This window comes from Anaerobutyricum hallii (genome assembly GCF_900209925.1).
Lineage (GTDB): Bacteria > Bacillota > Clostridia > Lachnospirales > Lachnospiraceae > Anaerobutyricum > Anaerobutyricum soehngenii.
The window spans coordinates 2,474,043-2,531,713 of record NZ_LT907978.1 but is presented as its reverse complement, the minus strand read 5'-3'; the positions used below and the strand labels follow the sequence as shown (position 1 = coordinate 2,531,713).

Here is a 57,671-nt window from a genome sequence, read left to right as displayed (position 1 = left end):
GGTTCATTATAATTCATAAGTATATCCTATTATCGGATGAAACTCCTATCTTACAGGAACAATTTCAATCCAGTATCCGTCAGGGTCATTAATAAAGTAAATTCCCATAGAAGGGTTTTCGTAGCAGATACAGCCCATCTCTTCATGCTTCTTGTGGAATGCATCATAGTCATCTGTTTTAAATGCGAGATGGAATTCTTCATCGCCAAGGTTATAAGGTTCCTTTCTGTCTCTCATCCATGTAAGTTCCAGGTTGAAGCCTGTTCGGCCGTCACCGAGATAGACGATTTTGAAACTGCCATCACTGGAATCTTTTTCGCGGACAACGGAAAGACCGATTGCTTCCTTATAAAAAGCAATACTTTTTTCAAGGTCTAAAACATTAAAATTAAAATGGTTAAATTCAATCATAGTGAGCCTCCTTTAACATATAAAACATATATTTGCTATGTTTTGTATTATAACATAGAAGAACGTACAGGGCAAATTTACAAATTTACAAACTTCTTCTTTACAAAAACCAGAAAGATTATATAATAAAAATGGAGTTTTGCGTAATTACCTGAATAGAAAGATTTCATAATGAGAGGAAGGAGAAGAGATGAAGCAAAGAAACAAGAAAAAAGGAATACTTTTACTGACAGCGATGCTTATGTTTGCATTTGCATGCTTTCGATTTAATACGATTGATGCGCAGGCTGCAAGTAAATATACTATTTATGTAAATCGAAAGACAAATCTCGTGAATGTAACAGATTCAAGAACTGGTAAGCTTGTAAAAGCAATGTATTGTTCTACAGGAAAGAATTACAGAACGATAAGCGGTACATATAACACAACAGCAAAGTATAAGTGGCGTGCATTGATACATGGTGTATATGGACAGTACAGTACAAGAATACATGGTCCTTATTTATTCCATTCTGTACCGTATTATAGTGTGAATAAGAGTAAGGTATCCACGAAGGAATATAATAAGTTAGGGGTGCAGGCATCGGCAGGATGTATCCGCCTGGCTGTTACTGATGCAAAGTGGATATATGATAATTGCAGGATTGGAACAAAGGTTGTTATAGGCGAGAGCCGTACCTTAAAGAAACCGGCACGCCCTAAAGTAAAGGTATCAACAAAGCGTAAAGCATGGTGGGATCCAACCGATCCGGATACACGCAATCCATATCGTCCGAAGTTGACATTAAAGAAAAAAGGAAAAAGAACGATTGATTACGGAAGTACATTTGAGATAAAAGATGTATTAAATGTAAGTTCGCCGTATGCATCCGCCTCCGCTTTACTTGAAACATTAAGTGTAAGAGGAAGTGTAAATACAAAGAAGGCTGGGACATATAAAGTGAGCTGTACGATTACAGACCCATATACAGCCGTAAGCGTAACGAAGACTTTTAAGTTTAAAGTTGGCAAAAAGCCAGTGAATACAACAACAGAAGTGAAAATACCGGAAAAGGACAGTACGCAGATAAAAACACAGAAGTAGCTAACTATCATCCACCCTTTTGTTAAGATTAAGATAAGAACAAAAGGAATTGGATATAATTATATTATATTTTATGATGCAGGAGGAAAAACCTATGGCAGAACCTTATAACCATAGAGCCGTTGAGCAGAAATGGCGCCAGAAATGGGAAGAAAACCCGATTAACGTAAATGATGGAAAGAAACCGAAATACTATTGTCTTGATATGTTCCCATATCCATCAGGAAGTGGACTTCATGTAGGACATTGGAGAGGATATGTAATCAGTGATGTATGGAGCCGTTACAAAATGCTTCAGGGATATTATCTGATTCATCCAATGGGATGGGATGCATTTGGTCTTCCAGCAGAGAACTATGCGATCAAGATGGGAACACACCCTAAGATTACAACAGCATCCAACATTAAGAATATCAAAAGACAGATCAATGAAATCGCTGCAATTTATGACTGGGATATGGAAGTAAATACAACAGACCCAAACTTTTATAAATGGACACAGTGGATTTTCGTAAAAATGTTCAAAGCAGGTCTTGCTTATGAAAAAGAGATGCCAATTAACTGGTGTCCTTCCTGTAAGACAGGTCTTGCGAATGAAGAAGTAGTAGACGGATGCTGTGAGCGTTGTGGTTCTCCAGTAACAAAGAAGAACTTAAAACAGTGGATGCTTCGTATTACAAAGTATGCAGACCGTCTTTTAAATGATCTTGATAAGCTTGACTGGCCGGAAAAAGTTAAAAAGATGCAGACAGAATGGATCGGTAAGAGTTACGGTGCAGAAGTAGATTTCCCTGTAGAAGGAAAAGATGAAAAGATTACCGTATACACAACAAGACCAGATACTCTTCATGGAGCAACATTTATGGTATTAGCGCCAGAACATGCTATGGCTAAAGAACTTGCTACAGATGAAACAAGAGAAGACGTAGAGAAATACATCTTTAACGCTTCTATGAAGTCGAATGTAGACCGTCTTCAGGATAAAGAAAAAACAGGAGTATTTACAGGCTCTTATGCAATCAACCCATTAAATGGAGCAAAAGTACCAATCTGGTTATCCGATTATGTACTTGCTGATTATGGTACCGGAGCAATCATGTGCGTACCTGCCCATGATGATCGTGACTTTGAGTTCGCTACAAAGTTCAATATTCCGATTATTCAGGTAATTGCCAAAGACGGAAAAGAAATCGAAAATATGACAGAAGCTTATACCGAAGCAGCAGGAACAATGATCAATTCCGGCGAGTGGAACGGAATGGAATCCTCTGTACTTAAAAAAGAAGCTCCTCTTATGATCGAGAAGATGGGAATCGGAAAGAAAACAGTAAACTACAAGCTTCGTGACTGGGTATTCAGCCGTCAGCGTTACTGGGGTGAGCCAATTCCAATCGTACACTGTCCAAAGTGTGGTGCAGTACCAGTTCCAGAAGAAGACCTTCCATTACTTTTACCAGAAGTAGAAAAATACCAACCAACCGGAACAGGAGAATCCCCGCTTGCTGACATTACAGAATGGGTAAATACAACATGTCCATGCTGTGGCGCTCCGGCAAAGAGGGAAACAAACACCATGCCTCAGTGGGCAGGATCTTCCTGGTATTTCTTACGTTATATTGACAGCAAGAATAATGAAGAATTAGTAAACAGAGAGAAAGCAGATAAGTACCTTCCGGTCGATATGTATATTGGTGGTGTAGAACATGCCGTATTACATCTGTTATACTCCAGATTCTATACAAAGTTCCTTAATGATATCGGAGTAATCGACTTTGATGAGCCATTCAAGAAGCTCTTCAACCAGGGAATGATCACTGGTAAAAACGGTATCAAGATGAGCAAATCCAAAGGAAATGTCGTATCTCCAGATGATCTTGTAAGAGATTACGGATGTGACTCCTTAAGAATTTACGAACTCTTCGTAGGACCACCAGAACTTGACTCCGAATGGGATGACAAGGGAATCGAAGGTGTAAACCGTTTCCTCAAACGTTTCTGGAAACTTGCTCTTGATAACAAAGATAAAGATGTAAAAGCAACACCAGAATTAATCAAAGTACGTCATAAACTTGTTCATGATATCACAAACCGTCTGAATACTTTCAGCTTAAATACAGTAATCAGTGGATTTATGGAATACAACAATAAACTGATGGAACTGTCGAAAAAAGGCGGTGTAGATAAAGAAACATTAGAAACATACATTATCTTATTAGCACCATTTGCTCCACACGTTTCCGAAGAACTCTGGGAACAGTTTGGACATACCGATTCTGTATTCCACGCAACATGGCCAGAATACGATGAGGAAGCTATGAAAGACGATGAAATCGAAATTCCAGTACAGATTAACGGAAAGACCAAATGCACAATCGCCATTAATCCGGATGGAGATAAAGACGAAATCCTCGCAAAAGCAAAAGAAGCACTTGGGGATAAAGTCAATGGAACAATCCGCAAAGAGATCTATGTACCGGGAAGAATCGTAAACCTGGTTATTAAATAATAATTTGCTGGGGACACAGACGCCGCTTTAGTAGAAGATATTGAGCTGACTTGTACGGGGTCTTCTAAGAAAAAAGAATGGTTATAAGTTAGATTTTGTTCCGTTGCGCTAAACGCTTCATTTTGCCTCAAAAAACGAAAACTTCGGAAAAATGAGTCCGAAGTTTTCAGAGTCAAAATTCCACAGCGCAAAGTCACAAAATGCAATACTTATAACAATTCTTTTTGCTTTACCATAGTTTTCCTACAATTCAGCATAAAATTTTATTTCAGCGGCTGATAGTTTAACAACAAATAGCGAATTAGTTATTTCTGTTGGAAAGAGAAGGGGATTCTCCAGAAGATTATGAGAGTTAACCAGAGAAAAAATTCTCCAGAAGGTAGGAGACAGAGGTGGGAATCATCTCACATCTGATATAATTTTTATACAATCGAGTAAGAAAGTATCCTCTTCTGGAGATATTCATTCTAACGAAATCCATAGACTTTTGGAGAAACCCCATGTTTTCCTCAAACAAAAATACTAATTCTCACTAACTGTAAGTTTTGTATAGTCAGAAAAAAGAAACAATACCATATCCCAGATGCGGCTTCGGAGCGTGTTTAAGATGCGAACGAGCATTTTAAACACAGCGACTACAGAGCAGATGGGATATGGTATTGTTTCTTTTTTCGTCTACACGAAATCTACAAATTAGTATTTGAAGAATTCCCCCTTGATTTTGGTTGGAAATAGTAGTAGAGTTTTATTTGAATAACGATTATACTATTTGAAAGAAGGGTTTAAGTTGAGTAAAATCGAAGAAGTCCGTACCGCAATGTACGCAGCAATGAAAGCAAAAGATAAAGAAAGAAAAGATGCATTATCCATGCTTCTTGGTGCTTTAAAGGCAAAGGCAATTGATAAGAGAGAAGATTTAACAGAGGCAGAAGAGAATAGTATTATTGCAAAAGAAATCAAACAGTGCAAAGATACGATGGAGATGTCTCCGGCAGACCGTACAGATATTATCGACCAGTGTAAACTGAGAATTGCTGTTTATGAAGAATTTGCTCCAAAGCAGATGAGTGAAGACGAAATTAAGGCAACGATACAGTCTGTACTTGATGAACTTGGAATTACAGAACCAACTGGTAAAGACAGAGGTAAGATTATGAAAGACCTCATGCCGAAGGTAAAAGGTAAGGCTGATGGTAAGCTTGTAAACCAGATGGTTGCTTCAATGTTGAAGTAATTTGCCGCAGGCAAGGGAGACGCTCACGAAGAGAGAAGGCATCCTATATTTGTGACTCTATCACTGCGGGTTAAATGTTCGCTTAAACGTTTACATTTAATCCTCGTTCTAAGGCCACAAATATAGGATGCCTTCTCTCTTCGTGAGCTGTTTTTGGGCTGGGGATGAAATTACTATTTAATGTTGGGGGATTCGGGAAATTACCAGAAGGTTGATACTTTCTGCGGAGTTGATTTTCGAAGGACTGACATAAAGAATGAATAGCTAGTGTTCCATCCATCTAGTTTCTAAAGTACGGTTGGACATAGCCTAGTCACATTCATTTATGCATCTTTTATTGTGAACTGCCAAATGACTATCCGTAAACTATTATTACTAAATGGATGCTATACTAGAGCGTGTCTGAAAAAGAATTCCTACAAATTGTAACGCACATCTTGCAGAAAGCATTTATAAGTTGTAACGTGTATCTTATAGAAAGTATTTTTTATATATTATCAGAGTTTACTATGGAAATATGAGATGGGATTTGAAAAATGAAAATAGTTCTAAATGCACTTTGAATACAAATATTGACAAAATACAGAGACTGGAATATAATGTAAATTAAGGATTGGGCTTATAAAAGTTTCAGTAAGAAGTTTACAGAGTATTTTAAATCCGCTATAATTATAGTAAAAATAATTGGAAGGCGGTGAAAGGATGGTTGAAATGCCAACAGATGTGCAATTTAAACATGAATTGAGAAAGCAGCTTACTTATCTGAAAAATAAACTGGAAGTACTGAGAGAAGGAGATTACAAAAGACTCGAAAAAGAATATTTAGAAGAGATTGCAGATATAGAAGCAAGTCTTCAGGATTAAATAGAATGTGAAGATAGTCACTTCATAGAAAATGCCTGTTCGGCATTTTTATTTGCTCCGACATCACATTCTATTTAATATAAAATTTCTGCTTTTCTGTTCTTTGGCTCCAGATGGGAATTGGTATTGGAGTCTGATGGGAAGAGGGGATTATCCAGAAACCTAGAATCCCCATTCTTACTAACTGTAGATTTAGATAGTCAGAAAAAAGAAAAAACACTCTATCCCAGATGCGGCTTCGGAGCGTGTTTAAGATGCGGATGAGCATCTTAAATACAGCGACTACAGAGCAGATGGGATAGAGTGTTTTTTCTTTTTTCGTCTACACCAAATCTACAAATTAGTAGTTAGCTCTTGCCAAAAGTTCTTCCCATTTCCTATCAACCTCTGCCTGGATTCTTGCGATTAATTCTTCTTTTCCAGGTTTGAATAAATGTTTGAATCTTCCTTGTGGACGTAAGAAGTCTTCGATTGGGAGCTTTTTCTTTGGAACGTAGTTTACGATCCATTTACCGTCAATGACTTCAAATAATGGCCAGAAGCAGGTGTCTACTGCAAGCTGACATATTTCAAGAATATCAGGGGTGTTGTAGCGCCAGCCTCGTGGGCATGGAGCCATAACGTTTAAGAAGGCGGCTCCCTCGGTATAGATTGCTTTTTCTGCTTTTGTGTGCAGATCTTTAAAGTTTTGTACAAAGGTGGTCTGTGCAACATAAGGAATATTATGTGCGGCGATTACCTGAGTCAGATCTTTTCTGTTTTGTGCTTTTCCGTCAGATTCGGAACCAACAGGTGTGGTTGTTGTATCAGCGTACATTGGAGTTGCAGAGGAACGCTGGATACCGGTGTTCATGTAAGCACCGTTATCGTAACAAACATAAACCATATCATGATTTCGTTCCATTGCACCGGATAAAGACTGGAATCCGATATCGTATGTACCGCCGTCACCACCGAAAGTGATGAATTTATGAGTGTTTTTTACTTTTCCTTTTTTCTTTAAAGCACGATAGGCAGCTTCTACTCCACTGCAGGTTGCTCCGGCATTTTCGAAAGCGTTATGAATAAAAGAATCTTTCCATGCGGTGTATGGATACATGAAGGAGGATACTTCAAGGCATCCGGTTGCACAGGTGATAACGGCTTCGTCTTCTTCGTGAAGGCCGCGCAGTACATTTCGTACAGCGATGGTAGCGCCACATCCGGCACACATTCTATGGCCTGGTGATAAACGTTCTTCTTTATTTAATGTTTGTTTTAAATTATAAGCCATGATTGTTTCCCCTATTCTCTGACAGATAAATAACGGTAAGTTTCACCGAGCTTGCCTGTTTCCTCGACAGTTTTTAAATCTTCAAAAACAGAAGCGAGGCTTTCTACAGTAACATCACGACCACCGATACCATAGCAGTAGTTTAATGTAGCTGGGTGAAGGTCTGCGTTGTAAAGAGCAGATTTGATTTCTGCATCAAGAGGACCACAGTGACCATTGTAATCTTCGGTACGATCCATGATCGCGAGATATTTTACATTTTTAAGGGCTTCTGCGATTTCTTCTGCAGGGAATGGACGGAAAAGGCGGATTTTTAAAAGTCCGGCACGAACTCCCTGTTTGCGAAGCATATCTACAGTATCTTTTCCTGTTCCGGCGGCAGATCCAATGATGACCATGGCATAGTCTGCATCTTCCATACGGTATTCTTCAAATAATCCGTAGGAACGTCCGGAAATTTTTTCAAATTCTTTTGCCACATCAAGGGTAACCTGTTTTGCATTACGGAGTCCCTGCATCTGAGCACGTTTTGCTTCCATAACATAGTTTGTAACGGCATAAGGACCGACAGCAAATGGTTCGTTATCTTTCAGTAAGTAATGTTCTGGTTCATATTCACCAACAAAAGTTTTTACAATATCGTCTTCTAATAATTCGATATTTTCTACAGCGTGGCTTGTGATGAAGCCGTCCTGACAGATCATAATAGGAAGACGAACATCTTTATGTTCTGCGATGCGGTAAGCCTGCACCCTGACCGCCGCGTCCATGCCAACGGATTTCAACTAAATCTTTCATGTTAACCTCCAATGTATTCCTATTAAAAACTCATGTCCGCCATGCACGGAAAAAAGACGCAAAAAATATAAACAATGGTAATTGCATAAAAAATCATTGTTTAAAAAAGCCTTATATATGAATTCTTATAAAATTTATGTACTATCATAAACCGGACTGAAAATAAAGGAAATAAAAACAAGAGAAATGCCGATTTATGATAGAAACGAATCAATTATAACAGAGAAGATTCAATTTGTGAAGTAAAAATGATAAAAACTTTCAAAAATATCGTATAAAGTTCTCTATTCTTTTATGACACTGCTTCCGCTTCTATTATTTTTCAAATAAACATTTAAGGTGTTTTGCTGGTTTCCTGTTGCAAGGAAAACATCAGAAAGACGTTTGCATCCATGGGAAGAAAGTTGCTTTTTTAGCCATTCTTCGTCCTTTCCTGAATGAAGGAGATTCTCATAAAGAATTTCTCCGTCCATTACATAAGTTGGGAGCAGCCATTCTTTTTCAGGAGTGAGATTTAAGTCGGAAGGGCAAGCGGGGCGGTTTTCGGATTTTGCAAGAAAACTAATTCTTCCATTCTCTTCAAGAATTGCGGTTTGTAATTCTTTCAAATCAAAAAATCCATTCAGACGGCACTGCACGAGGAATTCGGACAGGTCGATATGTCCTTTTTTAAAATTTCCTTCATATAAATGTCCATCATTAAACAAAATGTATGGAGAACCTGAAATAAAACGTCGAATTTTCATATTTTTACTTGTGATAAAAGCAAGCAGAGCGGTTATAAGTCCGTACACAATCATAGCAGTAAGTGGTTCTAAAAAACTCGAATCAAGAGCGGTTGCCATCTCAGCGGCAATCGAACCAATCGTAATACCGCTGATATAATCAAACATACTCATTTCAGACATCTGACGATAACCGATGAGCTTCGTTAAAAGAAAAAGAACAATGAGAGAAAAAACAGAAAGCAGGATAACATATAAAATATTCATGAAAACCTCCTTAAGGAATTAATGTACTCTCGGAGTCTTTCTTGCACTTGCTTTTGTGTTTGATTTCGTGAGTACATATTGTTACTGAAACCGAATCAATAGTTAAGATGTGAGACCATGATGAAAAATATACATTTTACGATAGAAAAATTTCATGTTAAAATTACTTTATCAATGTTTTAGATTATCAGGAAAATGCGATCAATATGATGCAAATGATGAAGGTTGGTTTTACAGCCCAGGGAGGACATAATATAATGAATAAACAAGACAGAAAACTAATCGAAAAGATGATGGAATATTATGCAGGAGATCCGAAGAGAGTGCAGCACTTTTTAAAAGTGTATGAATTTGCGAAGTTAATTGGTGAATCGGAAGAATTAGAGTCGGAAAAGCTGCATATTCTCAGAACCGCAGCGATTGTTCATGATATCGGAATTAAAATAAGTGAAAAAAAGTACGGAAGTTCTGGCGGAAAATATCAGGAAAAAGAAGGTCCGGCTGTAGCAGAACCAATGTTATGCGCACTTGGATACGACGAAGCAGTCATTGACCGGGTACTATTCCTTATCGCTCATCACCATACTTATACAGGAATAGAAGGAGAGGATTATCAGATTCTTGTGGAAGCCGACTTCTTAGTAAATCTATTCGAAGACGGAAGCAGCAGAGAAACAGCCGAAAAAGTGAGGGAAAACATTTTTAAAACAAAAACAGGAATGAAGTATCTTGAGACGTTATTTTTAACGGAAAGAAGGTCTTAGGAAATTCAAAAATAACAGGCAATCCAGATATAGAGATATTCCTGAATTATAAAGAAATAACCGACAATGTTAAAAAAGTAATTTAATTGACATGATACCCTAATCTGGTATATGATGATGTCAGGGTCAAAAGGTCAAAATATCGTTCGTGCTTGCACGATAAGATGTTTGATTGATAACGCTATATTACTTTATGTATAAAAAGGGATTTTTCCCTTGAACAAAAGGAGGAGCAAATGGTTTTTGGAGTAATTTTAGCCGGAGGAATCGGCAGCAGAATGGGAAATGTTGAGAAGCCAAAGCAGTACCTTAATGTTGGTGGCAAGCCGATCATTCTTCACACATTAGAGAAGTTTTATGTGAACAGTAAGTTTGAGAAGCTGATCGTACTTTGTCCTTCTCAGTGGATTAACCATACGAAGAATCTGGTGAAGAAGAACTTTAATGATGATAGTAAGATTGTAGTAATCGAGGGTGGTTCTACTCGTAATGAGACGATCATGAACTCTATTCGTTATATTGAAAAAGAATATGGTCTGGATGATGATACGATTATTGTAACACATGATTCCGTTCGTCCGTTCCTGACATATCGTATTATTGAAGATAACATTCGTTATGCACAGGAATATGGTGCATGTGATACAGTTATTCCTGCTTCTGATACTATCGTAGAGAGCGTAGGTCACGAGGTCATCAGCAATATTCCTGATCGTTCTGTTATGTATCAGGGACAGACTCCACAGTCTTTCAAGGCGAAGAAGTTAAAAGAGCTTTATGAAGGTCTGACAGAAGAAGAGAAAGAGATTCTTACAGATGCCTGCAAGATTTTTGTTATTAAAGGACAGGATGTACATCTGGTAGAAGGAGAAGTTTTTAACATTAAGATCACTTATCCATATGACTTACGAGTTGCTGAAACGTTGATTAAAGGAGAAGATAAATAAATGTTGAATACAGTGTATCGTCTGGTAGCACCCAGAAGATTTGAAGTAGCATTTAATGATATTGATTTAAATAGTGACAAGGTAGTTGTGCGTCCGACACATTTATCTATCTGTCATGCGGACCAGCGCTATTATCAGGGAACACGTCCGGCAGATGTTATGGCGAAGAAGCTGCCGATGGCTCTGATTCATGAAGCGATTGGCGATGTAGTTTATGATGCGACAGGAGAATTTAAACCAGGGGAACTGGTTGTTATGATTCCGAATACACCAGTTGAGAAAGATGATATTATTGCAGAGAATTATTTGAGAAGTTCTAAGTTCCGCGCAAGCGGTTTTGATGGTTTTATGCAGGATAATGTCGCTTTAGACAGAGACAGACTGGTTCGCTTACCACAGGATATTGACAGAACTGTAGCAGCATTTACAGAGATTGTCAGTGTCAGCGTACATGCTCTCCGCCGATTTGAACGTTTTACTCATGCAAGAAGGAACGTTGTAGGAATCTGGGGAGATGGTAATCTTGGTTATATTACCGCTGTATTTTTCCGGTATATGCATCCGGATACGAAGCTTATTATCTTTGGAACGAATGAAGATAAGCTTAGCAGCTTCACTTTTGCCGATGAGACCCATCTGGTATGGGAGATTCCAGAGGGACTGACGATTGATCATGCAATCGAGTGCGTAGGTGGAGATGCATCCCAAAAGGCAATCGATCAGATGATCGATCTTATTCAGCCAGAAGGAACAATCGCACTTCTTGGTGTTTCTGAATATGCGGTTCCTATTAATACACGTATGGTATTAGAGAAGGGGCTTCATCTTTATGGAAGCAGCCGAAGCGGAAGAGCTGATTTTGAAAAAACAGTGGAATTATATCAGGAGTATCCGGAGATTCTCGGTTACCTTAGTAATATCGTGGGAGCGCAGGTTGAAGTTAGTTCTATTGCAGATATGACTAAGGCTTTTGAGATGGATATTAATAAGATGATGGGTAAAACTATCATGATATGGAATAAGTAGAGAATCCTTTTCTTTTTGCAGGACAGATAACCTGAAAGTGAAAATGAAGGAATCTTAAGTGAAAATTGCATATTGACATACTTGTCATATATGATATACTTGATTCATAAGTTGAAGGAGCAACGAATATTCGTTGCTCCTTTTGTTATTTTCTGATATATAGGAAATCCGAAAAAAGAGAGGAGAGAGAAAGATGTTAAGTATAAGTAAAATGGTAGCCCAGATTGATGCATTTGTCTGGGGACCAGTCATGTTAGTTCTTTTAGTCGGAACAGGAGTACTTTTAACGGTTCGCTGTAACTTTCTTACATGGAGAAATCTTCCATGGGCATTAAAAAAGACTCTGAGTAAAGAGGCACGAACAAAGAGTCGTGGAACAGGAGATGTTTCCCCGTTTTCGGCACTTACAACCGCTCTTGCGGCAACAATCGGAACCGGCAATATCGTAGGTGTTGCAACTGCTATGGTTTCTGGTGGAGCAGGAGCATTAGTATGGATGTGGATATCTGCCTGTTTTGGGCTTTCTTCTAAATTTTCTGAATGTATGTTAGCGATTAAATACAGAGAGGTTAACGAAAAAGGCGAAATGTCCGGAGGACCAATGTATACTATGAAAAAAGGGCTGAAAAATAAAAAGCTAGGTGCAGTACTTGGCTGGCTGTTTGCCCTGTTTGCAGTAATCGCTTCCTTTGGTATTGGAAATATGACACAGGGAAATTCCATTGCAACATCCGTTCACGCAACCTTTGGTGTGTCAGTAACGATGGTCGGTGTCGTGATCACAGTACTCGCACTTTTAATTATTATTGGGGGAATTAAGACCATTTCTAAAGTTTCTTCCGTAGTAGTCCCTGTTATGGCTATTTTTTATGTAGCTGCTGGAATTATCGTCATTCTTGGAAATATACATAACCTTCCAGCAGGAATCGCTATGATATTTAAAATGGCATTTAGTGTGAAAGCAGTAGGTGGTGCTTTGTGTGGAAATATCGTAGCATCCATGATGAATGCAGCACGTTACGGTGTAGCACGAGGCTGCTTCTCAAATGAAGCGGGAATGGGATCTGCCGCCATTACAGCCGCAGCGGCAACAACAGACAATCCAGTAAGGCAGGCATATATCAATATGACCGGAACCTTCTGGGATACTATTGTTGTCTGTACAATCACAGGTCTTGCTATTGCAAGTTCTGGTGTACTTGGGCAGATTGACCCGTCAACAGGCCAGCTTTATGTCGGCTCTGCCTTAACAATCGCAGCCTTTTCTACAGTACTTGGAAAAGCAGGTGGCTATCTCGTAACAATCGGTATCGCCTTATTTGCATTTTCCACAATACTCGGATGGGAATATCATGGAGAAAAAGCTTTTGAATATTTAATGGGAACCCATAAATGGAATATGATCTATCGAATTGTTTTCTCACTTGTAGTTTACACTGGAGCAACTCAGACATTAGAACTGGTATGGAACTTCTCCGATATTGCCAATGCTTTGATGGCAATACCGAATCTTATTTGTATGATACTTATGAGTGGGGAAATCGCAAAAGATGTGAAAGAATTCCAGAAAATTAAATCTTGATTGTAGATTTTGTATAGACGAAAAAAGAAAAAATAATATATCCCATCTGCTCTGTAGTCGCTGTGTTTAAGATGCTCGTCCGCATCTTAAACACGCTCCCAAGCCGCATCTGGGATATATTATTTTTTCTTTTTTCTGTCTACTCCAAATCCACAGTTAGGTAAGAATGGGGATTCTCCAGAAGGATATGGATTTCCATGGAATTAAATCCAAAAAGGCTGACATTCTAATAGTTGTGTATACTTGAAATTTAGTTATATCAGATGTGGAATATTCCGCAACAAGAAATTTGTTCCTTATGGAAAATTTTATTCTAGAACTAACTCCGTTGCAAAAATCGTACATACTCCTGCAAGTAAGCTGAGCACCATATAGAGAAAAGCCACCTTAGGATGTCCCTCTTTTATGAGAGTGGTGGATTCAAGTGCAAAGGTTGAGAATGTAGTAAATCCCCCACAAATTCCAGTCTTTAAGAAAAGAATAAACTTTGGATTTGAAATGGATCCTTTTGAGGCAAGCATGGCAACAAGGGCGATAGCAATGCAGCCTGCGATGTTGATAAAAAATGTTTTGACGGGAAACAGGGTGGTTTCACAGACGGGAATTAATCCGATAAGATAGCGGAGTGTTGCTCCGATGAAACCACCGAGTCCGACAGCAATACAATTTGTCATAAATGTCTCCTGATAATATGATGTCAGGGTCAAAAGGTCAAAACGCCGTTCGTGCTTGTACGATAAGGTGTTTGACTTTGGGACCCGCGGAACATGAGAAAGTAGCGATTTACGTAGTAAATCAGCGGATTTTGAATGTTTCAGAATTACGGGAGCTGCATTAGCTGCGGAGTAATTCGTGGCATCAAGTTAGGGGCAAAATACTTTTTGACCCTAACATCATAATATTAGTGTAGTTAAAAAATTAAGAAAAATAGCGTTTTTCTAAGTCTTCTAGATGTAAGATCATAGAATCTGTCATTTTGCGCTATCTCATTATAATATAGCAATGGTTACTAAAAAATTAGTATATACATAATGTAACATAAAAGTCAATAAATATTTGTAAAATCTCCACAAGGAAGTTTCACTACAGAAGATGGTTCCCAACTGCCGATTTGCACAGTCAGAAAAAAGAAAATATCCCCTATCCCAGATGCGGCTTCGGAGCGTATTTAAGATGCGGACGAGCATCTTAAACACAGCGACTACAGAGCAGATGGGATAGGGGATAGTTTCTTTTTTCGTCTATACTAAATTTACAAATTAGGATTTCAGTTTTGATTTTATCTGTTTTGTGTCTTTGATAAGAGTTCTTATGGTTGCCTTAGTAATGAGTTCATAATCTGTTCTAAAATCAAATGTTTTATGTAAGGCATCGTTAGTTCGATTCTTTATTATTAAAAACATAAAATTTGACATAAAAAATGTAGGTTTTACAAGGTTTATAAGGTGATTTTTAATAAGGATTTTTGCGTTGGATTAAAAAAGCAAAAAGTAAAATTAACAGCTTCTCAGCAAATGGAGTTATTGCCATTATTTGATGAACGGAAAAAACAAATTTCAGAAATTTGTGCACATATTAAAACTATACAAACATCTTTAGATGATATAATTTTTTCTATTTATCAAATACCATCGGATATATCAGATATGATAAAAAGTCGGATTCAAATAACAGGCCTTGGAAAGAACAGCAGGAGATTCAGGAGTATTGTGAGGTACTTGGAAAGGAGAGTTGAGGAAAGGAAAACAAGGCTAGAAGGGGATGGAGCGGACAAAAAATGTAGTTGTGCAAAAACCAGATAATAGATATAATATAGAAAAGAAGGTGAGAAAATGCAGGTATTAAATCTGGAAGAAAAGAATACAGAGCGTATGGAGGCTATTAACAAATTTACATTAATGGATGATACCTTTATGACGCAGGTTTTTTCAGGTGATTTAGAATGTACAGAAGAACTTTTGAAAATAATATTAAAGAGAAATGATTTATCTGTGACAAAATCACTTACACAGTTGACAATAGGAAATCTGTTTGGACGATCTGTGAGGCTTGATATTTACGCCAATGATGCTACAGGGAAACAGTATGATATTGAAGTTCAGCAGGATGATAGTGGTGCTGTTCCCGAACGAGCCAGACTTAACAGTGCATTATTTGATTCAAGGCTTACCACATCAGGAGAAAAATATAAAGAAATGCCGGAAACATACATCATCTTTATTACATCTAATGATGTTTTGAAGAGGGGACTTTCGGTATATACAATAGAAAGAACCATACAGGAAACAGGAGAATTGTTCGGAGACAAAGCACATATTGTTTATGTGAATGGTTCTTATAGAGGAAACGATAAAGTTGGATGGCTGATGCATGATTTTAACTGTAAAGATTATCGTGAGATGCACAATCCTAAGATTGCAGAAAGAGTCAGATATTTTAAAGAAGAACCGAAAGGAGTGACTGAAATGTGTGAAACGATGCAGAAAATTGTAGACAGAGAGCGTGATGACGCTGATGTTAAGGCAAGAATGGATATAGCACTGAATTTGTGGTCAGAAGGCGAACATGATCTTGATAAGATATCGCGAACCACAAAACTGTCAGTAGAACAGGTTAGGAGAGCGATAACGGTTGTTCAGCCTGTTTAATGTCAAAACATATCAACAGTTTAACCAACTGAACCCATTGCTGTAAATGATAATCAGCAGCAACCGCTGTAGTAATAGAACTCATAGGAAATGCCTCCTAACCAGTCCTAAAAATTGAGTACTGAACTTTTAAGACGTTTAATAATCATAGGACTATTATGGCACTGGTTGGAGGTAAAATCCAGATACGGACTATTTACCACTTACGTTTCCAACTGCAGATTTGCACAGTCAGAAAAAAGAAAATATCCCCTATCCCAGATGCGGCTTCGGAGCGTATTTAAGATGCGGATGAGCATCTTAAATACGCTCCGAAGCCGCATCTGGGATAGGGGATATTTTCTTTTTTCGTCTGTCTAATCAAGCAAGATTACAGCTTAAGTCCTGCCAGTAATGCTCCTAATCCTGTGGTTGCATCACCTTCGTCTTTATAGCTTACAGTTTCTTCTCCGTTTGTATCTTCTTCTTCAGGAGCAACTTCCTCTAAAGCTTTCATGCTGAGGCTGATCTTGCCATTCTCAACTTTTAATACTTTCACATTAACTTCCTGTCCAACTTTTAATACTTCTGCTGGAGACTCGATACGTTTCTGTGCAATCTGGGAAATGTGTACCAGACCGGAAATATCATCGCCAAGGTCGATAAATGCACCATAAGGCATCAGAGATTCTACTTTACCGGTAAGAACAGCACCAGCTTCGATTGCGTTGATACGCTGTTCTTTTTCTGCACGCTTTTTGTCGTAAAGGACTTCTTTTACAGATAATACAAGACGGTTCTTCTCAGGATCGGCTGTGATAACCTTTGCTTCTACCGTTTTTCCGAGGTATGGGTTTGTATCTTCTACATAACCGATCTCAAGATGGGAAGCAGGGATGAATCCGCGGAGTCCATCTACATAAACGATAACTCCTTTATTCACGATACCGCCGATTTTTAAGGAGAGAACAGTGCCATCTTCTAAATACTGCTGAACTTTATCCCAGGCATTAAATCCTGTTTCTTCTTCAGGAGCCTCGCCTTCATTCTCTACAACGTTGAGAGTTTTCAGGGACTCATCAATTTCTTTTTCAAAATCTGCCATTGATTCACTCATGATAATATCCTCTTTTCTTAAAAATAAATTACTAATCAGTTAGTTTCTTAAAAAGTATTATAACATAAGTTTGAAGTCTTTGACAAAGAAAATAGATTCGATATATAATTATACATTAGATGTGCCCCAACCGGTGCTACAGGGGGCTTAAGAATTCCGGGACATTCTTGGATTAGAAGAAAGAGAATTTTAACATAATATAGCAAGAATTCTCCTTCCTCTGCAGGTGGGAGATGAATTGCGTAAAAATAAAAAGAGAACACTTGTTCAATAATGCAATCCATGGTATAATAGAGTCAGTAGAAAAGGAAAAATAAATCATAATGTGCATTCAGTATATCTGATGTACTATCATCTGATCATGGTAGTGAGATATCGAAGAAAAGTCATTGATAATCCAATTTCAGAAAGAGCAAAAGGAATATGGGAACATATTGCTCCAAGGTATGGGATTGTTCTGGAAGAATGGAATCATGACATTGATCATGTGTATGTAATGTTCCATGCGCAGTCGAGAACGGAACTTGGTAAATTTATCAATGCCTGAAAAAGCGCCAGTAGCAGACTATTGAAAAAGGAGCATCCGGAAATCAGGGAAAAGCTTTGGAAAGAAGCCTTTTGGAGTCAGAGTTTCTGCCCTGCTGACAGCAGGAGGGGATTTGGTAGAAGTAATCCATCAAGACATTGAAACCCAGGGAGGGAAAAAGTATTGAACATAGCATATCGTTTCCGAATTTATCCGACAGAAGAACAGAAGATACTTCTTGGCAAAACATTTGGCTGTTGTCGTTTTCTGTATAATCAGATGCTCAATGATAAGATCCGGGAGTATGAAAAGACGAAGAAAATGTTAAAAAATACACCGGCCATGTATAAAAAGGAATATCCATTTCTGAAAGAAGTAGATTCGCTGGCACTGGCAAATGTCCAGCTTCATCTGGAAAAGGCCTATAAGAATTTTTTTCGGGATCCCAAGATTGGATTTCCAAGGTTTAAGTCAAAACATCATTCCAAAAACAGCTATACAACGAATATGGTCAATGGAAATATCCTGGTGGAAAGTAAGCGGATCCGGCTTCCTAAATTAAAATGGATCGCCATGAAAAAACACAGGGAGCCAGCAGAAGGTCTTTGCCTGAAATCAGTGACGGTCAGTATGGAACCATCCGGAAAATATTTTGCAAGCCTGCTTTATGAAGGATACAGCTGTGAAAACCAAGCTGCTGGACCGGATTACAGTACTGCAAAGATACTTGGGATTGATTATGCAATGCAGGGGATGGCAGTGTTTTCAGAAAAGGTTGAGACAGAAGAAGCAGGATTTTTCAGAAAAAATGAAAAAAGACTGGCAAGGGAGCAGCGAAAGTTATCAAGATGCGTACGAGGAAGTCATAATTATGAACTGCAGAAAAAGAAAGTTGCCAGATGTCATGAAAAGATACGGAATCAGCGAAGGGATCATCTGCACAAACTTAGCCGAAAGATTGCAGACGGTTATGATGCAGCTGCAGTGGAAGATATCGATATGAAAGCAATGGGTCAGTGCCTGCATTTCGGAAAAAGCGTACAGGATAATGGATATGGAATGTTCAGGGAAATGTTAGACTATAAGCTGGCGTGGAAAGGAAAGAAAATGGTAAAGGTAGACCGTTTCTTTCCTTCCAGTAAAAAATGCTGTAAATGTGGAAGGGTAAAGAAAGAGCTGAAATTATCCGAAAGAGTCTATCACTGTGTGTGTGGAAATGAGATGGACAGAGATCGTAATGCGGCAATCAACATACGTGAAGAGGCAAGAAGGATGTTGACAGCATAAACTGTCCGTATCCGGACAAGCTGATAATAAGAAAATATGCCCGTATCCCGTATCCGGGCAAAAGAATCGCGGGGCACGCGAGGATAGCTTGTAGATACTTGGCTCAGTAGAGCCATTGAGCAAGAAGCCCCCACTTCAAAATCTATGATTTAAGTGGTGGGAGCATGTCACAAAATATGTTAAAGGTAAAAATAAAAACAGGGAATAGAGGATGAAAAAGTGGATAAAAAGTTAACGATTAATGATATAGCAAAAATGTCAGGGGTGGCGAAAAGTACGGTGTCGAGATATTTAAACGGTGGAAGTGTCAGACCGTCTACGGGACAGAAGATAAAGAAGATTATTGAAGAAAATAATTACGAGCCGAATGTTTTTGCAAGGTTGAAGGCAAAGGAAAGCCGGGTAATTGGGCTGACAGTGCCGGGGTTTGATTCCGTAACAACGCCAAGACTTGTGGAAGTAATCGTGGAGTATCTTAAGAAGAATGATTATACGCCTCTTATTATGCATACGGGAAATAAAATAGCAGAGGAAATCAGAAGTATTGAGCGATTAAAAAATATGAATGTAGATGGGATTATGGTTCTTGCGACTGGCAGTACGAAGGAATATGAGGAAGTTGTAGAAAAACTGCAGATTCCTATTTTGTTTCTTGGACAACGTTTTCCGGGAGCGAATTCAATTATAAATGATGATTATAATGCCGGATATAAAATTGGAGAATATATTGGAAAAAGAGATTTTGAAGAAGTTTATCTGTTATGGGTTTCTAAAGAGGATCCGGCAGTAGGAGGCGAACGCCAAAGAGGTGTGATTGATGGACTTTTTTCCTGTGGAAAGGAACCAACAGAAGTGATCGAGACAAGCTTTTTTTATGAAGATGCGGTCCATAATGTAGAGAAACTTACAGAAAAATTAAAGAAACCGGCTGCTCTTATCTGTGCGACGGACAGAATTGCACAGGGAGCTTATAAAGTTTTATATGAAAAAGAGATTGCAATACCGGATGAGGTCTCTGTTGTTGGATTTGGTGATTACGAAACTGGAGAATTAATGCGGCCACCGTTAACTACAGTGAAGTTTGACTGGAGAAATTGGGGGGAAAGCAGTGCAGAAACAATGCTTCAGATGATACAGCAAAAGCCGGTTAGTGTGATACAGGTTAATCCCTATGAATTTATTGAACGAAAGAGTGTGAGATGAGGTGTTGTTTGTTGACAATTCGCAAGATTTCTTTGACAGATTTCACGAGCTTGTTAACAAATAGAATTAACATATATAATTCCAAAGAAGATGAATAAAGCATATTTGTGGCATTAGAGCGGGTGTTTAACACAATGAGAGTAAAGTCATAAATATGCTTTATTTATCTCAGTCGAGAAGACTCCCACCTCTTTCACGCGCAAGTCTCGCGGCTGCTCGACTTGAATTTACGAAGTTCCCCTGATTCGCTAGTTTAGCAAACCAAAATAATTGTGCAGGTTGAACAAATTTCAGGGTGAATTTTTGGTACCGGTTCCGAAAATAAAAAAATAGATAATTTATTATTGACATAGCAGATTAAGGTGATATAATGAAACACGAAAACAGAACCGGTTCCAAAATAAAAATGAGGAGAGTAAAAATGATAAATAGGAATGAATATCTGGAAATATCAAAACAGATAGTTGCGTGTATTGGCGGAATGGAAAATATTCAGGGAACAGCACATTGCGCGACGAGACTTCGCATTGTGTTACAGGATAACAGCCTTGCGAATATTGAAAAATTAGAAGAGATTCATAAAGTAAAAGGTGCATTTATTGCAGGAAATCAGCTCCAGTTGATTTTTGGAGCAGGTGTAGTAAATGATGTGTATGATATTTTTGCAGAGTACACGCATACGCAGAATATGTCATTAGGTGATCTGAAGGAGCAGAGTAATAAGAAACAGAATCCGGTACAGGCAGTTATTAAGTCACTTTCTGATGTATTTATCGGAATTATGCCGGCACTTCTTGCCGCAGCCCTTCTTATGGGAATTACAAGTGTTTTAGGTGGAATGGAAGTTGTAAAGACACATGATACCTTATATGCGATTAACCGATTAGTCAGTCTTGCAGCGACTGGTATTTTTGCAATCCTGCCAATGGCAGTCTGCTATTCTGCTGTAAAGAGATTTGGTGGTAATCCTGTTCTTGGTATGGTAGTAGGAGCAATTATGCTTGATTCTTCCCTTGCAAATGCTTATCAGGCAGCGCAGGGAGCTGTTGATCCGGAAATCATTCGTTTATTTGGATTAAAGATTGAAATGGTAGGTTTCCAGGGTGGAATTATTATCGCACTCATGATGGGATGGGTAGTAGCAAAACTTGATAATTTCTTTAATCGTAAGATTCCTGATGTTGTAAAGTTATTAGTTGCACCAATGCTTACCGTATTTATTTCAACCGTTTTATTATTTACGATCGTAGGTCCTGTAGGAAGAATTCTTTCTAATGGAATCACAGATGGTCTTGTATGGAGTACAAACCATCTTGGCGCATTTGGTTATGCATTATTTGCCGGAATTCAGCAGATTGTCGTTATCACAGGACTTCATCATATTATTGGGGCGGTAGAGGCACAGCTTATCGCTGCTACAGGAACAAACTTCTTAAATCCATTGATGTCAGTTGCGCTTATGGGACAGGGTGGCGCTGTTCTTGGCTATCTTGCATTAAACTGGAAGAATGTTAAGGCAAGAGAAATTTGTATTCCAAGTTTTGCTTCCACATTATTTGGTATCAGTGAGCCAGCAATCTTTGGTGTAAACCTTCGTTATCGTTTTCCTCTGATTGGAGGATGTATCGGTGGAGCTGCTGCTGGCGCATATGTATATTTCTCAAAATTAACTGCACTTGGTTTCGGTACGACAGCACTTCCGGGAATGGCAATCGCAAACCCTGCAAATCATGGATACATTAATTATATCGTTGCACATGTTATTGCACTTGCTATCGGGTTTGTTGCTACAGCGATAATCGGAAAAATGTGGACAACAGTGAATAAGGCAGAAACTATTGAGGAAGAAACAAACAGCACAGATGACGGAAAAAAAGCAGAAGCAAAAGATGTTGTGGAAAGTATTTTCTATGCACCGGCAGAAGGTGAAGTAAAGCCTATTTCAGAATCTTCTGACCAGACATTTTCTAAAAAAATCTTAGGCGATGGTGTAGTTGTTTTTCCGGAAAATGGATTTGTGATGTCACCTTGTAATGCAAAGGTAAAACTCGTATATCCTACAGGTCATGCTGTAGGACTTGAGACAGAAGATGGAACAGTAATTCTTATTCATTGCGGAATTGATACCGTAAATATGAAGGGAGAAGGATTTGAAGTCTTTGTAAAAGAAGGTCAGCAGGTGGCAGCAGGCGATATACTTGTGAAGTTTGATAAAGAATTGGTAGAATCCAAAGGATATTCTTCCGAAATTCTAGTAGTCTTTACAGAAGTTCCGACAGGAAATGTGCTTAAAATTAACGAGCAGATTCCGGCAGACAGAGTCATTGCTGAAATTGAAAAATAAATGAGTCAGATGTGAGATGATTCCCATATCGGATATAGCCTCAGGCAGGATTGCATGACGCACATCTCACAGCAAGAATGCCGAGGTATTCTTGAAAGAAACAGATAGGTGAATGAATGAATAAAGAGATATATTTAGAAGAATATCCCAAACATAAAAATATGCGGGAAAATGTAAAACGTGATAAGAACCGATTGCATTTTCACATGATGCCACCGACAGGCTGGATGAATGACCCAAATGGACTGTGTCAGTTTCATGGAATAAATCATATTTATTTTCAATACACCCCGTTTCTTGCAGGCTGGGGAACGAAGCTTTGGGGACACTATACGACCAAAGACTGGATTCATTACGAGGAGGAGGAACCATTCCTCTTCCCAGATACTAAATGGGACAGAGATGGCGTATACAGTGGTTCTGCCATTGTAAAAGAAGATGGGATTCACTTCTTTTATACGGGAAATGTAAAGCTTTATGACAAAGAATATGATTACATCATGAATGGAAGAGAGCAGAATACGATGCATCTTTTCAGCCCGGATGGAAAAAATATCACATATAAGGAAATGGTAATGACAAACGATGATTATCCTTCCAATATGTCAAAGCATGTAAGAGATCCAAAAGTCTACGAAAAAGACGGAACGTACTACATGATTCAGGGCGGACGAGATGAAAAAGACAGAGGCTGTGCGCTTCTTTTTCAGTCAACAAATTTAAAAAACTGGAAGTGGTATGATACCATTTATCCGGAAAAAACATTTGGTTATATGTGGGAATGTCCAGACCTGTTTGAAATCGATGGACAGCAGATCATGACCTGCTGCCCACAGGGAGTAGAGCAGAAAGGATATGATTATCAAAATGTGTACCAATGTGGATATTTTCCGGTGAACTTTGACTTAGTAAATAGAAAATATGAGTTCGGAACATTTGTTGAATTTGATAAAGGATTTGACATTTATGCGACACAGACATTTCAAGATGAACAGGGCAGACGTATTTTAATTGGATGGATGGGAATTCCGGATGCAGAATATGACAATGATGCTACCGTTTCCTATGACTGGATTCATGCTCTCACTATGCCAAGAGAACTTTCTTTTAAAGACGGAAAGCTGCTGCAGAAGCCATTAAAAGAAATGCAGGAACTACGTAAAAATGAATTCCATTGTGCGTTGTCGGAATTTACGCAGTGGGAGCCGGAAGATAGCTGCTTTGAGCTTCATATAGATTTTGAAGAAAAAGCAGAGAAAGTGGAAAAAGTAGAAATAGTAGAAATAATAGAAAAAGAACGTGGGCAGCAAAGTCGCTCGATGAAGCTGCAGCTTCGAGAAGATGTTATTCTATCTCTGGAAGAAGGAATTCTCCGTTTAAATATGGGCAAAAGTGGACGGGGAAGAAAAGAGAGAGCTGCGAAGGTGGAGAAGTTGAGAAATCTCACAATCTTCTCAGATACTTCTGCAATAGAAATTTTTATTAATGATGGAGAAACAGTTATGACAACTCGTGTTTATAGCGAGAATTTAAAACAGAAAGTTACTTTCCTCTCAAAAGAAAATACGGGAAGTGTAACAGGATATGAGCTGGGAAGTTTTATTGTTCACCATCACGAAGAAGTATAGTATCTAGACAGTATTGGAAGGAAAGGTAAAAAGAAAAATGGAAGAAAATAAGAAAACGATAGATGTGACGGCGTTAGGAGAATTGCTTGTAGACTTTACCATGAATGGGCAGAGCGAACAGGGCAATCCGTTATTTGAAGCCTGTCCGGGCGGTGCACCATGTAATGTACTTGCATTTCTTCAGAAAATGGAGAAAAAAACAGCATTCATCGGAAAAGTAGGAAATGATCAGTTCGGAAAAATGTTAAAAGAAACGATCGAAGAAGCCGGAATTCATGCTTCCAATCTCATATTTGATAATCAGGTAAATACTACCTTAGCATTTGTACATACTTTTAAAAATGGGGACAGAGACTTTTCTTTTTATCGAAATCCTGGAGCTGACATGATGCTTACAGCCGCAGAAGTAAACGAAGAAACAATAAAACAATCAAAAATATTCCATTTTGGCACGTTATCAATGACGGCAGAAGGCGTACGGGAAGCTACCAAAAAGGCAGTAAAAACAGCAAAAGAAAATGGCTGTCTTATCTCCTTTGACCCAAACCTTCGCCCACCATTATGGGAGTCATTAGAACTTGCCAGAACGCAGATGGAATATGGATTTGCCAACTGCGATATTTTAAAAATATCCGACAACGAAATTCAATTTGTCTCTGGCAAAGAAGATTACGATGAAGGAATACAGTACCTGATAGATAAATATAATATTCCGCTCATACTCCTTACAATGGGAGCAGACGGAAGCCGGGCTTACTATAAAGGGCAAAAAGTAGAGCAGGCCGGATTTGAAGTTGATACCATAGAAACAACAGGTGCCGGAGATACCTTCTGCGGCAGTGCATTAAACTATATCTTAGAACATGACTTACAAAACCTCTCCGAAACAGAACTTGCAGAAATGTTAAAAATAAGTAATGCCGCAGCCGCACTTGTAACAACAAAAAAAGGAGCATTAAAATCAATGCCGGAAAAAGAAGAAATTAACTATTTGATTCATTAGAGGAAAACAGACGAAAAAAGAAATAATACCATATCCCATCTGCTCTGTAGTCGCTGTGTTTAAGATGCTTGTCCGCATCTTAAACACGCTCCGAAGCCGCATCTGGGATATGGTATTATTTCTTTTTTCTGTGTGTTGGCTCCAGAAGGAATGAATACAATCTAATTCAAGAATGTCTCGGTATTCTTGATGCGAGATGTGCATCATGCAACGTATGACACGCATTGATAAAAACGATGTATTGCGACAATATAATGATAAATGTATCATGTACAGCGATAAATTGCAGTATCATCTTATCATCAGTGAAACTTGAAAAAAGGTTCAGCATAGCGAAGAGAGTAAGTAGCAGACTCCTGACCTCTCCCCCTTCTCTCCTCAAAAACTATTGCATTCATTTCTTCTGGAGCCAGCAAGCAGAAAATAAAAAAGGCAGCCTATAGCCAATGTAATGTGAGAGCAAGTAAAAATGCCGGTCAGGCATTTTCTACGCAGTGATATCTTTACATTGGCTATAGGCTGCCTTTTTTATTTTCGTCTATTTCCCCAATGAATAATAAAATAGTAATTTTAATGGAAAAAATTTCTCTTTTCTGGTATACTAATACAGCATTAGAAATAGAACAATGAAAATTTTGGAGGTTTTAAAATGGCTTTAGATACAGGAATGAAAATGATAAAAACGGAGAAAGTAACAGTAGAGAATGCGGCTAAGACATTAGGAAGCGGAAGTCTTTTAGTATACGGAACTCCTGCGATGTTATTATTAGTGGAAAAGACAGCAGTTGCTTTATTAGATGGCCATCTTGATGAGGGAATGACAACGGTTGGTACGAATTTAAATGTAGATCATGTTTCTGCCAGTCCGATTGGCTGTGAAGTAAGTTGTGAAGTGACACTTACAGAGATTGATAGAAAGAAGCTGACTTTTGTAGTGGAAGTGAAGGATCCTGCAGGTGTGATCGGTAAGGGAACGCATGAGAGATTCATTGTAGATGCAGAGAAGTTTCAGAATAAAGCGAATGGAAAGTTTGATAAGTAATGACGGATACAGGAAGAAAGAATCAGGATTTTAAAGAAAAGATTTCTACAGGGGAGCCGATGCGCCTGAATAAGTTTCTAAGTGATGCAGGTGTGTGTTCTAGAAGACAGGCAGACCGCTATGTGGAGCAGGGCCGTATTTTGATTGATGGAGAGCCGGCACAGTTAGGGCAGAAGGTTCATGCAGGACAGGAAGTTCGTGTCGATGGTAAGTGCATTTCGATAAGCCGTAAGCAGATCGTTCTGGCTGTGAATAAGCCAAAGGGAATTGTCTGTACTACGGAGAAGAGAGAAAGAGATAATATCGTTGATTTTTTGAAGTATCCGGAGAGAGTTTATCCGGTAGGAAGATTGGATAAGGATTCCGAAGGTCTTATTTTAATGACGAACGATGGGGAGTTAATGAATGAGATTTTAAAGGCGAGAAATTATCACGAGAAAGAATATGAAGTGACGATCAATCGTCCGGTGACGAATGCCTTTTTAAAGCAGATGAGTGAGGGAGTGGAGATTCTTGATACAGTTACCCGCCCATGTAAAGTAAAAAAGACAGGTGTGTATACATTTCGTATTATTCTTACACAGGGAATGAATCGCCAGATTCGTCGTATGTGTGAGGCATGTGGCTACAGAGTAAGAGAGTTAAAGCGTCTTCGTATTATGAATATTCATCTGGGAGATCTTCCGACAGGAAAGTATCGGGAAATTACTGGCGAGGAGCTTTCTAAGCTTGAAAAACTTGCTGGAAGAAAACCGGAAGGGGTTTATCATGGATAAGCAGGCAAGAATGAAAGAACTTGTAGAAGTATTGAATAAGGCTTCTAGAGCATACTATCAGGAAGACCGGGAAGTATTTTCCAATAAAGAATACGATGAATTATATGATGAACTGCAGGCGTTAGAGAAAGAGACTGGTATTGTTATGAGCCAGTCTCCGACACAGAATGTCGGCTATGAAGTACTTAGTGAACTCGAAAAAGAAACACATGAAAGTCCGATGCTGTCTTTAGATAAGACAAAGAGCCCGGAAGCATTACGAGACTGGTTAGGTGAAAGGGAAGGGCTTCTTTCCTGGAAAATGGATGGTCTTACGGTTGTGCTTACGTATCGTGACGGTATTTTGCAGAAGGCAGTAACGCGGGGGAATGGTGTTGTAGGTGAGGTTATCACGAATAATGCCAGAGTATTTAAAAATCTTCCGGCAAGGATTCCGTTTGCAGGTGAGGTCGTTCTTCGTGGTGAGGCAGTGATCAAGTATTCGGATTTCCGAAAGATCAATGAAGGAATTGAAGATGTTGATGCGCGTTACAAGAATCCACGTAATCTGTGCAGTGGTTCTGTAAGACAGCTGAATAATGAAGTGACAGCCAGAAGAAATGTATTTTTCTTTGCATTTGCGCTTGTAAAAGCAGAAGGAAGAGAGCTGGAGAATTCTGTTGAAAGCAATATGCTCTGGGTACAGGATCTCGGCTTTGAAATTGTACCGTATAAGAGAGTGACAAGAGAAAATATTATCGGAGAAGTTCAGCAGTTTTCAGAAAAAATCGTAGAAAATGATTTCCCTTCGGATGGACTGGTTCTTATTTATGATGATATTGCCTACGGGAATTCTCTTGGAAGAACGGCAAAGTTTCCTCGTAATGCTATTGCGTTTAAATGGGCAGATGAGGAGGCAGAGACAAAGCTTTTACACATTGAGTGGAGTCCGTCAAGAACAGGGCTGATTAACCCGATTGCGGTTTTTGAGCCGGTGGAACTTGAGGGAACGACAGTCAGTCGTGCGAGCCTTCATAATATCAGCATTATGGAAGGACTGGAGCTTGGAGAGAATGATCATATCAAAGTTTATAAGGCCAATATGATTATCCCTCAGATTGCTGAGAATCTGACGAGAAGTGGAACATGCAGTCCGATTGCCCATTGTCCTGCCTGTGGTGGTGCGACAGAAGTGCGGATTGAGAATGATGTGAAGACGTTATACTGTGTGAATCCGTATTGTAGCGCAAAGAAAGTAAAGCTCTTTTCTCATTATGTGAGTCGTGATGCGATGGATATTGAAGGATTGTCAGAAGCAACATTGATGAAGATGATCGAGCAGGGATTTTTGTCTGAATTGAATGACCTGTACACTTTAGAACAATATAAAGAGCAGATTATTGCTATGGACGGATTTGGTGAGAAGTCGTATAATAATTTAATACAGTCTATTGAAAAGTCAAGAGAGACACAGTTATTCCGTTTTGTTTACGGAATCGGAATTCTTAACGTTGGAAGTTCAAATGCGAAGCTTTTATGCCGTCATTTTGGCAATTCGTTAGAGAATCTCCGAGGAGCATCCGTAGAAGAGATGACACAGATCGATGGAATCGGAGAAGTGATCGCAGCAAGTGTAAGAGATTACTTTGATAATATCCATAACCAGAAGCTCCTTGAAAAGCTGCTGCCATATTTGCATTTTGAAGTGGAGAATATATCAGCAGAAGGAGAATCGGCACAGAGCCTTTTAGATAAGACATTTGTTATTACCGGAACGGTAGAGCACTTCACAAACCGAAAGGAATTAAAAGAGAAGATCGAAAGCCTTGGAGGCAAAGTGACAGGTTCTGTTTCTAAAAAGACAGATTATCTTATCAATAACGATACGATGTCTTCTTCAAGTAAGAATAAGAAAGCGAAAGAACTTGGAATACCTGTGATTACAGAAGAAGAATTTCTTTCGATGATTGATAATAATTGACAAAGATTAAAAATGATGAAATAACAATAGAATGTTTTACAAAAAAGAGACTTAGCGGCAGTAGCGGGTTGAAACAATAATAGAAAAGAGATGAAAATATATGCCAATCAGAATAAATACTGATTTGCCGGCAAAAAAAATACTGGAACATGAAAATATTTTCGTAATGGATTATGAACGTTCTTTAAAACAGGATATCCGTCCATTAAAAATTATTATCATGAATCTGATGCCTACAAAGCAGGAAACAGAGCTTCAACTGTTACGGAGTCTTTCGAATACACCGTTACAGGTTGACATTACCTTTTTAAAAACAGAAACACATAATGCGCAGAATGAATCCAGAACCCATATGGAAACTTTTTATACGATTTTTCCTGAAATCAAACAGCAGTATTTTGATGGATTACTTATTACAGGAGCACCTGTAGAAACACTGGATTTTGAAGAAGTAGATTACTGGCCGGAGTTAGTGGAAATTATGGAGTGGTCTAAAACACATGTCACTTCAACCTTCCACATCTGCTGGGCAGCGCAGGCAGGTCTTTACTATCATTATGGTGTGCGTAAGGAACTGTTAGATGAAAAGATATTTGGAATTTTCGAACATCGTACAATTCACAGAAAGACTCCTCTTGTCCGGGGATTTGATGATGTATTTAATGCACCACATTCCAGACATTCCAGGATTGTCAGAGAAGATGTGGAGAAGAATCCGGAACTGACGATTCTGGCAGATTCCGAAGAAGCAGGTCCTTTTATTATCATAGCAAAAGAAGGACGACAGATTTTTGTAACCGGACATCCTGAATACGACGTTATGACACTTGACGGGGAGTATAAGAGAGATCTGGCAAAAGGAATGGATAATGTTCCGTTCCCAAAACGTTATTACAAGGATGATAAGCCGGAATTAGGACCGGTAAAGTCATGGAGATGCCATGCCAATACGTTGTATACGAACTGGCTTAACTACTATGTATACCAGATGACAACTTATGATCCATTAGAGATTCAGAATCTGAAATAGGGGATTTTGAAAGTTTTCGGGGGTCTGTTCGTTGGCAACCTGCAAAAAGAATTCTCGGAGGATTTCTATTTCAGATTTTAGGGGGAGAAAAGGGGAGGGCTCCGAAGATTTCATTTCTCTCCCACAGGCTCTTTTATACAGCATTTTCTAAATAAATACCATCGTTTATTAAAGTAACAGAGCACAGCACAAAGTCTACGAGAAAAGAAGAGTATTTCATATAAAACTCCAAGTCGCACTCGTCTCTTTTTAATAACACTTAAAGTTTTGACATAAAAAATAGTGAAGCGCAGCACATAGCCTACAAAAGAAAAAGAATTTTTTATATAACAATGAATCTGACATTTGAAAAACATCTGCCGAAATATCTCTATCGGGGCGGACACGTTTTTTGTCCGAATCCGAAGAGATATTTCGGCAGATGTTTTTCAACAGGCACGATTCATGTTATATAAAAAAATCTTTTTCGTTATACAGAACTAAAAGCTGCGCGCATCATAGTCTGTGAAATTTACTTGTTAAAAAGAGCCGGACGATAAGCCGGGTTATGTCGTGAATGATCATCTGTCTACTTCTGCTGTTGCCAGCAGCCTCTAGCGACCCACCTGAAAACAATCCGGGCCAGATTATCGTTTTACATTCGGTCTTGCTTCGGGTGAGGTTTACATGGCATTCTCTGTTACCAGAGAATCGGTGGGCTCTTACCCCGCCTTTCCACCCTTACTGGCATAAGCCAGCGGTATATCTCTGTTGCACTATCTTTGGAGTCACCTCCACCGGACGTTATCCGGCACCCTGCCCTGTGAAGCCCGGACTTTCCTCTTCCCAGACCTTTCGGTAACGAAGGGAAGCGATCATTTATCCGACTCTTACAAACAAATATAAGATGCAAAGCATCGCTCATCATTCTAGCAAATAAGGTGAAAAATGTCAAGGTAAGAAGTTTGTAAGGACTTTTAGAGTAGTTTTATGGTAAAATGTAACCATTCAATGTTATGCAGAATTTTAATAAAAACATAAAGGAAGGGCAAATGTATGGAAAAGAATGCTAGTATTCTCGTAGTAGATGATGATAAAGAGATTGCGGATCTCGTGGAGATTTATCTGGTGAATGATGGATATCAGGTATTAAAGGCATCAGATGGGGAACAGTGTTTAGAAACACTGAAGCAGCATCCGGAGGTTCGTATGCTTATTCTTGATATTATGATGCCGGGAATTGACGGATTAGAAGTGTGTCGTGAGATTAGAAAGACCAGTAATATCCCGATTCTTATTTTATCAGCTAAGGCGGAAGATATGGATAAGATTGTTGGCTTTGGTACGGGCGCAGATGATTACCTTACGAAGCCATTTCATCCGTTAGAGCTTCTTGCAAGAGTAAAGTCGCAGATGAAGCGCTATACGACAATACAGTTAGGAGAAGAGCAGGAAGCGGCCGGGAAGGATGAGATCGAGATTCAGGATCTTACGATCAACAAGGCAGCGCACGTAGTGAAAAAGAACGGAAAAGAAATTGCACTGACACCGATTGAATTCGATATTTTATATTTATTAGCATCGAACAGGGACAGAGTATTCAGTACGGATGAGATTTTTGAAAAGGTATGGAACGAGAAAGTTTATGAAGTGAATAATACGGTAATGGTTCATATACGAAGATTACGTGAGAAGATTGAAGATAATTCCAGAAGTCCGAAGATTTTAAAAACAGTATGGGGGGTAGGCTACAAAATTGAAGGTTAAGCGATTTAAAAGCTTTCGTTTTAAGATGATTATGTACATGTTTTTAAGTCTTCTTGCAACAATTGCAACGGAAGGCCTCATATTCATGGGAATCTATTTGTATGAGACGGAGATCATAGCTGGCGAATATAAGAAAGTGTGGGGAGCATCCGGGCAGGGAAAGATGAGTTTAGGAACATTTACGATGTCACAGTCTGTGGCGCTTGATGCCTGGGTGATCGTAATATTTACCATATTGCTTCTGGTTATTTATTTTATTTTGATATCGAATAAGTTCGTTATGTATGTCAGGGAGATCATCAGTGGCGTAGAGCGGATGAAGTCGGGAGATCTGATGGAAGAGATTCCTGTGCAGGGAGAGGATGAGTTCTCAGAAATCGCTGCTTCGATTAATGAGATGCGACAGAACCTGTATGAAACGATGGAATCCCAGAAAGCAGTAGAGAAGACGAAAGATGAACTGATTACCAATGTAGCACATGATCTTAGGACACCGCTTACATCGATACTTGGTTATCTTGATCTCCTTACACAAGGAGACTTTCTTACGGAAGAACAAAAGCAGAAGTATCTTGGAATCGTATCATCGAAAGCAAAGCAGTTAGAGACACTTGTAAAAGATTTATTTGATTATACAAGATACGATAAAAACAAAGTAAAGATAAAGAAAGAGATTCTTGATCTGAATCTCTTTGTTCCGCAGTTAGTAGATGAATTTTATCCAAGCTTTATGGACCATAAGTTAGAGTGCCGCACAGACTTTTATGAAGGGGCACTCAATATTGAGGGAAACGGCGAGCTTCTTGCAAGAGCGATCGGTAATCTGATTTCAAATGCAATTAAGTATGGAGTAGATGGAAAGCTTGTAGAAGTGCATACCGGGCTAAAAGATAAGATGGCATTTGTAGCGATCGTTAATTACGGAAAGATTATTCCGGCAGAAGATCTGGATAAGATTTTTGATAAGTTTTACAGAGTAGAGAATTCAAGATCCTTAAAAACAGGCGGAACCGGGCTTGGACTTGCGATAGCCAAAAATATTGTGAATCTTCATGAGGGAGAAATATGGGCAACAAGTGATGAATCCGGAACCAGATTTCAGATTGAGCTTCCGGTCGTGCAGGCGCATGTACCAAAAGCCGGAAAATAACAGAAAAGATACGAGGAATGAAGTATGATTAATGATTTATTCCGTACTTACAAAAAAATTATAATATTACTTCTTTTACTTCTGTGTTCCGTTGTTTTCTGGTTTTACGGATGTCGGCATCAGCAGCGGGGACAAAAGATAGTCGTAGAATGGGATAAGAAGACATTAGAAGGTACGAATGGATATTGTTACAAGTTTAAGACAGAGAACTGTACCGGAAGTGTTGTTTTTGGTGTGGCGGGATATGTTGCCAGAGATAAGGAAATGCCAGTCACATTAAAGATTCGTTCTACAGATAAGAGCTTTGCCGGCGTAATGAAAGTTACACTTCCGGGAGAGAACGGAAAAGGAATTGCCTATCAATCGGCGATCAGGTGCCAGCGCTCAGAAGAACAGACCATTACGTTGAATGTTCCGCAGCTTGGGAATCCATCGGTGATCTGTTTTGAAATCAAGGATTCCTTTGGGGTAACACAGTTGTCAGAGAATGTTTCTTTTTCTGATAAGAAGAATAAAGAAGAGGAAAGTAGCGGGCAGAGCGAAAGCCTGATCGGTGTGTTGAGTAGCCAGTCGAGACAGTTATCTTATTTAAACAGTATAGAAGTTGGAGAAGAGAGCGAAGAAGACATCAGGATGATTACCTTTTCAAGAAAAAGCTTTCCACAAAGTGTAGAAGCTTTTCAAGGGCTGGATGGAATCATCATTGATTCGTTTGATACCGGACAGTTATCTAAGGAACAGAAGCGCGCCCTTAGAAAGTGGGTTAAAAAGTCAGGAGGGAAGCTGCTCCTTACGGGAGGAAGCCAGCAGGAAGGCTCTAAAGATTCATTAGAAGGAATCGGAAAGAATTTTGGTATCGTACAGGAAGGAGTCGAAGTTTCTACTCTGCCTGATCTGGAAGGAGAAGAGAGTGGGCAGGAGCTTTCGATTCTTATGAGTACGTTGGAGTTTTCAAAAAAATACACCTGGAATTCCTATAAAAATCTTAATCCAGCGATTGCATATACAGCAGTGGTTGGGGCAGGAAGGGTATCGGTACTTCGTTTCAGTCTTAGTAACACTTCTTATTTGCAGTGGAGTGGAAGAGATAAGATGACTTCTACTGTAATGACACATTTTCTGGAAAAAGATAACGAAATGGAAAGCAGTGATACGAGTCTTTGGTATGTAAAGAAATCTTTGTATGCCTTTATGAAGTCACAGTTACCGAATACATTTTATTATGGCGTTTTCTTTATTTGTTATATTTTAATGCTTGTAATGATTGCCTATTATTATCTCAGAAAGATTAAAAAGAGAGAGTACATCTGGATTGTCGTTCCTGTTCTGGCAATATGCTTTACAGCAGGTATGCTTGTGCGCTCAAGAGGAATGACTGGGAACAATGACAGTGCTTTTTCTGCGTTAAGAGTAAGGGATAGTGAAAAGCAACAGGAAACCATTTACTTTCTTTATCAGACAAACGAGGGAGAAGAAGCAAGTGTGAATCTGCTTCCATCCGTTACTTCTGTAGTTCCGGTAGATTATAATTATCGGACGATTATTGGAAAGAATGTAAAAACTTCTGGCGAGGACGTTACGATAAACAATACAAAGAAAGGATTTGATATTGCTTTTGAAGAAAGTGTGCCGGGAAGTTCAAGAGTTTTAAAATTATCAGGAGATGTCGGTGAACATTCAGAAAAAGAAGTGTTTCGTCAGAATCTGACCGGAACATATACTGCATTTTCCGGAGATATTACAAATATTTCTGCAAATAATTTTTCCAGAGTTATTTTAATGCGGGACAATCAATATGTGATTCTTAAGAATATAAAGGCAGGGCAGCAGGTTTCTGTTTCTGAAAGTATGGTGAAGTGCTGGAATCGTTATGATGAAGAAAATACAGTTTTTGGAACAGATAATGAAAATACGGTAACAGGGAATCTGATGGAATATATTCAGCAGACCTATATGAATACAGAAAAGTCACAAAATGAACTGCTCATTGTTGGTATTACAAATGAAAATGATTTCAAGCTTTTTTCAGATAAAAATGTCTTGAAAAATCATGTCACAATGCTAGTTAACCACTTTCCTATAAAGGAGAAGAATAGCGGTGAGAAGATTTTGAATATTAATATATCCTGTCTGGAACAAAAAGAAGAAGGTCTGGCGATTGAAGAAGATACATTAGATGAAAAAAAGACAGAAGCGACGTATATCTTTGACCGAAAAGAGGAGATACAGGCGCTTGTGAGAAACAAGGATAATTTCACCGGCAAGATTTATGCCTATAATTACCGTACAAAAAAGAAAGACAGGATTTTTACATCTGCAGGTGATTGCCTGTATGAGGAGGCTCTCGAATCGTATTTATCAGATTCCGGTGAAATGATGATTACGTATCAGTTAAAAGAAAGCAATGAGTATACGACTGCACCGGTGATTTCGTTAATTTATAAAGAATAACAGGGGGAGAAGAATGCTGGATTTTCAAAATATTTCTATTTACAGAAAAGGGGAAAAAGTATTAGATCATTTCAATCTCAAAGCCCCGGATGGAGTGATACTGGCATTGCTTGGAGAGGATAAAGAAGCGAAATCCATGCTTCTAAAGGTAGCTTCCGGTGGAGAAAAGCCGGAAGAAGGACAGATTTATATGGATGGCATCTCTATTTATGAAGAAGGCAGGAATGCTTATTGTAATTTTGGATATATGTCAAAAGAATATGGCTTTTATAATCTTCTGAAGGTGGAAGAGTACTATGAGTTATTTTTATCTTTGTATAAAGTAGGAGGACGTTACCGGAGCAGGCGGATTGAAGAAGTTCTTGAGATGCTTGAGATGACCCAGTATAAACAAACATTTATCGGAGAACTTCCAATAGATATCTTTCCATTTTTATATCTGGGAAAGGCAATCTTGCAGGAACCGGAATGGCTCTTAATGGATGACCCTTTTGACAATATGAGTGTTACAGCAAGAAAAAAGATGATAGGAATTTTGCTGAGTCTGCATGAAAAAGGAACATCCATGATAATCAACACATCCATGTATCCCGAAATGATGGGTTTTATTACAGATGTTGTTGTAATAGAAGAAGGAAAGAACCTGACCTTTGGACCGGTGGAAGAAGTATACGCAGAAGCATTATGTAAAAGTCCAGTGCGGATGCATATTTTAGCCCAGATGGAAAAAGCACTGGAAGTATTAAAAGAAAATCATCTGGTTGACAGGGTGACGGTTGACGGAGATGATGTCATTTTCCGGTTTAACGGCGGAGAGAAAGAAGAAGCAGAGCTTCTGACTGATTTAGTTGCATCCGGTGCATTAATTCACAATTACATGCGGGATCTGGCTAATATAGAAGAAATTTTCCGGAGGTAAGAGCTTATGCTAAATCCCTTTTTAAAAGTAGAATGGTTAAAAGAAGGAAGAAATGTCCGTCTTCCGATGATCATTATTTTTTATAATGCAATTCTTGCATTTATCACAATTTTATTTATGTTTTTTAATGCAGAATCTTTACAGGAAGGCTATTCCTATAATACCTCTTCTTATCTGTATCAGTTTTTGATCATAAGCACTTTTCAGATTGGTATGATTTTTGTTTTGATGCCGTTTTCTGTGTGGGGATTCTATGCGACAGACAGAGAAAAGCATATGTTAGAGGAATTCGCTATGATACCAGGTTCTTCCAAACAATTTGTAATCGCAAGAGTTTCTGTAATTATTGCCATATATATGATGCTCTTTGTATCAAGCCTTCCGATTATTTCTCTGTCCTGCATCTACAGTGGCTTACCATGGCGAAAAATCCTACGCCTTGGAATCATGATGCTGATCTGCACTTTTTGGAGTGCATCAATCTCTGTTTTTTCATTCAGTTACTGCAAAAAAGGAATCTGGGCATTTGCACAGAATACAGCAATCGAAGCAATGTTTGTTTTAGGAACAGTTTTAGCAACGGAAATAATACGGTCATTTTCGATTTCAGTAACAGGAGCAGAAAGTCTTGCACCGATCGCTATTAATTTATGTATGCTTTTTAGTTTGCTGAATCCTCTGGCAGCATATATGGGATATTATGGAAACATTACAGGAGACAGCGGACTGATGAATCTTTACTGTGGAAGAATCGGAATAGACAGTTCTACACAGACATTTTCTTTTTTATTTTATAAGGCAGCAAGTATCGTGTGTATTCTTATGGGAATTGCCTTCATTGCTCTGGCAGTATGGCAGATGGAAAAGCAGGCAAAAGAATAAAAGGCGTAAAAATAAAAACATACAGAATAAAAAATAAATGATAAAAAGGAATAAAAACAGGCAGAAATTGTTCGAAAATTTTGTTGAAAAAATAAAAAAGAATAAATAAGAATGAAAACCTGCAAATTATGCGTATACAAAAAGTTTGGATTATGCTATAATTGTGACGTTTATTTGATTGCGAAACACACTTGTGTGCGGCTGACGCACACTGCATACAGGAGGTAAAAATGGATTTGATTTATAAAAGTACGAGAAATAATCAGGAAACAGCAACCGCTTCCGAGGCTATTTTAAAAGGACTTGCCGGAGAAGGCGGTCTGTTTGTTCCTTCATATATTCCAAAGCTGGATAAGTCATTAAAAGAACTTTCTGCAATGAGTTACCAGGAAGTAGCTTATGAAGTTATGAAGCTTTTCATGACAGATTTTACAGAAGAAGAATTAAAACACTGTATTAACAGTGCTTACGATAAAAAGTTTGACACAGAAAGTATTGCAGAATTAGTAAAGAAAGAGGATGCCTACTATCTTGAACTTTTCCATGGTGCAACAATCGCATTTAAAGATATGGCACTTTCCATCCTTCCATATTTAATGACAACAAGTGCAAAGAAAAACCACGTAAAGAACGAGATCGTTATTCTTACAGCAACATCCGGCGATACAGGAAAGGCAGCTTTAGCAGGCTTTGCTGATGTACCTGGAACAAAGATCATCGTATTCTATCCAAAACATGGTGTAAGCCCGATCCAGGAAAAACAGATGGTAACACAGCGTGGAGATAATACATACGTTATCGGAATCGAAGGTAACTTTGATGATGCACAGACAGGCGTAAAGAAGATGTTCTCTGATGCAGCCCTTGCACAGGAAATGAACGAAGCAGGATATCAGTTCTCTTCCGCAAACTCTATCAATATTGGCCGTCTTGTTCCACAGGTTGTATACTATGTTTACAGCTACGCAGCATTATTGGCACGTGGAGAGATTTCCGAAGGAGAACAGATCAACGTTGTTGTTCCAACAGGAAACTTTGGAAACATCCTCGCAGCATCCTATGCAAAAGAGATGGGTATCCCGATTGCGAAGTTAATCTGCGCATCCAACGAGAACAAAGTACTTTTTGATTTCTTTACCACAGGATGCTATGACAGAAACAGAGACTTCATCCTCACATCTTCTCCATCCATGGACATCTTAATCTCTAGCAACTTAGAACGTCTCATTTACCAGACAGCAGGAAGAGATGCCGAGAAGAACAGAGAATTCATGAAAGAACTCAACACAGACGGTGTTTATACGATCACCGAAGAAATGAAAGAACAGATGAAAGACTTCTACGGAAACTACGCAACAGAAGAAGAAACAGCACAGACGATTAAAGAAGTTTACGATAAGACAGGTTACATCATCGACACACATACCGCTGTAGCAGCCGCTGTTTATAAAAAGTATGAAAAAGAAACAGACGACAAGACAAAGACAGTGATTGCATCTACAGCAAGTCCATATAAATTTACAAGAAGCGTTATGAATGCAATCGATCCTTCTTATGACAGTAAGACAGATTTCGAACTCATTGACGAATTAGAAAAACTGTCAGGAGTAAAGGTACCACAGGCAATCGAAGATATCCGAAGCGCCGCAGTACTGCATGATACAGTATGCGAAACAGCAGACATGTGTAAAGAAGTAAAGAAGATCTTAAAGATAAAATAATTTGCTGGGGACACAGACGCCGCTATAGTAGAAGATATTGAGCTGAATTGTATTCAGTCTTCTAAAGAAAAAAGAATTGTTATAAGTTAGATTTTGTTCCGTTGCGCTAAACATTCCATTCTGCCCAGAAAAACAGGAACTTGGGAAAAACGAGTCCCAAGTTCCTATGGTCAGAATTCCATAGCGCAAAGTCACAAAATGCAATACTTATAACAATTCTTTTTTCTTTGCCATAGTTTTCTTACAATTCAGCATAAAATTTTGTTTCATCGGCTGTTTGTTTTTGATAACGAATACCAAATTATTTTATTTGCATGTTTTTGAGCAATCCGACAAAATGTATATATAGCGGCGTTTATCACTCATCTGGCAACTTAGTAATTTAGTAAGTACATTTTTTTAAAGAAGGGACAGATAAAGTATTATTATGAAAAGTTAAGAAATCTTTAGAGTGAACTAAGTTGAATATATGTTACTATTTGTTTGTATTACAGCATGGATTGAAGTGGAAGAAACAAAGCAGTTTTAGATTTACGGATACAAACAAAAGGAGTATATAGTGATGAAGAAATATAAAAGATTCGTATTTTTATTTCTTATGATAGGTCTGCTGGTACTGGTAATTGTTAGCGTGGCGGTTATATACAAGCATAATTCGGATATTAATAAAAAGGAAAAGGCAGTAATATCTAATGAAATAGAGCGGCTTTTAAAGGACAGAGCAAGTATTATGATTTCTGATGAACAAATAGTGAGTGAAAGTCCATTTATATCGAAAAAAGAGAATCTTAAAGAAAAAGAACTGCGGGAACAAATCGCACAGTTTAGAGATGAATTGAAAAAATCAGGGGAAACATATTCAGCAATAAAAACTGCGGTAAATCTCATAAGTTCTAAAAAAATATCTGATTCAATAATCAGTACAAAAATCAAAGAAGAAACATATTTAACAATATCAAACACAGATACCGCGACAGGATATGATGCAGAACATGAAATTATTTTAAAGAAACACAAAGATACTTGGAAAATTGTTGAGGATAAACAGCTAGAACCCATTGGCTTATTACCATTAAATGAAGCAAAGAAGTACATAGAAAAGTAATACAAACTATAGATTACAACCACAAACTTCCGCATCTATTTTGTCATAAAAAGGGCATTGCAGAAGTCAGAAAAGATTTGAAAACTACAAGGCGATGAACTACGGGAAAGAAGGGTTTCTTTCAATATTACTTTTTATGACTTTTGTGCTGTGGAATTTTGACTATAGAAACTTCGCATTCATTTCTGCGAAGTTTCTGTACTATTGGGCAAAATGGAACGTTTAGCACAACAGAATAAAAAGTAATATTGGAAGAAATTCTTCTTTATCAAGATCTAAAATTGTAGTTTTCAGATCTTTTCGTCCATTTCCCCTCACTTTTTGTTGACAACCTCTTTTTTTTGGGGTATTATGTTGATAACATGAGATTATAATAGGTTGAGTGTCGCCACTGGTAATGGAGGTGAGCTATGTTATTAGTTACTACAGAACAGATTGCAGGAAGGAATGTTGAGCCGTTGGGTATTGTGGAAGGTTCTTCGATCCAGACTGTTCATGCAGGGAAGGATATCATGAACAGTTTAAAGACTTTAGTAGGTGGAGAACTGACTTCGTATACGGAGATGATGGAGAAAGCCAGAAAGCTTGCAACAGATAAGATGGTGAAGAATGCACAGCAGATGGGAGCAGATGCAGTAATCTGTGTTCGCTATTCATCCAGTGAAGTGATGCAGGGGGCTGCTGAAGTGTTAGTATATGGTACAGCAGTTAGATTGGTATAGTAAAGTTGGGAGAACAGAATGGAAGATACAAGATTAGTTTTTTCGAATATTATGGAGAAGCTTCTTAAGCAGGCACAGAAGAATAAGAATGTGTTAGAATATAAGGAAGTTAATGATGCGTTTAAGAACATCGAATTAACTCCTGAGAAGTTTGAGTGGATTCTTGATTATTTTGAAAAACAGGGTGTTGATGTTTTAAATACCAACGAAGATGAAGATAACGATGATAATTTTATAGACGATGATGCAGAGGAAGTAGAGATTATTGACGATGCGGATATTCTTGAAGGTGTAAGCTTAGAGGATCCGGTTCGTATGTATTTAAAAGAGATTGGTAATATTCCTTTGCTTACTGCAGAAGAAGAAGTTTTTCTGGCGCAGCGTATTGAGAAAGGTGATGAGCAGGCGAGAAAGCAGCTGATCGAGGCGAACCTTCGACTGGTTGTCAGCATTGCTAAGAAGTATGTAGGAAGAGGAATGTCTTTCCTTGACCTGATTCAGGAAGGGAATATGGGTCTGATGAAGGCCGTTGAGAAGTTTGATTATAAGAAGGGGAATAAGTTCAGTACATATTCTACCTGGTGGATTCGTCAGGCGATCACAAGAGGTATCGCTGATACAGCGAAGACGATTCGTGTACCGGTACATATGGTAGAGACAATTAATAAAACTCTTCGTACTTCAAGAATGTTACTTCAGGAGCTCGGAAGAGAACCTACGAATGAAGAGATTGCTAAGAAGATGAATATGCCGGTTGCCAAGATTGATGAGATTTTAAAGACATCAAGAGATCCGGTATCCTTAGACACACCGATTGGTGAAGAAGAGGACAGCCAGTTAGGTGACTTCATTGAAGATGAGTCTCTCCTTTCGCCAGTTGATTCCGCATCCTTCTCCATGTTGAAGGAAGAGCTTGAAGAAGCGATGGCTTCTCTTACAGAAAGAGAACGTAATGTAATCAAGCTTCGTTTTGGTCTTGATGATGGCAAGACAAGAACTCTTGAGGAAGTTGGTAAGGAATTTAACGTAACAAGAGAGCGTATCAGACAGATTGAGGCGAAGGCGCTCCGTAAGCTTCGTCATCCAAGCAGAAGCAGAAAGCTTAAGGATTTCCTTGAGTAAGCTTTTTATGAAGATGTTGTCACAATTTTTGTGATATACACATTTTTCGTATACTGTTTGTTGCCAAAAGATAAATAATTGATTACAATAATGGGAAGACTAAGGTACTTAGGATTCCCATTTTGTATTTTTGGAGGTTTTTATGAAAGACGGCTTTTTAAAAGTCGGAGTGGCATCTGTCGATGTGGAAGTTGCCAATCCGATTCACAATAAAGAAAAGATAATGGAAGTAATGAAAAAGGCAGATAAGAATGGAGTGAAGCTTTTAGTTTTTCCGGAACTTGTGCTTACTGCATATACATGTAATGATCTGTTTTTACAGAAGACATTACTAGATGAAGCAAAGAAACAGCTTTTTGTTATTTTAGAGAAAACAAAGGGGCAGGATATGGTTACTGTTCTAGGTCTTCCGTTAACAGTGAATCACAAGCTTTATAATTGTGCGGTATTTGTGCAGGGAGGGAAGATCTTAGGGGTAGTACCGAAGCATTATCTGCCGAATTATTCGGAGTTTTATGAGGCAAGACACTTTGCTCCGGGAGAAGAAGAGATAAAGATGATTCGTCTTGGTGGAAAGGATGTACCTTTTGGGATGAATCTTTTATTTTGCTGTGAGAATATGGAGGAATTAGTGATCGGCTGTGAAATCTGTGAAGATTTATGGTCTCCTCTGCCGCCATCTACACATCATGCATTAGCTGGTGCAACGGTAATCTGTAATCCGTCAGCCAGTGATGAGACAACGACAAAGGATACGTACCGTCGTAATCTTGTCTCACAGCAGTCTGCGCGGCTTGTCTGTGCCTACCTTTATTCTTGTGCCGGCGAAGGAGAATCTACACAGGATTTAGTATACAGCGGGCATAACATGATTGCAGAGTATGGCGCTATTTTAAAAGAATCAAGAAGATTCCAGAACAGTTATATTGAGACAGAAATCGATCTGCAAAGATTAGAGGCAGATAGAAGAAGGATGACTACCTTTGTGACTGAGGGCGCAGATAAGAAGTATGAGAGAGTGTATTTTAGATTAAAAGAAGAAAGAACCCAGATTAGCCGGACGTTTGAACGCACACCATTTATTCCTTCAAATAAAGCAGACAGAGAAAGACGATGTGATGAGATTCTTACGATTCAGGCAATGGGACTGAAAAAGCGCCTTGCGCATACACATTGCCAGTCTGCGGTTGTCGGAATCAGCGGAGGTCTCGATTCAACACTTGCGGTATTAGTGACAGCGAGGGCATTTGATATGCTGAATATTCCAAGAGAGAACATTGTCTGCGTGACGATGCCTTGTTTCGGGACAACAGACAGAACCTATTCGAATGCGGTAACGCTCACAAAGAAGCTTGGAGCAAGTTTAAGAGAAATACGTATTAATAAAGCAGTAGAACAGCATTTTTCAGATATCGGCCATAATCCGGAGAATCACGATGTGACCTATGAGAATTCACAGGCACGTGAAAGAACCCAGATTCTGATGGATATCGCAAATCAGACGAACGGAATGGTAATTGGAACCGGAGATATGTCCGAGCTTGCACTTGGCTGGGCGACCTATAATGGGGATCATATGTCCATGTATGCAGTGAATTCTTCTGTACCAAAGACTCTCGTAAGACATCTGGTACGGTATTACGCAGATACAAGCAAGGAGCAGGAGCTAAAAGAAGTACTTCTTGATATTTTAGATACTCCAGTAAGTCCGGAACTGCTGCCACCGGTAGATGGTGTGATCTCACAGAAAACAGAAGATTTGGTAGGACCTTACGAACTACATGATTTCTTCTTATATTATATGCTTCGTTTTGGCTTCCATCCGGAAAAGATTTTCCGTCTGACCCGCCAGGCATTTGGAGAAGAATATGATGTGGCCACCTGTTATAAATGGCTTCGTACATTCTGCTGGCGTTTCTTTGCACAGCATTTTAAGAGATCCTGCCTCCCGGATGGCCCAAAGGTTGGTTCGATTGCGGTTTCACCGAGAGGAGATTTGCGAATGCCGAGTGATGCAAGTTCAGCAGTCTGGATGAGCGAATTGGACGAGTTAAAGGATAAGCTGGGGCTGTAAAGTTTTTTCACTTTAAAATGCTGCTTTGTCAGGATTTTGCTTTGGAAAGCGCATTTTTAATTGCTTGCTGGAGAATCAGTCCCGTATATTTGTTTTCTGAATTTAATTTCAGATCATCGATTGAAGAAATATTTTCAAGCTGTGCATTGATTTCTTCAAGTGATGGCTCAAGGAGCGGGTACATGGCACTGACACTGTCCGACAGATGATTTAAACTGACGGAGGTAATGTGATCGGCATCGACCGAAACGGCAACATCTAATGTATTATCACCAAGTGCGATGGTAGAAGTATAGACTCCGGGTGTGTAAACACCTGCACTTGTTTTTGTACTTTTTTCTTCCGGAGCAAACATAAAGATCAAAAGAAGGATCAGTATGATACCCAGGCAGACAAACAATGCAGTATAGATAAGTTCTTTTGCTTTTACAACAACAATTTTAGTTTTTGCACTCAAAAAAAACAGTCCTTCCGATTACTATTTATTAAAGTGTATTCTGAAAATAAAAATATATGCTACATCTTGAAAATGTACTCTCGGAGTCTTCTCACAAAATCAAGCACAAAAAGATTCCGGGAGTATACTAGAGCTTGTTTGAAAAATCATTCCAGCAACCTGCACGCCTCAATTTACGGTATATTTTGCCTTCATTCAGTTGACGTAGCCCGCTACGCCGCCCTCATTCAGGTGAAATCTCCCGCAAATTGCAACGCACATCTTGCAGAAAGTATTTTTCAAACAAGCTCTAGAGCGGAAAGGAGGAAAAAGATGCTTGAAGGACAGACATTTCCAGAAGTATTTCCAGATTATACGGTTCCTGAGAATTTAAAATATATTTTGTCCAATGCAGTTGTTTCTAAAGTAGTAATGAAGCAGCAGAAAAGGCAGTTAGTGATTCATTTAAAGAGTGAACATATTATCCAGAGAAAAGTTTTAAATAAAGTTGCTTACGATCTCAAAAAGGAGCTGTTTGGAAAGACCTCTGTTTTTATTTCATTTGATGATACGTATGAGTTATCCGCAGCGTATACACTAGAAAGTATTACAAATGATTACTGGGGCAGTATTCTTCATGAAGTAAAGAACATGGGACGTGTGGAATACAGTCTTCTTGCAAACGGAGAATGGGGATTTGAAGGGAATATTATGACGATTCTCTTAGAAGATTCCTTTCTTGCAAGAGATAAGTCGCGGGTTTTAAAAGAATATATGGAACATCTTTTTTCTCATCGTTTTGGCAAAGAGATTCAGGTTGGGTTCGACTTTACCGATGATGCGAAACAGGCTTTTTATAAGGCGAGAAATCATAAGCTGAATCTGGAAGTGGATATGGTTATGAGCCAGATTAAAAAGGTGGAAAGTGAGAAGAAAGAGAACGGAGCGGAAGAAGGGGAAACGCCAAAAGAAGAAAAGAAGCATCATAATTATTCCGGTAATTTCTTTGAAGAGCGGGCAAGAAGGCAGGAATTTAGCCAGAGAAGACGGTCTAAAGATCCGGATGTTATTTATGGGAAGGATTGTGATGGGGAAGTTGTTCCTTTGGAGGAAATCGTGGACGAGATCGGACAGGTTGTCGTGCGTGGAAAGATTCTGAAGATGGAACTGAGGGAAATCCGAAGAGAGCGCACGATCGTCAGCTTTCATATTACGGACTTTACAGACACGATCGTTGGAAAGATATTTATTGCCAACAACCAGCTCCCGGAATTTTTAGATTTATTTGAAAAAGGAAAGTTTTATAAAGTAAAGGGAATGCCTCGTATGGATACCTTTGAGCACGATCTGACCCTTTCTTCTATTTCCGGTATTAAGCCGATTCCTGACTTTACAGAAAAAAGAATGGATAAAAGTCTTGAGAAACGTGTGGAACTGCATCTTCATACCGTAATGAGCGATTTAGACAGTGTAGTTGACATTAAAAAAGTAATCAACCAGGCAAAAGAATGGGGACATCCGGCGATGGCGATTACCGACCATGGCGTATTGCAGGCATTCCCGATCGCAAATCACTGTATCACGATGGACGAACCATTTAAGATTATTTACGGAGTAGAGGGATATTTTGTAAATGATTTGAAAAAGCTTGTTACGAACGATAAAGGACAGACGCTTTTCGATGACTATGTAGTATTTGATTTGGAGACTACCGGTTTTAGCCCGCTGCACGATGCGATTATCGAAATTGGTGCGGTGAAGGTAAGTAATGGGGAAATAGCAGACCATTACAGTGTGTTTGTCAATCCACAGCGGCCGATTCCTCTGCGGATTACCGAACTGACAAGTATTGATGATGCGATGGTTGCAGATGCAGGAACGATTGAAGAGATTCTGCCGGAATTTCTGGAATTTTGCGAAGGCTGCAGCCTGGTTGCACATAATGCAGAGTTTGATGTCAGCTTTATTGAAGAGAATGCAAAGCGGCAGGGATTTACGACCGATTTTACGGTGCTTGATACGGTACAGATGGCAAGACTGCTGCTTACGGATCTGAATAAGTTTAAGTTAAATACAGTATGTAAGCGTTTAAACATTAAGCAGGAACATCATCACAGAGCAGTGGATGATGCAAGGGTAACGGCAGAAGTCTTTCTTCGTTTTGTGGAAATGCTTGAAGAAAAGGATGTGCATACGCTTGCAAAGTTAAATGATATGGGAGCGATGTCCCCGGATCTGATTCGGAAAGCACCGGCATATCATGGAATTATCCTTGTAAAGAATGATATCGGCCGCGTCAATTTGAATCGTTTGGTATCGGCCTCGCATCTTGATTATTTTAACCGTCGTCCGAAAATGCCGGAAAGTCTCATTCAAAAGTACAGAGAAGGACTGATCTTAGGTTCTGCCTGCGAAGCCGGAGAGTTATTTCAGGCGATTATTCGGGGAAAGAGCGAAGAAGAATTAGCAGAACTGGTCCGTTTCTATGATTATCTTGAGATTCAGCCGATCGGCAACAACATGTTTATGCTTGAGAGTGATAAGTATGATGCAAAAACAGTAGAAGATCTGCAAAATTATAACCGGAAGATCGTGGAACTTGGCGAGCGTTATCACAAGCCGGTTGTTGCGACCTGTGATGTACATTTCCTAAATCCAGAAGATGAGCAGTACCGCCGGATTCTTATGGCAGGAAAAGGTTTCTCCGATGCAGATAATCAGGCACCGCTGTATTTTAGAACGACAGAAGAAATGCTAGAAGAGTTTGCATATCTTGGGGAGGCAAAGGCGAAGGAAGTTGTTATTACGAATACGAATAAGATTGCCGATATGATCGAAAAGATATCGCCGGTACATCCGGATAAGTGTCCACCGGTCATTCCAAAGTCTGATGAGACATTAACAAATATTTGTTACGATAAGGCGCATGAAATCTATGGACCAGATCTTCCAGATATCGTAGAAGAACGACTCCAAAGAGAGTTGAATTCCATCATATCCAATGGATTTGCCGTAATGTATATCATCGCGCAGAAGCTTGTGTGGGATTCAAATGACCATGGATACCTGGTAGGTTCAAGAGGTTCGGTAGGTTCCTCTTTCGTAGCGACAATGGCAGGAATCACAGAAGTTAATCCTCTGTCTGCACATTACATTTGCCCGAAATGCCATTATGTAGACTTCGATTCAGATGCGGTAAAGCCATATGCAAAAAAAGGTATGTCCGGATGCGATATGCCTGACCGGGACTGTCCGGTCTGCGGGACACCTTTACAAAAAGAGGGGCATGATATCCCATTTGAGACCTTCCTTGGATTTAAGGGAAATAAAGAGCCGGATATCGACTTAAACTTCTCTGGAGAATATCAGTCAAAAGCGCATAAATATGTAGAAGTTATTTTTGGAGAAGGGAAAGCCTTTCGTGCCGGAACTATCGGTACACTTGCAGAAAAAACAGCCTACGGATATGTATACAAGTATTTTGAAGAAAGAGATATTCACAAAAGAAGATGTGAGATGGAGCGTTTAGCGGAAGGCTGTACGGGAGTAAAAAGAACAACCGGCCAGCATCCGGGAGGAATTATCGTAGTACCACATGAGTATGACATTTATGACTTTACGGCAATCCAGCATCCGGCAAATGATGTGAATACGGATATTATTACGACACATTTTGAGTACCATTCCATCGATCATAACTTATTAAAGCTTGATATTCTCGGCCATGATGATCCAACAATGATTCGAAGGTTAGAAGACTTAACAGGAATGGATGCGACAACGATTCCGCTCGATGATCCGGAAGTTATGTCGCTGTTCCACAGCACCGATATTCTTGGAATCACACCGGAAGATATCGGTGGAATCGAGATGGGTTCTCTTGGTGTACCGGAGTTTGGTACAGAATTCGTTATGCAGATGTTAAAAGATACGAATCCAAAGTGTTTCTCTGATCTGGTACGTATTTCCGGTCTGTCCCATGGTACGGACGTATGGCTTGGCAATGCACAGACATTAATTGAAGAGGGAAAAGCGGAGATTTCTACAGCAATCTGTTGTCGAGACGATATCATGACCTATCTTATCAACATGGGATTAGATAAAGAGCAGTCCTTTACCATTATGGAATCCGTCCGTAAAGGAAAGGGGTTAAAGCCGGAGTGGGAAGAAGAGATGACTTCTCATGGCGTGCCGGACTGGTATATCTGGTCTTGTAAAAAGATTAAATATATGTTCCCGAAAGCACATGCCGCTGCCTACGTTATGATGGGATGGCGTGTAGCGTGGTTTAAAGTACATAAGCCACTGGCATATTATGCCGCCTATTTTGGTATTCGTGCATCCGCATTTTCTTATGAGATCATGTGCAGAGGAAAGGAACGGTTAGATATAGCACTTTCAGAACTGCTGAAAACACCAAAAGATCAGCAGACGAAGAAAGACCAGGATACGATTCGTGATGGAAGAATCGCGCAGGAAATGTATGCGAGAGGCTTTACATTCATGCCGATTGACATTTATAAGGCAAAAGCAAGAGAATGTCAGATTATAGACGGTAAGATCATGCCGCCGCTTTCTAGTGTGGAAGGACTTGGCGACAAGGCATGTGAGCAGGTGGAGGAAGCGGCAAAGCATGGACCGTTTACTTCCCTTGAAAACTTTAGAAATCAGGCAAAAGTCAGCAAGACAAACGTAGATAAGATGGTGGAACTTGGTATCCTTACCGGATTACCGGAAACCGATCAGCTTACATTTGATTTCTTTATGACACAAGGTTCCGCATGATCTGAGTATAATCTAATCTGAGGCAAAAGCAATTATACAATGTTACTCTCGGAATCTAAATCAAGTGCAAGAAACACTCCGAGAGTACATTACAAAAAACAGGAGGGAAAAATGAGTTATATTAAAAATGCAGATATTCAGGGAAATGCATGGGTAGCACCCGGTGCATGTGTAGTGGGAAATGTTACATTAGGGGATGAAAGTTCAGTGTGGTACAATGCGGTAATACGTGGAGATATGGCACCGATCGTTGTTGGCTGTGGATCAAATGTACAGGATGGCACAGTTGTTCATGCAGATGCAGGCTTTCCATGCGAGATTGGCAACGGCACAACAATCGGCCATAATGCGATCATTCATGGCTGTACGATCGGTCATAATACAGTGATCGGAATGGGCGCGATTATTATGAACGGTGCGAAAATCGGTTCTGACTGTATCATTGGGGCAGGAAGTCTTGTCACACAGGGAACCGTTATTCCTGATGGAATGTTAGCTTTTGGTTCTCCGGCAAAGGTAGTCCGCCCACTGACCGATGAAGAGAAAAAAGAGAACCAGACAAACGGAATCAGCTATATGTTGATGAAAAATATACAAAAAGATTGAAAAAACTTGAAATGTGACTAAAGATTGATTTATAATAAGGCAGATATGGCCTTTGACGACTTCTTTCTGGTAAGAGCGTCAGAGCATATAAAAGTGTACTTTTGAATTCTTTCTTGCCTGGAAAGATACAGCAGGAGTACATAAAACTAGAAAGGAGAACATTTTTATTTATGGCGGATACTACAAATGCACAGAAATATAAAGGCTATGACTTAGACCGTAATTCGTCTCATCGACGAAGAAGAAATCAACCATGGTTCTGGAAAGTTTTAGGCATTAGCTTATTACTTACGATCATTATTCTTGCAGGTGTTGTTTTTGGTGTGCTGCATAAAACACATAAGAATGCAAAGCACATGGAAGAAATCAATGCAGCAAATAACATCGAGGCTTTATTAAAAGACCATAAGAACGTAACGATCACAACTTCCTATTCTCATCTGGCAGAAGGTTCAGATTACACAACAACTCGTCAGGTAAGAAAGGATAAGAAAGGCAACTACTTCTCTTACTTTAAGAAAGAAGGAACCGATGCAGATTATAAAGAAGTAATCGCAAATAAAGAATTATACCGTTATAACGATAAGTATGTACAGTATTATGGACTGATCGGAGATGACTACGAACAGGAATGTGTAAAGAGCATCGAAGACAGCGTTTTCCAGGGAGATACGAAAGACCAGCTGCAGAATGAGAAGGAACGTGATAATACCATCACCTTACGGCTTACAACAAAGGTACAGGCCAGTGATGAGTACGCAACAACGTACGGATTCTCTGTTGGCGATACGATTGAGAAGACGATTACCATGGATAAAAAGACACAGATCATCACTTCTGTAGAAGAAAAGTGTGGAGATGAAGTATTTTACGGATATAACGTAGAATTTGATGGACAGAAGAAAGTTCCGGTATTTTATCAGAAGCTTGAAAAAGAGAAGCGGGTATGTACCGTATACTCCGATTATAACGGAGAGAATAATCAGGAATACACATATAATATCCCTGTAGATGTATACTTTACTGTACTAGATCACGAAGGTTATAAAGTATATGAAGACGAAAATGGTAACAAGGAATTTACGGAGTATCAGATGCAGATACAGAATCCGGAAACCGATCTTTCATTATATGTAAAGACCGCATCATCTAAATAGAAAACAGACAGGATTATGAAGACAAGAAGATTATTTTATGAAGATGTATATATCCAGGAATTTGAGGCGATTGTTCTTTCCTGCGAAGAAAAAGATGGAAAATACCACGTCATTTTAAACGCAACCGCATTTTATCCGGAAGGCGGCGGACAGCCAGCCGATAAAGGAATGATTGACAACATTCCGGTAGCTGATGTGCAGTATATCGACGGGGAACTCTGCCATATCATGGAAAGCCCATTAGAAGAAGGCGCACAGGTCGTCGGAAAGATAGACTGGAACTGGCGCTTTGACCTGATGCAGCAACATTCCGGAGAACACATTGTCAGCGGAATGATCCATGAGAAATACGGCTATGAAAATGTCGGTTTCCATATGGGAGAAGAAATCATCACAATTGATCTTAGCGGAATGCTCACCTGGCAGCAGGTACAGGAAATAGAAAAGAAAGTAAACTATTACATCTGGATGAACCAGCAGGTGAATATTTTCTATCCGGACGAACGCCAGCGCAAGTTTATCCCGTATCGCAGTAAAAAAGAACTAACCGGAGAAATCCGTTTAGTCGAATTCCCGGGAGCGGACCTTTGTGCCTGCTGTGGCTTACATGTCACTCACGCCAGCCAGATCGGACTCGTTAAGATACTTTCCTGCAAAAAGTTCCGGGATGGTGTCCGCATGGAAATGCTTTCCGGCAAACGTGCTTTAGACTATCTGTCCGGCAGCACAGAGCAAAACAGCCAGATTGCGGTCAGCCTTTCCGTAAAGGAGAATGAAACAAAAGAAGCGGTACAGAGATTGCTTGATGAAGTCTATGATTTAAAAGGACAACTGGCACAGGAAAAACAAAAAAGCTTTGAGGCAAAAGCAGCTTCCTTTGCTGGGAAAGGCAATGTACTCCTCATCGAGGATACAATGGAAGCAGCAGAAGTCAGAAAGTGCACCGATTCCATTTTAAACACCTGCGGCGGCATAGCAGCCCTCTTTGCCGGCAACGACACAGACGGATATAAATATGCCATTGGAGAACGGAACGGGGACATTAAAGAACTCGTAAAAAAGGTGAACAAAGAATTAAACGGCCGCGGCGGCGGTAAACCATTCTTTGCACAAGGTTCCGTAAAGGCAGCCGGAAAACAAATAAAAGCACTATTTTGCGATTTCATTTCTGAATAGAAAAAAGAGAAAAAACAAAAAGAGAAAAAACGAAAACAAGAACTCTATCACATGATACATGTAAAGGTCGTCACAGCATTAGGAAATGCCGCATCCGTATTTTCAGCATTTTTACCTGCATTGATCTTACATGGATTATGTAATAGAGTTCTTGTTTTTTTGTATGTGAATAAATTCTAAAATTTTAAATAAATAGTGTAACCTTTTTCTTCTTTGATTGTTATATAAACGAAAGAAGTCGAAAAGTATCGGAATGAGGGGGTGAGAATCTGGATAAACATTTGTTAGAAGCATTATATCAGCGATATTATAAAGAATTATATATTTTTGTCTTTTCACTTTGTGGAAGTGAGAGTGTAACAGATGATATTTTGCAGGACACCTTTTTAAAAGCCTTACTGACATTGAAGGATTCTCATACCAATATGCGGGCATGGCTTTATATGGTAGCGCGTAATCTTTACTATAACTATTATAACAGGCAGAAGAAGCAGATGATGGTCGAAGCATCTGATTTCGAGCATGCAGCCATGGAGGTACATATATCACGAAGAGAAGACTTAATACAAAGGGATATTCTGGAAGAAATTCTTCATAAAGAAGAGAAGAAGCAGCTTTTAGAAGCGGTAAGCCAGTTAAAGGGACAGAAAAAGGAAGTGATCCTATTACAGTATTTTGGGGACTTTTCACAGAAGGAGATTGCGGCGATGCTTAAGATCACTCCGGGTAATGTGAAGGTTCTCTCTTACCGGGCGAAGAAGGAACTGAAGGATTATTTAACGAAGGAGGAAGGAAGATGACCTATCGTGAATTATTAGAATTATATAAAGCAGGAGAGCTGGAATTAGAACAGAGAAAGCGGATCGAGAAAGATATCGAGAAGCAGGAAGCAATCAGTGATTATCTCTATGAACAGGAAGGAATTCCCGGTTTGGAAGACGTTTTTGCAGAAGAAGACCGGAACAGCTTCGTTTTTGCAGATGGAAGGCAGACAGAGACAGGGAAAGAGAAAGCAGAAGCTGATGCTCAGGAACAAAGAGCGAGAGGTCAGCGAGGGAAGAACAAGAAAAGAAGAAGTACCAAGGAAGAGGATATCGATACAGAATTTATCACAATGATCAATCGTTCCATCAGACGGGCATTTCGAAGATTAGGGTTAACCGTTCTCGCTTTAGCGTTCGCATTAATTCTATTTGTACAGTTCTGCTTTCCGACCATAGTATCCTGTTTCTATTATAATCCAGCGGAAAATATCGGGAATAAGGATTATACGATCAACAAGATGAGTCGTGATATGGCAGTATACTCAGAAGTCTTTCTTCCGGGAAAGAGAAGAGTTTCTGTTGAAGCAGAATCAAAAGGGTATGGAAAGTATAATATTACAGTGAACCAGACTTCGAGCTTTACAAGAAACCTGACCGATGTATCCGGAGAGATTGTCCGAGGCAAGCTGAGATATTACGACAATAATATTTTAAAAACACCGGTTAGCAATGCCTTTGCATACAGTAACCTTGTTGGAAAAGAAGAGAATACATTAGAAGAGAATTTACAATGTACCAGAAAGTATTTTCAACTGAAAGAGAACGAAGAAGTCAATATGTGCGCTGCTGGTACAAAAGAACAATCTATAGAATCATTAAAAAATCTGGATTCTCAAAAAATGTATATAGGTTACATATCTCTAGATAAGATCATGCCTTATGCCGATTTTAAAAAGTACGTAGATAAGCAGGATCTTTCAGAAGTATGGTGTGCAGTACAAGTATTAGAACCACAGAAAGACGAAGGAGATCTTGAAGAGGCTGCCGATTTTTCAAACAAGGATAAAGCAGAGGCAGGAGAAGAGTATATAACGGATTTCCTCTCCGGTGCAGCAAATATTGGTTTCGTATGCGTACCATCTTATAATGCAGCCTTCAACTGGGACGATAAAAAGTATCCGGCCCTTCTGCCGGGATGTGAAACAGATCAAATGGATGAACCAGATCACTGGGACAGCGTAGAAAACAATCTTAAAAAAGAAAACTATGCCAGACAGCATTTTGTAAGTCTTCTTAATTATCTGTCAGATCAGAAACAGTTTCTGAAAATGATAGCAGGAGATGATTACTCGCCGGAAGCATTAAAAGAAATGGCATCCTACGTTAAAAAGAATGGTCTTAAAATATATGGTTTTACAACGATTGCAGATAAAGATACCTTACTAAAACTCAGTAAGCAGAGCGAAGTATATGAAATCTATACCGAAGAACTGAACTAACTATTCCTTTGCCTGCTTTCTATTCATTCATAAAATCAGAATAGCGTAAAAGCCAGGAAAGAAAATAAAGAGAAATACCTTTACAATTTTTTTTAAGTGCGCTATTATTTCCATGAAAATATTTTACGGAAAGGAACGATATTATGATTAAAAATAAACTGAAAAGAGTGCTTGCAGTAGCATTAGCCGGAATGATGGTAGCAGGTGTTGCGGGATGTTCCAGCAGTAAGGATGCGAAGAAAAACAACACAGCTAAGAGCGAACAGGGAACCGAAGCAACGACAGAAAGTAAGGCAAATACAACAGCAGACTACGTAGCATCGAATGTGACACTTCCTGACAACTTCGACAACATGATCTATCCGATCGAAGCGTTAATGGTACAGAAGCTGTCGAAAGGCTATGCATATTACACGAACGACACGAGCGAAGAAGAAGCAGATTCCTTCTGGTTTTCCATGGCAGTTCTCACATCCTTAATGGAAACAGAATCCGCATACGGAGATGGCGTAGAAGAAGACTCCTTCTACTATCTTAAAGAGAACACAACGAATATGTATGCCTCCGCATTATATAACACATACGGAAAGGGCGACATGGAATTCCCTGAAATTTCAGACGGAGATAAATACGCAACCTACGATGATGATAAAGACATGTATGGATTCTTAAAAGGTGACGTAGGAAGCCTCGTCCCATATATCACAGACTGTACAAAGGACGGAAGTGACTATATCATCACAGCACAACTTCGCAACAAAGATACAGACGAAGTAAGAGGAACTTATCAGGTAACGATCACAGAGACATCATTCGATGGCGATGATAATAACTTCGCTTATTCTGTAACAGATATCACAGCAAAGAAAAATAGTTCCTACGGCTTTGACGAAGAAAACACAACAGACAAGAGCGAAGAAGAAAAGAGTACAGAAGAAAGTACTTCTGAAGAAGGAAGCACAACAGAAGCAGACAGCGAAACAGATACAGACTCTGACTCATCAAGCAGCAGCTCCGAAAGCATTTCCCAGGATGATGCGTTAAGCCAGGCAAAAGATTACTACGGCAGTGATGCAGAATACTCCTACAAGAAAAAAGTAACCGTAGGTGATAAAGAATATTATGACTTCTCTGTAAAAGGAGACGATATCAGCAGCACAGACGTATTAGTATCCGTAGATGGACAGGATGTCATTGGCGGAACACAAAACGATGACGGCAGCTGGTCATTTGATCAATAAAGTTACGTTTCATTAAGAAATAAAAATAGCAGTTAAAATGGCATAAAAACAAACAGGGCTATCTCCGAAGAGATAGTCCTGTTTGTTTTTCGAGACTTTTTAATATACCGATAGGTATATCTTTCTTACCATGGTTTGGTATAGTTGCCAGAGTAGAAACTCCTGCTTTCTTGTACTGATGGTGTGAACCACTAATGCGAACAAGCTGCCAGCCGTTAGAGGTAAGTTTTTTCTCGATAGATTTAAAATTATTACTCATATGTATCTCCTTATATTTGCAAAAGTTAATAGCAACAAAAAAAGCTGAACTTTTATATAAGACATATGAATAATATATACATATATTATAACTTTGACAGACAGAATAGTCAATTAAAAAAATTGAAAAAAACTATTGACAGGAATAATAACACGTGTTACAATACGTATCAGAAACAGGGATGATTAACTTAAAGAACTTTTCGCAGAGAGGAGAGTATTTATGGGAACATTGGAATTGTTTGATATTACAAGATATGTATCTGAAAAAAATGTGGAAATCTTAAGAGGAGGTATTTGTTTATGAGTATATTGGGATGTTTTACATGTCCATTACAAATTGTGTGCAGATTAAGCGGCAAGGAGTTGTGTCATTGATAATATTTAATAAGGCATCTGTCTTATAAAGGCAGATGCCGAAAAAAAGGTAAGGAGAAAAATAAACCCATGAAAGAAAACTATATTTATCCAGCAATTTTTAGTAAAGGAGAAGAGGGAGAAACAGAAATTCGTTTTGTTGATTTTCCAGATATACTTACATATAGTGAAACAGATGATATAGATGATGTTGTGAGAACGGCACAGGATATACTAGCTTTAACCATTATGGATTATGAAGCAGAGAACAGAGAACTTCCTAAGCCATCGTCAGATATAAAAGGAGCAGCATATATTCATATATGGATGCCGTATTTTAGAAATAATATAAAGGAAATTTATGTAAAGAAAACGGTAACAATTCCTCAGTGGCTGGATATCTTAGCAAAAGGTAAAAAAGTCAATTTCTCGGCTGCTATGGTTCGGGGAATTAAGGAAGAACTAGGGATTGAAAATAGATAAATATGTATTAAGTTATTAAAAAGGAGGGACAGCAGTGAAAAATTTATGTATGCTTGCTAAAATTATTGCAAAAATTATCGTAAGATAGTATTTGTATCCGGGGGGGGGTACAGAGAAGAAGCTTTGTTGTTGTATAGTTTATATCTAAATTTATCCTATATTTATGATTGTATTTAAAAATGAGAGGAGTCTTTATTATGTTAGGTAAGTTAGAAGTAGCTGCACGTATTATTGTTGCTGTAAGTGATATTCTTCGGGGATCTTTTTAATGTGTTTAATGAGAGGTGATTGGTTATGAGAAGAACAAGATCAGACTGTACTGTAGGAACATTTGAAAAAAAACATGGATTACCACCAGGAACTATTCGTAATAAAAATGGAAGAGACACCAGAAGTGATAAAAAAATTGGAACAATCCGAAAAGAAAGTCGCTAATATGTAATCAGCTTAAGAGCAACCAGAGAAGATGTCATATCATCTCCGGCTGCTTTTTTTATTTTACTTCGAACATTCCAAAACCCTCAGAATTCTTGGAACCAAGGCCGGCATAATACAAAAAGTCGAGAATATCGGAAGGCGCTTGTAATTGATAAGTGCCTTTCCAGCCATTAATATAAGTATGATTTTTAAATAATGTTACATATTTGTCTCGACTGCTTACACATATAGTCGAGAACTTTATATATGGAACAGAATTGTTATGATAAAGAGAATAATACTTTCGCTGCAGATTATCATTAAGCCAGGTTTCATAATGGTCTTCGAGAGGATTATGATAAATAGTTTTATTCCCTTCGGGAGTAGAAACGGTGTGGTATAAGACAATTGGGGAAAGCATACGAACTTGTATGCGATTGCTTGTTATCTTATAAGAATCCGTATTTATATCTGTAATATGAATATTGGTGCCTCCAAGATGAAAAAGAGTATTAGAATATAAGCCATCAAGGAAAGCTTCGCTGAAACGAAAGTCTGCACTGCGAACTTCAAAAG

General features: G+C 38.9%; 47 protein-coding genes, 1 other RNA gene and 3 pseudogenes (2 of these 51 cut by a window edge). 39 read left to right on the top strand and 12 right to left on the bottom strand.

The annotated features are described in order from the left end of the window. Positions 1 to 17, bottom strand: partial view of a transglycosylase domain-containing protein gene (locus EHLA_RS11525; RefSeq protein WP_096240934.1) — the beginning only. 2,668 nt of this gene lie to the left of the window's left edge; only the first 17 of its 2,685 coding nucleotides appear in the window; the start codon lies at positions 15 to 17; its stop codon lies off the left edge, out of view. A 28-nt stretch (positions 18 to 45) separates the two neighbouring features. Further along, entirely contained in the window at positions 46 to 411 is a 366-nt protein-coding gene (locus EHLA_RS11520) for a VOC family protein (RefSeq protein WP_021906320.1), read from the bottom strand. A 190-nt stretch (positions 412 to 601) separates the two neighbouring features. On the opposite strand from EHLA_RS11520, the gene EHLA_RS11515 reads away from it, so the two are divergent. From EHLA_RS11515 to EHLA_RS16290, 4 genes are all read left to right on the top strand, one after another. After that, positions 602 to 1,495, top strand: coding sequence for a L,D-transpeptidase (locus EHLA_RS11515; protein WP_096240933.1), 894 nt, complete (start codon positions 602 to 604; stop codon positions 1,493 to 1,495). Between the two features lie 94 nt (positions 1,496 to 1,589). Beyond that, positions 1,590 to 4,001: a leucine--tRNA ligase gene (gene leuS, locus EHLA_RS11510; protein ID WP_096240932.1), complete on the top strand. Its 2,412-nt coding sequence runs from the start codon at positions 1,590 to 1,592 to the stop codon at positions 3,999 to 4,001. Between the two features lie 787 nt (positions 4,002 to 4,788). Beyond that, complete coding sequence (locus EHLA_RS11505; protein WP_096240931.1) at positions 4,789 to 5,235, top strand: GatB/YqeY domain-containing protein; 447 nt, start codon at positions 4,789 to 4,791, stop codon at positions 5,233 to 5,235. Between the two features lie 702 nt (positions 5,236 to 5,937). Continuing rightward, complete coding sequence (locus EHLA_RS16290; RefSeq protein ID WP_157908593.1) at positions 5,938 to 6,099, top strand: hypothetical protein; 162 nt, start codon at positions 5,938 to 5,940, stop codon at positions 6,097 to 6,099. A gap of 340 nt (positions 6,100 to 6,439) precedes the next feature. Here EHLA_RS16290 and EHLA_RS11500 read toward each other — a convergent pair whose 3' ends face one another. The 3 genes from EHLA_RS11500 to EHLA_RS11490 all read right to left on the bottom strand — a co-directional run bounded on the left by EHLA_RS11500 (position 6,440) and on the right by EHLA_RS11490 (position 9,162). Further along, a complete protein-coding gene (locus EHLA_RS11500) occupies positions 6,440 to 7,372 on the bottom strand; it encodes a thiamine pyrophosphate-dependent enzyme (protein WP_096240930.1) in 933 nt (310 codons plus the stop codon). Between the two features lie 11 nt (positions 7,373 to 7,383). After that, the gene (locus tag EHLA_RS11495) at positions 7,384 to 8,157 is read right to left on the bottom strand and encodes a hypothetical protein (RefSeq protein ID WP_330400005.1); all 774 of its coding nucleotides are present in this window, start codon (positions 8,155 to 8,157) and stop codon (positions 7,384 to 7,386) included. A 297-nt stretch (positions 8,158 to 8,454) separates the two neighbouring features. After that, on the bottom strand, positions 8,455 to 9,162 hold the full coding sequence (locus EHLA_RS11490) for a DUF421 domain-containing protein (RefSeq protein WP_096240928.1): 708 nt from the start codon (positions 9,160 to 9,162) through the stop codon (positions 8,455 to 8,457). A gap of 257 nt (positions 9,163 to 9,419) precedes the next feature. Here EHLA_RS11490 and EHLA_RS11485 point away from each other — a divergent pair, with 257 nt between their 5' ends. The 4 genes from EHLA_RS11485 (at position 9,420) to EHLA_RS11470 (ending at position 13,481) form a co-directional block, all read left to right on the top strand. Then, on the top strand, positions 9,420 to 9,926 hold the full coding sequence (locus EHLA_RS11485) for an HD domain-containing protein (RefSeq protein WP_096241665.1): 507 nt from the start codon (positions 9,420 to 9,422) through the stop codon (positions 9,924 to 9,926). A 236-nt stretch (positions 9,927 to 10,162) separates the two neighbouring features. Continuing rightward, entirely contained in the window at positions 10,163 to 10,873 is a 711-nt protein-coding gene (locus EHLA_RS11480) for a 2-C-methyl-D-erythritol 4-phosphate cytidylyltransferase (RefSeq protein WP_096240927.1), read from the top strand. Then, positions 10,874 to 11,899 carry a ribitol-5-phosphate dehydrogenase gene (locus EHLA_RS11475; RefSeq protein WP_021907046.1) on the top strand — a complete coding sequence of 342 codons (1,026 nt, stop codon included), beginning with the start codon at positions 10,874 to 10,876 and terminating at the stop codon, positions 11,897 to 11,899. Between the two features lie 193 nt (positions 11,900 to 12,092). After that, complete coding sequence (locus tag EHLA_RS11470; protein WP_096240926.1) at positions 12,093 to 13,481, top strand: alanine/glycine:cation symporter family protein; 1,389 nt, start codon at positions 12,093 to 12,095, stop codon at positions 13,479 to 13,481. A gap of 308 nt (positions 13,482 to 13,789) precedes the next feature. Here EHLA_RS11470 and crcB read toward each other — a convergent pair whose 3' ends face one another. After that, the gene (gene crcB / locus EHLA_RS11465; protein WP_096240925.1) at positions 13,790 to 14,155 is read right to left on the bottom strand and encodes a fluoride efflux transporter CrcB; all 366 of its coding nucleotides are present in this window, start codon (positions 14,153 to 14,155) and stop codon (positions 13,790 to 13,792) included. Positions 14,156 to 14,926: 771 nt separating this feature from the next. Between crcB and EHLA_RS11460 the strand changes: the two genes are divergently transcribed. Both EHLA_RS11460 and EHLA_RS11455 read left to right on the top strand, forming a co-directional pair. After that, a complete protein-coding gene (locus EHLA_RS11460) occupies positions 14,927 to 15,283 on the top strand; it encodes a hypothetical protein (protein ID WP_096240924.1) in 357 nt (118 codons plus the stop codon). Between the two features lie 30 nt (positions 15,284 to 15,313). Continuing rightward, on the top strand, positions 15,314 to 16,129 hold the full coding sequence (locus tag EHLA_RS11455; RefSeq protein ID WP_096240923.1) for a PD-(D/E)XK nuclease family transposase: 816 nt from the start codon (positions 15,314 to 15,316) through the stop codon (positions 16,127 to 16,129). Between the two features lie 370 nt (positions 16,130 to 16,499). Here the strand turns inward: EHLA_RS11455 and EHLA_RS11450 are convergent, their stop codons facing one another. Then, positions 16,500 to 17,225 (bottom strand): S1 RNA-binding domain-containing protein, encoded by a 726-nt coding sequence (locus tag EHLA_RS11450; RefSeq protein WP_021906592.1) that lies wholly within the window; start codon positions 17,223 to 17,225, stop codon positions 16,500 to 16,502. Positions 17,226 to 17,568: 343 nt separating this feature from the next. Here EHLA_RS11450 and tnpA point away from each other — a divergent pair. The 10 genes and pseudogenes from tnpA (at position 17,569) to metA (ending at position 30,024) form a co-directional block, all read left to right on the top strand. Further along, positions 17,569 to 17,938 (top strand): annotated as a pseudogene (gene tnpA / locus EHLA_RS11445) (IS200/IS605 family transposase). Continuing rightward, positions 17,935 to 19,038, top strand: a complete 1,104-nt coding sequence (locus tag EHLA_RS11440; protein WP_096240922.1) for an RNA-guided endonuclease TnpB family protein — start codon at positions 17,935 to 17,937, stop codon at positions 19,036 to 19,038. Before tnpA ends, EHLA_RS11440 begins: the two are co-directional and overlap by 4 nt. Before the next feature lie 219 nt (positions 19,039 to 19,257). Further along, complete coding sequence (locus EHLA_RS11435; protein ID WP_096240921.1) at positions 19,258 to 20,241, top strand: LacI family DNA-binding transcriptional regulator; 984 nt, start codon at positions 19,258 to 19,260, stop codon at positions 20,239 to 20,241. A gap of 421 nt (positions 20,242 to 20,662) precedes the next feature. Then, complete coding sequence (locus tag EHLA_RS11430; RefSeq protein WP_096240920.1) at positions 20,663 to 22,585, top strand: PTS beta-glucoside transporter subunit IIBCA; 1,923 nt, start codon at positions 20,663 to 20,665, stop codon at positions 22,583 to 22,585. Positions 22,586 to 22,701: 116 nt separating this feature from the next. Then, the gene (locus EHLA_RS11425) at positions 22,702 to 24,213 is read left to right on the top strand and encodes a glycoside hydrolase family 32 protein (RefSeq protein WP_096240919.1); all 1,512 of its coding nucleotides are present in this window, start codon (positions 22,702 to 22,704) and stop codon (positions 24,211 to 24,213) included. 37 nt (positions 24,214 to 24,250) lie between these two features. Beyond that, positions 24,251 to 25,216 (top strand): carbohydrate kinase family protein, encoded by a 966-nt coding sequence (locus EHLA_RS11420; protein ID WP_096241663.1) that lies wholly within the window; start codon positions 24,251 to 24,253, stop codon positions 25,214 to 25,216. 649 nt (positions 25,217 to 25,865) lie between these two features. Beyond that, positions 25,866 to 26,258, top strand: coding sequence for a thioesterase family protein (locus tag EHLA_RS11415; RefSeq protein ID WP_096240918.1), 393 nt, complete (start codon positions 25,866 to 25,868; stop codon positions 26,256 to 26,258). Continuing rightward, positions 26,258 to 27,034 carry a pseudouridine synthase gene (locus tag EHLA_RS11410; protein WP_096240917.1) on the top strand — a complete coding sequence of 259 codons (777 nt, stop codon included), beginning with the start codon at positions 26,258 to 26,260 and terminating at the stop codon, positions 27,032 to 27,034. Before EHLA_RS11415 ends, EHLA_RS11410 begins: the two co-directional genes overlap by 1 nt. Next, on the top strand, positions 27,027 to 28,994 hold the full coding sequence (gene ligA / locus EHLA_RS11405) for an NAD-dependent DNA ligase LigA (RefSeq protein ID WP_154580456.1): 1,968 nt from the start codon (positions 27,027 to 27,029) through the stop codon (positions 28,992 to 28,994). Before EHLA_RS11410 ends, ligA begins: the two co-directional genes overlap by 8 nt. Positions 28,995 to 29,094: 100 nt before the next feature. Next, on the top strand, positions 29,095 to 30,024 hold the full coding sequence (gene metA, locus EHLA_RS11400; RefSeq protein ID WP_096240916.1) for a homoserine O-acetyltransferase MetA: 930 nt from the start codon (positions 29,095 to 29,097) through the stop codon (positions 30,022 to 30,024). 520 nt (positions 30,025 to 30,544) lie between these two features. On the opposite strand, the gene rnpB is transcribed toward metA, so the two are convergent. After that, positions 30,545 to 30,894, bottom strand: an RNA gene (gene rnpB, locus EHLA_RS11395) — RNase P RNA component class A. A 165-nt stretch (positions 30,895 to 31,059) separates the two neighbouring features. Between rnpB and EHLA_RS11390 the strand changes: the two genes are divergently transcribed. From EHLA_RS11390 to EHLA_RS11345, 10 genes are all read left to right on the top strand, one after another. Further along, complete coding sequence (locus tag EHLA_RS11390) at positions 31,060 to 31,770, top strand: response regulator transcription factor (RefSeq protein WP_021906420.1); 711 nt, start codon at positions 31,060 to 31,062, stop codon at positions 31,768 to 31,770. Positions 31,771 to 31,855: 85 nt separating this feature from the next. Beyond that, positions 31,856 to 32,920, top strand: coding sequence for a sensor histidine kinase (locus tag EHLA_RS11385; RefSeq protein ID WP_162290863.1), 1,065 nt, complete (start codon positions 31,856 to 31,858; stop codon positions 32,918 to 32,920). A 24-nt stretch (positions 32,921 to 32,944) separates the two neighbouring features. Next, positions 32,945 to 35,371, top strand: coding sequence for a hypothetical protein (locus EHLA_RS11380; protein ID WP_096240914.1), 2,427 nt, complete (start codon positions 32,945 to 32,947; stop codon positions 35,369 to 35,371). 13 nt (positions 35,372 to 35,384) lie between these two features. Continuing rightward, positions 35,385 to 36,290 (top strand): ATP-binding cassette domain-containing protein, encoded by a 906-nt coding sequence (locus EHLA_RS11375; RefSeq protein WP_096240913.1) that lies wholly within the window; start codon positions 35,385 to 35,387, stop codon positions 36,288 to 36,290. 6 nt (positions 36,291 to 36,296) lie between these two features. Then, a complete protein-coding gene (locus EHLA_RS11370; protein ID WP_021906416.1) occupies positions 36,297 to 37,172 on the top strand; it encodes a hypothetical protein in 876 nt (291 codons plus the stop codon). Positions 37,173 to 37,402: 230 nt separating this feature from the next. Beyond that, on the top strand, positions 37,403 to 38,893 hold the full coding sequence (gene thrC / locus EHLA_RS11365; RefSeq protein WP_096240912.1) for a threonine synthase: 1,491 nt from the start codon (positions 37,403 to 37,405) through the stop codon (positions 38,891 to 38,893). A gap of 562 nt (positions 38,894 to 39,455) precedes the next feature. Beyond that, a complete protein-coding gene (locus EHLA_RS11360; protein ID WP_021906414.1) occupies positions 39,456 to 39,998 on the top strand; it encodes a hypothetical protein in 543 nt (180 codons plus the stop codon). 410 nt (positions 39,999 to 40,408) lie between these two features. Beyond that, complete coding sequence (locus EHLA_RS11355) at positions 40,409 to 40,720, top strand: YbjQ family protein (protein WP_021906413.1); 312 nt, start codon at positions 40,409 to 40,411, stop codon at positions 40,718 to 40,720. Between the two features lie 18 nt (positions 40,721 to 40,738). Continuing rightward, on the top strand, positions 40,739 to 41,842 hold the full coding sequence (gene rpoD / locus EHLA_RS11350) for an RNA polymerase sigma factor RpoD (RefSeq protein ID WP_021906412.1): 1,104 nt from the start codon (positions 40,739 to 40,741) through the stop codon (positions 41,840 to 41,842). A 142-nt stretch (positions 41,843 to 41,984) separates the two neighbouring features. After that, on the top strand, positions 41,985 to 43,916 hold the full coding sequence (locus tag EHLA_RS11345) for an NAD(+) synthase (protein WP_096240911.1): 1,932 nt from the start codon (positions 41,985 to 41,987) through the stop codon (positions 43,914 to 43,916). 28 nt (positions 43,917 to 43,944) lie between these two features. On the opposite strand, the gene EHLA_RS11340 is transcribed toward EHLA_RS11345, so the two are convergent. Together EHLA_RS11340 and EHLA_RS17040 are read right to left on the bottom strand one after the other, a co-directional pair. After that, positions 43,945 to 44,373, bottom strand: a complete 429-nt coding sequence (locus EHLA_RS11340; RefSeq protein WP_021906410.1) for a hypothetical protein — start codon at positions 44,371 to 44,373, stop codon at positions 43,945 to 43,947. Between the two features lie 99 nt (positions 44,374 to 44,472). Beyond that, positions 44,473 to 44,655, bottom strand: a pseudogene (locus EHLA_RS17040) (DUF6783 domain-containing protein). Between EHLA_RS17040 and EHLA_RS11335 the strand changes: the two are divergent. The 7 genes and pseudogenes from EHLA_RS11335 to EHLA_RS11305 form a co-directional block, all read left to right on the top strand. Next, positions 44,572 to 49,137 (top strand): annotated as a pseudogene (locus EHLA_RS11335) (PolC-type DNA polymerase III); the annotation flags it as partial. The pseudogenes EHLA_RS17040 and EHLA_RS11335 overlap by 84 nt on opposite strands. Before the next feature lie 111 nt (positions 49,138 to 49,248). Next, on the top strand, positions 49,249 to 49,743 hold the full coding sequence (locus EHLA_RS11330) for a gamma carbonic anhydrase family protein (RefSeq protein WP_096240909.1): 495 nt from the start codon (positions 49,249 to 49,251) through the stop codon (positions 49,741 to 49,743). Positions 49,744 to 49,913: 170 nt separating this feature from the next. Further along, complete coding sequence (locus tag EHLA_RS11325) at positions 49,914 to 50,900, top strand: hypothetical protein (RefSeq protein ID WP_096240908.1); 987 nt, start codon at positions 49,914 to 49,916, stop codon at positions 50,898 to 50,900. A gap of 15 nt (positions 50,901 to 50,915) precedes the next feature. Further along, positions 50,916 to 52,076, top strand: a complete 1,161-nt coding sequence (locus EHLA_RS11320; protein ID WP_096240907.1) for an alanyl-tRNA editing protein — start codon at positions 50,916 to 50,918, stop codon at positions 52,074 to 52,076. Positions 52,077 to 52,357: 281 nt separating this feature from the next. Further along, on the top strand, positions 52,358 to 52,876 hold the full coding sequence (locus tag EHLA_RS11315; protein ID WP_242970724.1) for an RNA polymerase sigma factor: 519 nt from the start codon (positions 52,358 to 52,360) through the stop codon (positions 52,874 to 52,876). Beyond that, a complete protein-coding gene (locus tag EHLA_RS11310; RefSeq protein WP_096240905.1) occupies positions 52,873 to 54,339 on the top strand; it encodes an anti-sigma factor C-terminal domain-containing protein in 1,467 nt (488 codons plus the stop codon). The genes EHLA_RS11315 and EHLA_RS11310 overlap by 4 nt, the downstream gene beginning before the upstream one ends. Positions 54,340 to 54,482: 143 nt before the next feature. Further along, positions 54,483 to 55,580, top strand: a complete 1,098-nt coding sequence (locus tag EHLA_RS11305) for a hypothetical protein (RefSeq protein WP_096240904.1) — start codon at positions 54,483 to 54,485, stop codon at positions 55,578 to 55,580. 58 nt (positions 55,581 to 55,638) lie between these two features. On the opposite strand, the gene EHLA_RS11300 is transcribed toward EHLA_RS11305, so the two are convergent. Then, on the bottom strand, positions 55,639 to 55,839 hold the full coding sequence (locus EHLA_RS11300) for a type II toxin-antitoxin system HicA family toxin (RefSeq protein ID WP_096240903.1): 201 nt from the start codon (positions 55,837 to 55,839) through the stop codon (positions 55,639 to 55,641). 446 nt (positions 55,840 to 56,285) lie between these two features. On the opposite strand from EHLA_RS11300, the gene EHLA_RS11295 reads away from it, so the two are divergent. Together EHLA_RS11295 and EHLA_RS16445 are read left to right on the top strand one after the other, a co-directional pair. Continuing rightward, positions 56,286 to 56,678, top strand: a complete 393-nt coding sequence (locus EHLA_RS11295; RefSeq protein ID WP_096240902.1) for a type II toxin-antitoxin system HicB family antitoxin — start codon at positions 56,286 to 56,288, stop codon at positions 56,676 to 56,678. Between the two features lie 294 nt (positions 56,679 to 56,972). After that, on the top strand, positions 56,973 to 57,113 hold the full coding sequence (locus EHLA_RS16445) for a hypothetical protein (protein WP_173854295.1): 141 nt from the start codon (positions 56,973 to 56,975) through the stop codon (positions 57,111 to 57,113). A 58-nt stretch (positions 57,114 to 57,171) separates the two neighbouring features. Here the strand turns inward: EHLA_RS16445 and cas6 are convergent, their stop codons facing one another. Further along, a protein-coding gene (gene cas6 / locus EHLA_RS11290) for a CRISPR-associated endoribonuclease Cas6 (protein WP_096240901.1) crosses the window boundary here: on the bottom strand, positions 57,172 to 57,671 show its 3' portion. It continues 241 nt past the right edge of the window; only the last 500 of its 741 coding nucleotides appear in the window; the start codon falls outside the window, past its right edge; it ends in the stop codon at positions 57,172 to 57,174.

Bases quoted from the DNA above. Each gene is read 5' to 3' on its own strand.
- EHLA_RS11490 (WP_096240928.1), bottom strand. From the start codon at position 9,162: ATGAATATTTTATATGTTATCCTGCTTTCTGTTTTTTCTCTCATTGTT.
- rpoD (WP_021906412.1), top strand. From the start codon at position 40,739: ATGGAAGATACAAGATTAGTTTTTTCGAATATTATGGAGAAGCTTCTT.
- crcB (WP_096240925.1), bottom strand. From the start codon at position 14,155: ATGACAAATTGTATTGCTGTCGGACTCGGTGGTTTCATCGGAGCAACA.
- EHLA_RS11305 (WP_096240904.1), top strand. From the start codon at position 54,483: ATGATTAAAAATAAACTGAAAAGAGTGCTTGCAGTAGCATTAGCCGGA.
- EHLA_RS11390 (WP_021906420.1), top strand. From the start codon at position 31,060: ATGGAAAAGAATGCTAGTATTCTCGTAGTAGATGATGATAAAGAGATT.
- thrC (WP_096240912.1), top strand. From the start codon at position 37,403: ATGGATTTGATTTATAAAAGTACGAGAAATAATCAGGAAACAGCAACC.
- EHLA_RS11355 (WP_021906413.1), top strand. From the start codon at position 40,409: ATGTTATTAGTTACTACAGAACAGATTGCAGGAAGGAATGTTGAGCCG.
- EHLA_RS11455 (WP_096240923.1), top strand. From the start codon at position 15,314: ATGCAGGTATTAAATCTGGAAGAAAAGAATACAGAGCGTATGGAGGCT.
- EHLA_RS16445 (WP_173854295.1), top strand. From the start codon at position 56,973: ATGAGAAGAACAAGATCAGACTGTACTGTAGGAACATTTGAAAAAAAA.
- EHLA_RS11520 (WP_021906320.1), bottom strand. From the start codon at position 411: ATGATTGAATTTAACCATTTTAATTTTAATGTTTTAGACCTTGAAAAA.
- metA (WP_096240916.1), top strand. From the start codon at position 29,095: ATGCCAATCAGAATAAATACTGATTTGCCGGCAAAAAAAATACTGGAA.
- EHLA_RS11295 (WP_096240902.1), top strand. From the start codon at position 56,286: ATGAAAGAAAACTATATTTATCCAGCAATTTTTAGTAAAGGAGAAGAG.
- EHLA_RS11430 (WP_096240920.1), top strand. From the start codon at position 20,663: ATGATAAATAGGAATGAATATCTGGAAATATCAAAACAGATAGTTGCG.
- EHLA_RS11345 (WP_096240911.1), top strand. From the start codon at position 41,985: ATGAAAGACGGCTTTTTAAAAGTCGGAGTGGCATCTGTCGATGTGGAA.
- EHLA_RS11360 (WP_021906414.1), top strand. From the start codon at position 39,456: ATGAAGAAATATAAAAGATTCGTATTTTTATTTCTTATGATAGGTCTG.
- EHLA_RS11470 (WP_096240926.1), top strand. From the start codon at position 12,093: ATGTTAAGTATAAGTAAAATGGTAGCCCAGATTGATGCATTTGTCTGG.
- EHLA_RS11515 (WP_096240933.1), top strand. From the start codon at position 602: ATGAAGCAAAGAAACAAGAAAAAAGGAATACTTTTACTGACAGCGATG.
- EHLA_RS11385 (WP_162290863.1), top strand. From the start codon at position 31,856: ATGGGAATCTATTTGTATGAGACGGAGATCATAGCTGGCGAATATAAG.
- EHLA_RS11420 (WP_096241663.1), top strand. From the start codon at position 24,251: ATGGAAGAAAATAAGAAAACGATAGATGTGACGGCGTTAGGAGAATTG.
- EHLA_RS16290 (WP_157908593.1), top strand. From the start codon at position 5,938: ATGGTTGAAATGCCAACAGATGTGCAATTTAAACATGAATTGAGAAAG.
- EHLA_RS11450 (WP_021906592.1), bottom strand. From the start codon at position 17,225: ATGAGTGAATCAATGGCAGATTTTGAAAAAGAAATTGATGAGTCCCTG.
- EHLA_RS11300 (WP_096240903.1), bottom strand. From the start codon at position 55,839: ATGAGTAATAATTTTAAATCTATCGAGAAAAAACTTACCTCTAACGGC.
- EHLA_RS11415 (WP_096240918.1), top strand. From the start codon at position 25,866: ATGGCTTTAGATACAGGAATGAAAATGATAAAAACGGAGAAAGTAACA.
- leuS (WP_096240932.1), top strand. From the start codon at position 1,590: ATGGCAGAACCTTATAACCATAGAGCCGTTGAGCAGAAATGGCGCCAG.
- EHLA_RS11485 (WP_096241665.1), top strand. From the start codon at position 9,420: ATGAATAAACAAGACAGAAAACTAATCGAAAAGATGATGGAATATTAT.
- EHLA_RS11480 (WP_096240927.1), top strand. From the start codon at position 10,163: ATGGTTTTTGGAGTAATTTTAGCCGGAGGAATCGGCAGCAGAATGGGA.
- EHLA_RS11410 (WP_096240917.1), top strand. From the start codon at position 26,258: ATGACGGATACAGGAAGAAAGAATCAGGATTTTAAAGAAAAGATTTCT.
- EHLA_RS11380 (WP_096240914.1), top strand. From the start codon at position 32,945: ATGATTAATGATTTATTCCGTACTTACAAAAAAATTATAATATTACTT.
- EHLA_RS11475 (WP_021907046.1), top strand. From the start codon at position 10,874: ATGTTGAATACAGTGTATCGTCTGGTAGCACCCAGAAGATTTGAAGTA.
- EHLA_RS11310 (WP_096240905.1), top strand. From the start codon at position 52,873: ATGACCTATCGTGAATTATTAGAATTATATAAAGCAGGAGAGCTGGAA.
- EHLA_RS11330 (WP_096240909.1), top strand. From the start codon at position 49,249: ATGAGTTATATTAAAAATGCAGATATTCAGGGAAATGCATGGGTAGCA.
- EHLA_RS11425 (WP_096240919.1), top strand. From the start codon at position 22,702: ATGAATAAAGAGATATATTTAGAAGAATATCCCAAACATAAAAATATG.
- EHLA_RS11370 (WP_021906416.1), top strand. From the start codon at position 36,297: ATGCTAAATCCCTTTTTAAAAGTAGAATGGTTAAAAGAAGGAAGAAAT.
- ligA (WP_154580456.1), top strand. From the start codon at position 27,027: ATGGATAAGCAGGCAAGAATGAAAGAACTTGTAGAAGTATTGAATAAG.
- EHLA_RS11500 (WP_096240930.1), bottom strand. From the start codon at position 7,372: ATGGCTTATAATTTAAAACAAACATTAAATAAAGAAGAACGTTTATCA.
- EHLA_RS11325 (WP_096240908.1), top strand. From the start codon at position 49,914: ATGGCGGATACTACAAATGCACAGAAATATAAAGGCTATGACTTAGAC.
- EHLA_RS11320 (WP_096240907.1), top strand. From the start codon at position 50,916: ATGAAGACAAGAAGATTATTTTATGAAGATGTATATATCCAGGAATTT.
- EHLA_RS11375 (WP_096240913.1), top strand. From the start codon at position 35,385: ATGCTGGATTTTCAAAATATTTCTATTTACAGAAAAGGGGAAAAAGTA.